The organism is Allostella sp. (genome assembly GCF_041913585.1).
In the GTDB taxonomy this organism is placed as follows: domain Bacteria; phylum Pseudomonadota; class Alphaproteobacteria; order ATCC43930; family Allostellaceae; genus Allostella.
On the sequence record NZ_JAYSFE010000014.1, the window covers coordinates 1 to 52,568 of the forward strand.

Annotated in this window: 48 protein-coding genes, 2 tRNA genes, 2 pseudogenes and 1 riboswitch; of the genes and pseudogenes, 18 read left to right on the forward strand and 34 right to left on the reverse strand. The window is 74.1% G+C overall.

Going from position 1 to position 52,568, the window contains the following annotated elements; translation table 11 throughout:
- The 19 genes and pseudogenes from ACE3Q3_RS04400 to ACE3Q3_RS04490 all read right to left on the reverse strand — a co-directional run.
- Nucleotides 1-2,751: pseudogene (locus ACE3Q3_RS04400) on the reverse strand (hypothetical protein); the annotation flags it as partial.
- A 10-nt stretch (nt 2,752-2,761) separates the two neighbouring features.
- On the reverse strand, nt 2,762-3,196 hold the full coding sequence (locus tag ACE3Q3_RS04405) for a hypothetical protein (RefSeq protein ID WP_374442447.1): 435 nt from the start codon (nt 3,194-3,196) through the stop codon (nt 2,762-2,764).
- 35 nt (nt 3,197-3,231) lie between these two features.
- The gene (locus ACE3Q3_RS04410; protein ID WP_374442451.1) at nt 3,232-6,069 is read right to left on the reverse strand and encodes a hypothetical protein; all 2,838 of its coding nucleotides are present in this window, start codon (nt 6,067-6,069) and stop codon (nt 3,232-3,234) included.
- Complete coding sequence (locus ACE3Q3_RS04415; protein WP_374442454.1) at nt 6,066-6,332, reverse strand: hypothetical protein; 267 nt, start codon at nt 6,330-6,332, stop codon at nt 6,066-6,068. Before ACE3Q3_RS04415 ends, ACE3Q3_RS04410 begins: the two co-directional genes overlap by 4 nt.
- A gap of 77 nt (nt 6,333-6,409) precedes the next feature.
- Nucleotides 6,410-6,814 carry a hypothetical protein gene (locus ACE3Q3_RS04420; RefSeq protein WP_374442457.1) on the reverse strand — a complete coding sequence of 135 codons (405 nt, stop codon included), beginning with the start codon at nt 6,812-6,814 and terminating at the stop codon, nt 6,410-6,412.
- Nucleotides 6,815-6,825: 11 nt separating this feature from the next.
- On the reverse strand, nt 6,826-8,238 hold the full coding sequence (locus ACE3Q3_RS04425) for a phage tail tube protein (RefSeq protein ID WP_374442460.1): 1,413 nt from the start codon (nt 8,236-8,238) through the stop codon (nt 6,826-6,828).
- Between the two features lie 28 nt (nt 8,239-8,266).
- Nucleotides 8,267-8,677, reverse strand: a complete 411-nt coding sequence (locus tag ACE3Q3_RS04430; RefSeq protein ID WP_374442463.1) for a phage tail terminator-like protein — start codon at nt 8,675-8,677, stop codon at nt 8,267-8,269.
- Nucleotides 8,674-8,973 carry an HK97 gp10 family phage protein gene (locus ACE3Q3_RS04435; protein WP_374442465.1) on the reverse strand — a complete coding sequence of 100 codons (300 nt, stop codon included), beginning with the start codon at nt 8,971-8,973 and terminating at the stop codon, nt 8,674-8,676. Before ACE3Q3_RS04435 ends, ACE3Q3_RS04430 begins: the two co-directional genes overlap by 4 nt.
- On the reverse strand, nt 8,970-9,320 hold the full coding sequence (locus ACE3Q3_RS04440; RefSeq protein WP_374442468.1) for a hypothetical protein: 351 nt from the start codon (nt 9,318-9,320) through the stop codon (nt 8,970-8,972). Before ACE3Q3_RS04440 ends, ACE3Q3_RS04435 begins: the two co-directional genes overlap by 4 nt.
- Nucleotides 9,317-9,880 carry a DnaT-like ssDNA-binding protein gene (locus ACE3Q3_RS04445; protein ID WP_374442471.1) on the reverse strand — a complete coding sequence of 188 codons (564 nt, stop codon included), beginning with the start codon at nt 9,878-9,880 and terminating at the stop codon, nt 9,317-9,319. The genes ACE3Q3_RS04440 and ACE3Q3_RS04445 overlap by 4 nt, the downstream gene beginning before the upstream one ends.
- Before the next feature lie 3 nt (nt 9,881-9,883).
- Complete coding sequence (locus tag ACE3Q3_RS04450) at nt 9,884-10,909, reverse strand: major capsid protein (protein WP_374442474.1); 1,026 nt, start codon at nt 10,907-10,909, stop codon at nt 9,884-9,886.
- A gap of 28 nt (nt 10,910-10,937) precedes the next feature.
- Entirely contained in the window at nt 10,938-11,609 is a 672-nt protein-coding gene (locus tag ACE3Q3_RS04455) for a head decoration protein (protein ID WP_374442477.1), read from the reverse strand.
- A 37-nt stretch (nt 11,610-11,646) separates the two neighbouring features.
- Complete coding sequence (locus tag ACE3Q3_RS04460) at nt 11,647-12,135, reverse strand: hypothetical protein (protein WP_374442481.1); 489 nt, start codon at nt 12,133-12,135, stop codon at nt 11,647-11,649.
- Nucleotides 12,136-12,147: 12 nt separating this feature from the next.
- Complete coding sequence (locus ACE3Q3_RS04465; RefSeq protein ID WP_374442485.1) at nt 12,148-12,561, reverse strand: XkdF-like putative serine protease domain-containing protein; 414 nt, start codon at nt 12,559-12,561, stop codon at nt 12,148-12,150.
- On the reverse strand, nt 12,558-13,814 hold the full coding sequence (locus tag ACE3Q3_RS04470; protein WP_374442488.1) for a hypothetical protein: 1,257 nt from the start codon (nt 13,812-13,814) through the stop codon (nt 12,558-12,560). The genes ACE3Q3_RS04465 and ACE3Q3_RS04470 overlap by 4 nt, the downstream gene beginning before the upstream one ends.
- Nucleotides 13,801-15,150, reverse strand: coding sequence for a DNA-packaging protein (locus ACE3Q3_RS04475; protein WP_374442492.1), 1,350 nt, complete (start codon nt 15,148-15,150; stop codon nt 13,801-13,803). Before ACE3Q3_RS04475 ends, ACE3Q3_RS04470 begins: the two co-directional genes overlap by 14 nt.
- Nucleotides 15,147-15,653, reverse strand: a complete 507-nt coding sequence (locus ACE3Q3_RS04480; RefSeq protein WP_374442495.1) for a hypothetical protein — start codon at nt 15,651-15,653, stop codon at nt 15,147-15,149. The genes ACE3Q3_RS04475 and ACE3Q3_RS04480 overlap by 4 nt, the downstream gene beginning before the upstream one ends.
- 123 nt (nt 15,654-15,776) lie before the next feature.
- The gene (locus ACE3Q3_RS04485; protein ID WP_374442498.1) at nt 15,777-16,319 is read right to left on the reverse strand and encodes a hypothetical protein; all 543 of its coding nucleotides are present in this window, start codon (nt 16,317-16,319) and stop codon (nt 15,777-15,779) included.
- A gap of 5 nt (nt 16,320-16,324) precedes the next feature.
- Entirely contained in the window at nt 16,325-16,870 is a 546-nt protein-coding gene (locus tag ACE3Q3_RS04490; RefSeq protein WP_374442501.1) for a hypothetical protein, read from the reverse strand.
- 109 nt (nt 16,871-16,979) lie between these two features.
- Between ACE3Q3_RS04490 and ACE3Q3_RS04495 the strand changes: the two genes are divergently transcribed.
- Both ACE3Q3_RS04495 and ACE3Q3_RS04500 read left to right on the forward strand, forming a co-directional pair.
- Complete coding sequence (locus tag ACE3Q3_RS04495) at nt 16,980-17,684, forward strand: S24 family peptidase (RefSeq protein ID WP_374442504.1); 705 nt, start codon at nt 16,980-16,982, stop codon at nt 17,682-17,684.
- A 50-nt stretch (nt 17,685-17,734) separates the two neighbouring features.
- Nucleotides 17,735-19,444 (forward strand): glycosyltransferase family 4 protein, encoded by a 1,710-nt coding sequence (locus ACE3Q3_RS04500; protein ID WP_374442508.1) that lies wholly within the window; start codon nt 17,735-17,737, stop codon nt 19,442-19,444.
- On the opposite strand, the gene ACE3Q3_RS04505 is transcribed toward ACE3Q3_RS04500, so the two are convergent.
- The gene (locus tag ACE3Q3_RS04505; protein WP_374442511.1) at nt 19,420-20,562 is read right to left on the reverse strand and encodes a 2OG-Fe(II) oxygenase; all 1,143 of its coding nucleotides are present in this window, start codon (nt 20,560-20,562) and stop codon (nt 19,420-19,422) included. The genes ACE3Q3_RS04500 and ACE3Q3_RS04505 overlap by 25 nt on opposite strands.
- Nucleotides 20,563-20,818: 256 nt before the next feature.
- Between ACE3Q3_RS04505 and ACE3Q3_RS04510 the strand changes: the two genes are divergently transcribed.
- The 5 genes from ACE3Q3_RS04510 to parA are packed head-to-tail and all read left to right on the forward strand — an operon-like array spanning nt 20,819 to nt 26,459.
- Nucleotides 20,819-23,152, forward strand: coding sequence for a xanthine dehydrogenase family protein molybdopterin-binding subunit (locus ACE3Q3_RS04510; RefSeq protein WP_374442514.1), 2,334 nt, complete (start codon nt 20,819-20,821; stop codon nt 23,150-23,152).
- A complete protein-coding gene (gene cysQ / locus ACE3Q3_RS04515) occupies nt 23,149-23,946 on the forward strand; it encodes a 3'(2'),5'-bisphosphate nucleotidase CysQ (protein ID WP_374442517.1) in 798 nt (265 codons plus the stop codon). The genes ACE3Q3_RS04510 and cysQ overlap by 4 nt, the downstream gene beginning before the upstream one ends.
- 34 nt (nt 23,947-23,980) lie before the next feature.
- Nucleotides 23,981-24,868, forward strand: a complete 888-nt coding sequence (locus ACE3Q3_RS04520) for a hypothetical protein (protein ID WP_374442520.1) — start codon at nt 23,981-23,983, stop codon at nt 24,866-24,868.
- Nucleotides 24,865-25,818 carry a hypothetical protein gene (locus ACE3Q3_RS04525; protein WP_374442523.1) on the forward strand — a complete coding sequence of 318 codons (954 nt, stop codon included), beginning with the start codon at nt 24,865-24,867 and terminating at the stop codon, nt 25,816-25,818. The genes ACE3Q3_RS04520 and ACE3Q3_RS04525 overlap by 4 nt, the downstream gene beginning before the upstream one ends.
- Nucleotides 25,815-26,459, forward strand: coding sequence for a ParA family partition ATPase (gene parA, locus ACE3Q3_RS04530; RefSeq protein WP_374442526.1), 645 nt, complete (start codon nt 25,815-25,817; stop codon nt 26,457-26,459). Before ACE3Q3_RS04525 ends, parA begins: the two co-directional genes overlap by 4 nt.
- An 8-nt stretch (nt 26,460-26,467) precedes the next feature.
- Here parA and ACE3Q3_RS04535 read toward each other — a convergent pair whose 3' ends face one another.
- The 4 genes from ACE3Q3_RS04535 to ACE3Q3_RS04550 are packed head-to-tail and all read right to left on the reverse strand — an operon-like array spanning nt 26,468 to nt 30,916.
- Nucleotides 26,468-27,238, reverse strand: a complete 771-nt coding sequence (locus ACE3Q3_RS04535) for an ABC transporter ATP-binding protein (protein WP_374442528.1) — start codon at nt 27,236-27,238, stop codon at nt 26,468-26,470.
- Nucleotides 27,235-28,215, reverse strand: a complete 981-nt coding sequence (locus ACE3Q3_RS04540) for a FecCD family ABC transporter permease (protein ID WP_374442531.1) — start codon at nt 28,213-28,215, stop codon at nt 27,235-27,237. The genes ACE3Q3_RS04535 and ACE3Q3_RS04540 overlap by 4 nt, the downstream gene beginning before the upstream one ends.
- A gap of 3 nt (nt 28,216-28,218) precedes the next feature.
- Nucleotides 28,219-29,037, reverse strand: a complete 819-nt coding sequence (locus ACE3Q3_RS04545) for an ABC transporter substrate-binding protein (protein ID WP_374442534.1) — start codon at nt 29,035-29,037, stop codon at nt 28,219-28,221.
- Nucleotides 29,012-30,916, reverse strand: a complete 1,905-nt coding sequence (locus tag ACE3Q3_RS04550) for a TonB-dependent receptor plug domain-containing protein (protein WP_374442536.1) — start codon at nt 30,914-30,916, stop codon at nt 29,012-29,014. Before ACE3Q3_RS04550 ends, ACE3Q3_RS04545 begins: the two co-directional genes overlap by 26 nt.
- 129 nt (nt 30,917-31,045) lie before the next feature.
- Nucleotides 31,046-31,255: riboswitch (cobalamin riboswitch) on the reverse strand.
- A 93-nt stretch (nt 31,256-31,348) separates the two neighbouring features.
- Between ACE3Q3_RS04550 and ACE3Q3_RS04555 the strand changes: the two genes are divergently transcribed.
- From ACE3Q3_RS04555 to ACE3Q3_RS04565, 3 genes are read left to right on the forward strand one after another with little or no spacing between them, the layout of a single operon-like run.
- A complete protein-coding gene (locus ACE3Q3_RS04555) occupies nt 31,349-32,497 on the forward strand; it encodes an OpgC domain-containing protein (protein ID WP_374442539.1) in 1,149 nt (382 codons plus the stop codon).
- Nucleotides 32,494-33,240, forward strand: a complete 747-nt coding sequence (locus ACE3Q3_RS04560) for a GDSL-type esterase/lipase family protein (RefSeq protein WP_374442542.1) — start codon at nt 32,494-32,496, stop codon at nt 33,238-33,240. Before ACE3Q3_RS04555 ends, ACE3Q3_RS04560 begins: the two co-directional genes overlap by 4 nt.
- Nucleotides 33,200-33,988 (forward strand): SGNH/GDSL hydrolase family protein, encoded by a 789-nt coding sequence (locus ACE3Q3_RS04565; protein ID WP_374442544.1) that lies wholly within the window; start codon nt 33,200-33,202, stop codon nt 33,986-33,988. Before ACE3Q3_RS04560 ends, ACE3Q3_RS04565 begins: the two co-directional genes overlap by 41 nt.
- Here ACE3Q3_RS04565 and ACE3Q3_RS04570 read toward each other — a convergent pair.
- Nucleotides 33,978-34,850, reverse strand: coding sequence for a glycosyltransferase family 92 protein (locus ACE3Q3_RS04570; protein ID WP_374442547.1), 873 nt, complete (start codon nt 34,848-34,850; stop codon nt 33,978-33,980). The genes ACE3Q3_RS04565 and ACE3Q3_RS04570 overlap by 11 nt on opposite strands.
- A gap of 163 nt (nt 34,851-35,013) precedes the next feature.
- On the opposite strand from ACE3Q3_RS04570, the gene ACE3Q3_RS04575 reads away from it, so the two are divergent.
- A complete protein-coding gene (locus ACE3Q3_RS04575; RefSeq protein ID WP_374442551.1) occupies nt 35,014-35,616 on the forward strand; it encodes a PRC-barrel domain-containing protein in 603 nt (200 codons plus the stop codon).
- Nucleotides 35,617-35,738: 122 nt separating this feature from the next.
- Nucleotides 35,739-36,734 (forward strand): sulfotransferase family protein, encoded by a 996-nt coding sequence (locus tag ACE3Q3_RS04580; RefSeq protein ID WP_374442555.1) that lies wholly within the window; start codon nt 35,739-35,741, stop codon nt 36,732-36,734.
- A gap of 44 nt (nt 36,735-36,778) precedes the next feature.
- Here ACE3Q3_RS04580 and ACE3Q3_RS04585 read toward each other — a convergent pair whose 3' ends face one another.
- Nucleotides 36,779-37,636, reverse strand: coding sequence for a LysR family transcriptional regulator (locus ACE3Q3_RS04585; RefSeq protein ID WP_374442558.1), 858 nt, complete (start codon nt 37,634-37,636; stop codon nt 36,779-36,781).
- 93 nt (nt 37,637-37,729) lie between these two features.
- On the opposite strand from ACE3Q3_RS04585, the gene ACE3Q3_RS04590 reads away from it, so the two are divergent.
- Complete coding sequence (locus ACE3Q3_RS04590; protein WP_374442560.1) at nt 37,730-38,107, forward strand: tautomerase family protein; 378 nt, start codon at nt 37,730-37,732, stop codon at nt 38,105-38,107.
- A 112-nt stretch (nt 38,108-38,219) separates the two neighbouring features.
- Nucleotides 38,220-39,890, forward strand: a complete 1,671-nt coding sequence (locus ACE3Q3_RS04595; protein WP_374442563.1) for a solute carrier family 23 protein — start codon at nt 38,220-38,222, stop codon at nt 39,888-39,890.
- Here ACE3Q3_RS04595 and ACE3Q3_RS04600 read toward each other — a convergent pair.
- The 5 genes from ACE3Q3_RS04600 to ACE3Q3_RS04620 form a co-directional block, all read right to left on the reverse strand.
- Nucleotides 39,872-40,603, reverse strand: a complete 732-nt coding sequence (locus tag ACE3Q3_RS04600) for a class I SAM-dependent methyltransferase (protein ID WP_374442567.1) — start codon at nt 40,601-40,603, stop codon at nt 39,872-39,874. The two genes, ACE3Q3_RS04595 and ACE3Q3_RS04600, sit on opposite strands and share 19 nt — an antisense overlap.
- A gap of 122 nt (nt 40,604-40,725) precedes the next feature.
- Nucleotides 40,726-40,802: transfer RNA gene (locus ACE3Q3_RS04605), tRNA-Arg, on the reverse strand.
- Nucleotides 40,803-40,821: 19 nt separating this feature from the next.
- Nucleotides 40,822-41,121, reverse strand: a complete 300-nt coding sequence (locus tag ACE3Q3_RS04610) for an ETC complex I subunit (protein WP_374442570.1) — start codon at nt 41,119-41,121, stop codon at nt 40,822-40,824.
- A 33-nt stretch (nt 41,122-41,154) separates the two neighbouring features.
- Nucleotides 41,155-41,231, reverse strand: a tRNA-Pro gene (locus ACE3Q3_RS04615).
- A gap of 83 nt (nt 41,232-41,314) precedes the next feature.
- Nucleotides 41,315-41,728, reverse strand: coding sequence for a hypothetical protein (locus ACE3Q3_RS04620; protein WP_374442573.1), 414 nt, complete (start codon nt 41,726-41,728; stop codon nt 41,315-41,317).
- 114 nt (nt 41,729-41,842) lie between these two features.
- Here ACE3Q3_RS04620 and ACE3Q3_RS04625 point away from each other — a divergent pair, with 114 nt between their 5' ends.
- From ACE3Q3_RS04625 to sseA, 4 genes are all read left to right on the forward strand, one after another.
- The gene (locus tag ACE3Q3_RS04625; RefSeq protein ID WP_374442576.1) at nt 41,843-42,529 is read left to right on the forward strand and encodes an SDR family NAD(P)-dependent oxidoreductase; all 687 of its coding nucleotides are present in this window, start codon (nt 41,843-41,845) and stop codon (nt 42,527-42,529) included.
- 109 nt (nt 42,530-42,638) lie between these two features.
- Nucleotides 42,639-43,640: a cysteine synthase A gene (locus ACE3Q3_RS04630; protein WP_374442579.1), complete on the forward strand. Its 1,002-nt coding sequence runs from the start codon at nt 42,639-42,641 to the stop codon at nt 43,638-43,640.
- A 7-nt stretch (nt 43,641-43,647) separates the two neighbouring features.
- Nucleotides 43,648-44,355: an alanyl-tRNA editing protein gene (locus tag ACE3Q3_RS04635; RefSeq protein WP_374442582.1), complete on the forward strand. Its 708-nt coding sequence runs from the start codon at nt 43,648-43,650 to the stop codon at nt 44,353-44,355.
- A 23-nt stretch (nt 44,356-44,378) separates the two neighbouring features.
- Nucleotides 44,379-45,245 carry a 3-mercaptopyruvate sulfurtransferase gene (gene sseA, locus ACE3Q3_RS04640; protein WP_374442584.1) on the forward strand — a complete coding sequence of 289 codons (867 nt, stop codon included), beginning with the start codon at nt 44,379-44,381 and terminating at the stop codon, nt 45,243-45,245.
- A 39-nt stretch (nt 45,246-45,284) separates the two neighbouring features.
- Here the strand turns inward: sseA and ACE3Q3_RS04645 are convergent, their stop codons facing one another.
- The 3 genes and pseudogenes from ACE3Q3_RS04645 to ACE3Q3_RS04655 form a co-directional block, all read right to left on the reverse strand.
- Nucleotides 45,285-49,541 (reverse strand): choice-of-anchor I family protein, encoded by a 4,257-nt coding sequence (locus tag ACE3Q3_RS04645; RefSeq protein WP_374442588.1) that lies wholly within the window; start codon nt 49,539-49,541, stop codon nt 45,285-45,287.
- A gap of 140 nt (nt 49,542-49,681) precedes the next feature.
- The gene (locus ACE3Q3_RS04650; protein WP_374442591.1) at nt 49,682-52,219 is read right to left on the reverse strand and encodes a 5'-nucleotidase C-terminal domain-containing protein; all 2,538 of its coding nucleotides are present in this window, start codon (nt 52,217-52,219) and stop codon (nt 49,682-49,684) included.
- Between the two features lie 124 nt (nt 52,220-52,343).
- Nucleotides 52,344-52,568 (reverse strand): annotated as a pseudogene (locus ACE3Q3_RS04655) (amino acid ABC transporter ATP-binding protein); the annotation flags it as partial.

Sequence of the window (52,568 nt, forward strand, 5' to 3'; positions counted from 1 at the left end):
CGGCACCGCCACCGCCAGGAGTTCGCCGGCCGTGACGGCGAGAAGCGCATCGACGAAGCCCCCGCCGCCGCCGGGGCTGCCCTCCGCTCCGGCGCCGCCGTGGCCGCCACCGGCGCCCCACAACTTCGCCCGCAGGGCGGCGACCCCCGCCGGCACCCGGAACAGGTGATGGCCCGGTCGGGCGAAGACGCGTCCGGCGGCGGTGGTGCCCAGACCAGCCTCGAAGGTCGCGGTCAGTGGGTATTGCGGCCGCGAGGCCAGCCACAGCAGCCCCTCGGCCGCATCGGCGAAGGCCTCCCCGGGACCCGGCGGAAACCCCTCGGCCGGCGCCAGCACCAGGCCGCCGTCGAAGACGCCGTGACCCGCCGACGCCGCCATGCGGATCGCCGTATCGGCGGCACGATAGAACCAGAGCCCCTGCACGGAGCCGAGCGCCGCCGGAGCGGCGTGGCGCACCGTGCCGAAGGCGGCCGGCAGGTTCTTGCCGGCCATCTCCGCCCCGCCCGCGCCGGGGCGCAGCCAGAGCGACCAGTCGGAATGGCTGCCCTCGCCCACCGCCTCCGCGACCTCGACCACGAGCGTGCCCGACGATTCGGTCCAGGACGCGACCTGCCCGGCCAGCCAGGTGCCGGCGAGATCGGTGGTGCGGGCGATCCGCACGGCATCGCCGGGCGCCGCCGCCGGCTCGGGGCGCACCGAGACGGCGTCGACCGTCCCTGCGAACGCGGCATCGGCCAGGAAGGCGATCCGCGTCGCGATCGCGGTGGCGACGAAGTCCGGCCGATAGGTCCCGGAGGCGGCAATCGGGTCCCCGACCGTCTGGCCGTCGACGAGGCAGCGGAGGGTGCCGGCGGTGGAGGTGACGTCGAAGCGGATGCGGTAGGCGGCGTCGGGGACGGTCGCGATCGCTTGCTCGAGGGCGGCCGCCACGCCCGGTGTCTTGGCCGCGTGGGCCGCCCCATGGGACCAGCCGAGGCCGGCGCTCCAGCCCGTGAGCGAAGTGGTGAACTGGCCGTTCGTCACGAGGTCGGGCAGGACGAAGGTGCGCGGGCCGACCCCGACCGTCACCGGCGATGCCGAGGCGAGCAGCACCCGGTCGCCGCCGAAGACCGCGCCCTGCAGGGGCTGGTCGAGCCGCCGCAGCCGATCGCGCAGCGCCAAGGTCAGGTGGCCGTCGGCGAAACTCTCCTGCTCGATCTCGCCGGTGAAGACCGGACGATAGTCGTCCCAGGTCCAGGCGGGATGCCCCACCAGGATGCGCGCGGCACGCCGCCGGAAATGCCACCGCCGGCCGCCGCCGGTCGTCGTCTCGGTGCCGAGCCCGTCGAGCGCGCCGTCCGCGTTCTCGATGACCACGGTGCCCGTCGCCGGCTGCGAGCGGCCGAAGGGCGCATTGTCGGCCCAGAGCGCAGCGCGCAGCTCGACGTCGACGAGACGGCCCGGGATGCGCGTGTGCGGCAAGGATCCGCCGGCGCCGGTGGTGAAGTCCCGCGTCGACCAGCGCAGCGGCCGGGTCGCCCCGGCCCCGGCGTCCCATGGTTCCACGACCGCCACCCAGTCGAGGTCGCCGGTCGGGTCGGCGAGCAGCGCCGCGAGGTCGCCCGGCGCCGGCCGCGGCCGGCGCACCGGCGCCCCGGCGACCACCGTCGCGCCGCCACCCCTGGTCGCGATGCCCCCGGTTCCGGCGGGACCGGCGTGGCCGGTCGCCGGGCCGAGACGCACGGCCCGGCCCGCGATCAGGACGGCACCGGCAGCCGCTGCCGGCCCTGCCCCCGAGCGCAGCCTCGCCGGCCGGCCGATGCCGGCGATCGCCCCGTCTGGCGCCGTCGCCCCAACCCCGAGGCGCGCCCGGACGGCGGCGCCGGTCGCCGCGCAGGATCCGCCCGTGGCTGCCAGGACGCGGCCGACGCCGGCCCGGACTCCGGCCGCGGGACCGGCGGCGCGGACGGGTGCGGCCGCCGCAGCCAGCATCTGGCCGGCCACGAGCCCCGCCGCCGCCCCGGCGCCGAGCAGGCGCCCGACCCCGGCCGCTTCCGTCACGCCGCCCGCGAGCCCCGCCGCCGGCCGCCCCGACCAAAGGAGGATACCGGCATCGGCCGCCAGGATCCGGCCCGTTCCGACATGGAGGGCGGCGGCGCGGCCGGTGGCGGCGACGCCCGCAGTGCCCGCCGCCGCGACCACGCCCACAGCGCCGCCGCCCCAGCCGTCGGCGAAGCCCGAGGGCGGCGTGCCCGTATAGTCCGCGAGGAGGCGCAGCGTGCCGCCGCGGGTCGAGCCGCCGCCGTCCATGCCGCCCGCCAGGTAGAGGGTCGTGCCGGCCGTGAAGCTGTGCATGGCACCGGTGCCGGCCGCCGGGTTGCCGGCGAAGGGGCCGCCGGCATCGCCGTACCAGATCCGACCGGCGTCGATGTCGACGAAGAGCTGGACGACGGCGCCGTTGGCGAAATTGGCGTAATCGCTGCCGGTGGCGCCGTCGTGCTCGAGCGCGCCCTGGCCGTTGATCGCCCAGCTCGCGGCCGTGTTGCCGGGGGCCGCGGCGAGCGCATGGCCGGCCGTGGCGAAGCCGTGCCGGCAGGCGCTGCCGTTGGCGGCGATCTGCGTCAGCTGGACCCGCCACTTGCCCGACGAGAGGCCGACGGTGGAGCGCACGCACCCCACCGTCCCCGACGCCTGCTGCCAGGTGCGGTTGCCGTTCGACAGGCTGACGTCGCCATCCTTGTCGGACGGGTTCCAGACGGGCTGGTCGGCCATCGGCGCCGGCTCAGGCGGGGGCCATGGTGAACCAGCCGTCCGTCGCGTGCGGCGACACCTCGAACGGCCCGTCGGTCGACGCGGCGGACCCGCCGCCGGTATCGAGGTCGACATAGCCGAGCAGCGCGTCGGCGGCGTGGGTGTCGTCGTAGATGACGAGGTACTTGGCGGTGAGCGTGACGGCGGCGCCGAAATCGACCGGGTCGGAGGTGAACCGGACGGTGGTGCCGGTACGCGCCAACGCAACCCCGGTCAGCGTGACCCGGGCATAGTCGCCGCCGGCGAGCTCGTTGGTGAGGTCGGCCAGCGCCGCGTGCGCCGCGACGTCGGGCGTATAGCCGGAGCCGGCCAGCGCCGCCTTGAAACTGTGCCCGTCGAGGTCGACGAGGCCGCGGGCGATGCCCTCGATGGCCGCGCCGTAGAGCGTGAAGCTGCCTGCCGCCATGGTTCGTGCTCCGTGGTTGGAATGGGAAAAGGGGGTCAGCGCCGCCGGCCCGCAGCCGCGGCCGCGCCGGCGCCCGGACGATCGGCGAGCGCCATGCGCAGGTCGCCCCGCAGGCCGGCCAGCTCCGATCCGAGCATCCGCAGGCCGCGCTCCAGCGCCGCGAAGCGGGCATCGAGCCGGCGGGATTCGTCGCGGTCCGCGGACCGGGCGTCGACGGTCGCGACGCGCAGCGCGTCGACCGCATCCGTCAGGCCGCCGCCGTTCCGGTTGGCCGCCAGCCGCTCGAAGAGCCGGGCCTGCTCGACCGAAAGGACGCGCTCGCCCGGCATCGCCAGGATCGGCACGCTGTCCCGCCCGGGGACGCCGCCGACGACGAGCCCGCCATCGGCATAGGGGACGCCGAAATGGCCGAACGGCACGTCCGTCACGAGCCGCAGCCGGTCGATGAAGGCGATCCAGCGGTTCAGGTCGGGAAGCCCGCCGGGCGACAGGAAGGCCGCGTGGCCGCCGGCGCCGAAGGCGCCGGAATAGCCGGCCGCCGTCGCCGCCGCGAAATACTGCCGCCGCGTCAGCCCGAGGCCGCCCGGATGCGGCGCGTCGAGCCAGTCGGTCGCCGCGGCATCGGTCGCCGCGCCGTCGTAGCTGGGAAAGCGACGGGCCAGGAAGTCGGGGGTCGCCTCGTCCGCGCCGCGACCGAGATGGGCGACGCCGAAGGTGGGGGGCGACGCCGTGCCGCCGCCGGCGCGGAGGTCGGCGCGCAGCCCCGCCAGTTCCTCGGCGATGCGTGCCAGTTCGGCATTGGCGGCGCGCTGCAGATCGGCCTGCCCGGCCGCGGCCGAGGCGGCGGCCGTCTCGCCGGCCCCGAGGCGCGCGAGGCTGGCATCGAAGACCGCGACCGACTGCGCCGACGCGCCGAAGACGATGCGCGCCAGTTCCTGGACCCGGGCGGCCGCCTGCTCCAGCGCCTGCGCCGCCTCGGGCGCATCCTCCCCACCCGCGAGCACGCGCGCCAGCGCGGCCGCCTCCTGGCGGCGCGCCTCGGCGAGCTGTTCGCCCGGCGACAGCGGCGAGGCCGCGCCGACGACGAGCCCGTCGCGGAACCGTCCGAGGCCGCCCGCCGCCGCGGCGAGGGCATCGGCGAGGCGGCCGGCAGCGCGCGCCGCCGCCTGCTGCTCGCGCTCCAGGCGGCCGAGGCTCTCGATCGCCGCCAGCGCGGCATCGTCCGTCGCCGGCCCGCCGGTGCGCGCCGCGGCGGCCATGGGATCGGCGGCCACCTGGTCGATGGCGGCGGCGATCGCCGCCAGCGCGGTCTCGGGAATCCGCCGCAGGTCGTACTGGTAGGCGAAGCGCGGGGCGAGCGCCGCCGCGTCCTCGCGCGCCAGGGTGCCGGTCGCGCCGGCCGCCAGCGCCGAGCGGATGGCGGCGAAGAAGTCGGGCGTCGCCTGCGGGTCGAGGCCGAGCGACCGGAAGAGCGCGTCGGCGGTCGGCACGTAGTCACGACCGGCCAGGGTCGCCCCCGTGCGGGCGAGGAAACCGTCGCGGTCGGCGGCGAGATCGTCCGCGAGACCGGCCACCGCGCGGGCGAGCCCGGCCGCGATCAGCCGGCCCGCCTCGGCGGCATCGTAGCCGAGGCGCTCCAGGACCGGCGCCATCGCCTCCCACTCGGCGGCGAGCCGACGGGTGCCCTCCTCCAGCCGCCCGAGCGGCTCCTCGGCAGCGGCCGCGCGCAGCCCGGCCATGGTCTCGACCATCGCGCGCAGGCCGTCGGTCGCGGCATCGAGCGGCAGGCCGAGCTCGGCCGTCTTGTCGAGGAAGGCGGCGACCTGCTGGCCGAGCGCCTGCGCGTCGGCACGGCCGGCGGCCTCGGCCGCCGCCGCCATCGACTGCGCGAAGTCGCCGATGCCGGCCTGCAGCCGCCGCACCTGGTCCTCGAACCCGGCGATGAAGCCGACGTCGGCCATCAGCTCGTCGACCGTGGCCGCGGCCGAGCCCGAGAGATGCATCGCGATGCGCTGGCCGAGCTCGGCGCCCCAGGCCGACCAGTCGGAATCCTTGAGCAGCGCCACGGCGAAGCCCTGGCGCGCCGCTTCCACCGCCGCCTGGTTGCCGGGATCGGCGTGGAACCAGGAGCGGCCCGCCGCGTCCGGACCGTCACCCGCACCGGCATCGTAGAAGAGGCGCAAGCCCTCCTTCTCGTTGAGGGTGGCGCCGATGGCGGCACCCGGATCGGCGGACCGGCGGACGCCGAACTGGCGCTCGAGCGCGACGACGAGGCGCGTCAGGTCGGTGGTGACGCCGGCGGCCGCGTCGGTGACCGACGGGAAGCGGGTCGAGGCGTACTGCGCCGTCGCCGGGTCGGAGAGCCAGACCGAATATTCCCCCTGCGGCACCTTGGGTTCCTGGCGGAAGAGCGAGCCGAGCCAGCCGCCGAGCGCCCCGCCCGCCAGCGCCGCCACCGGCCCGAGGAAGCCGAGGCCGGCCGGCAGCAGCGACTGGAACCCGCTCGCCGCCGCCCGGCCGAGATTGGCGAAGGCCGAACCGAGATCGAGGGCGCCACCGGTGCCGAACATCCGGCCGACGTCCCCCGCCAGCCGGCCGAGGATGCCGACGAGGCCGTCGGCGGCCCGCGCGCCGCCGGCGACGAGCCCGTCGAGGAAGCCCTCGCCCGGCAGGGCGGCCGTCGCCCGCTCCATCGCGGACAGGCTGCGGGCGGCCGCATCCAGCGATCCGCCGAGGCTGCGGCCGAAGTCCGAGAGGCCGCCCTCGGCCTCGGCGGCACGGGCGCGGATGTCGTCGAGCGCCCGGACGGCGCGGGCGGCCCCCGCCTCGGCGCCGGTCGGATCGATGAGGATTTCCAGGACGGCGTCGGTCATCGCGGAGCGTCCTCCGGCGGTTGGGCGGCCTTGCGGGCGTGGGCGAGCCAGGCGTCGTCGAGATGGGCGACGATCTCGCGGAACTCGCCGCGCGCGAGCGGGTAGGCGATGCCCTCCTCGTCGAGCCAGTGGCGGAGCGCGGCGAGGGAGATGGCGGCGGGCGGCGGTCCTGGCGGGCGCTCGCGGGCGAGCTCGAGGAAGCAGCGCCAGTAGGGCTCGGCCCAGGGCGCCACCTCGGGCCGGCCGGCGAGTGCCGGTGGCACCCTGCCGGCATGCGCCCCCGCCGCCTCCAGGAGGTCGGCCCGGGCGCCCCACTCGAGCGCCCAGCCGAGCGCCGCCGTCAGTTTTTTGCGACGTCCGCGACGAAGCGGCGGCGGAAGGTCTCCGCCGTGTTCGCCGCCTCGAAGACGAGATCGCGGAAGCGGCGATGCGCAGGATCGAGGAAGATCTCGGCCGCCGCCTCGCGCGAGAACGGGATCGGGCGGCCGGCCTCGTCGGCCAGTCCCTGCCAGCCGGCGACGATCTCCTCGGCCAGCAGGCGGGCGGCGATCTCGTCCTGCTTCTCGGCCGGGATCGGCATGCCCGCACCGACCAGCCGGGCGAGCGGCCGCAGCAGGCGCGCCTGCGCGTTGCGGTAGGCGGGCGTCGCCGTCGAGCGGACGGTGACGACGAGGCCCGGCAGGATCTCGACCGGCACGCCCTCGGCCTCGGCCGCGGGATCGGTCGCAAGGTCGCTCAGCTTCATGGGGCGGCTCCTCAGACGGCGAACTCGGCGAGGCGGTCGATCTGGATGCTGCAGCCGGTCGCCGGGTCGCGCAGCCCCATGAGCTCGAAGCGCAGCACGCAGTCGGCATTGCGGCTGCCGGCCTCGATGCGGCCGCCGGAGAGCTTCACCCGCGGCAGGGTGACGACGTAGGCCTGCCCGCCCGCCGCGGCGACGAAGGCGAGCGAGGTCTCGGTGCCGGCGAGGTACTTGTCGTAGAGCGCGCCGTCCTGGAAGTAGGCCTCCAGTGTGCCGCCGACCGCGGCGTCGCCGACGCCGATCGCGACGTTGCCGAGCGCGCCCACCGCCTTGACCTCGCGCAGGTTGTTGTTCAACTCGACCGTCACCTGGCGGACGATGCCGGCGCCGCCGCCGCCCTCGCGCACCAGCAGCACGTCGCCGACCGCGTTCATGACCGGCGCGGTGCCGGCGGGGAGCGGGTCGCCGGTGCCGAAGCCGGCATCGCCGCGCAGGGCGTCGCGGCCGATGAGCTCGAAGCTCGCCTCCAGGATGCGGCCGGTCGCCAGCGTCAGGCGCATCAGCCGCACCATCTGGCCGCGGAACAGCAGCACCTGGGCGATGTCGGCATGGACGCGCTCGATCGAATGGCTGATCTCCTCGACGCCGTTGCGCGCCACCTCGCCGAAGAAGGCGCGGACGGTGCGGCCGGTGCCGGGATCGGCCGCCCAGCCCTCGGGCCGGTGGTCGAGGGCGAGCGCATTGGCCGAGACGGCGGCGATGCGCGCCCAGCCGTTGCACGCCGCAGTCGCGAAGGATTGGCCGGCGCCGGCGCCGCCGATCGCCAGCCACTGGCCGGGGCGGAGGCCGAGGGTGGTGAAATCGAGCGCCGTCGACGCGAGCCCGCTCGGGGTCGCCGCGAGGTCGCCGGACGCGCCCTCGAAGCCGACCGCCCGGATCGCCTTGTCGGCCCCCGAGCCCTCGACCGCGAGCGGAGTGCCGGCGACCGTCACGATGGTCGCCGTCGCCGCCGTCACACGATGCAGGCCGTTGTTGCCGGCCGCGGCGAAGCCCTCGCCGCGCAGCAGGTGCCCGGCCGCGAAGGCGCCGCCGCCGGCGCTGAGGCCATAGGTCGCGGTCGACGCGACGGCGGCGCCCGACAGACGGGCCGCGGGCTGGAAACGGCCGAACAGCGCCGCCTCGAACAGCGGGTCGGGGGCGCCGAAGCTGAGCTCCATGCCGATCGTTCCGGCCGCGCCGGCATCGATGCGGGCGACGTCGGCGACCTGGCGGTCGTCGCGGAACTCCTCGGACGCGACATGGCGCAGGTTGAAGTCGAGGCTCTGCTGCTTGGCCCGGAGCGTCCGCATGGGCAGGGCCGGCGTCACCCCCCAGCTCGTCTCCTCGACGAGCCGGAGCGCGACCCGGCTGGTGTCGCCGATCGTCATGATGGGTCTCCCGGAAAGGACGGCAGGATCAGAAGAGCGTGTCGCGGGCGAAGGGGACGGAGAGGCTGGCCCGCGCCCACCCCTCGGCCGCCGCATCGACGGCGAGCGACGGCGCGCCACAGCGCAGGCCAGGCCCGGCCCAGCCGCGCAGGATGGCGGCGGCCCGGTCGGCCAGCTCCAGCAGCCGCGCCCGGCCCGCGCCGGGCGGCGCGAAGAGGTCGACCGTGACCAGGCCGTCATGGCGGTGGAGCCGCCGGCCGTCCTGGTCGAAGCCGACGGCGCGGGCGGCGACCGGCACGACGGCGAAGCGCAGCCACGGCGCCGAGGCGGGCGGCGGGGTCGGATCGCCCGGCCAGCGCACCGGCACCGCCGGCTCCACCAGCGGCCATTCGCCGGCGAATCGCGCCGTCAGGTCGAGCAGCTCGCGGCGCCAGCTCATCGCGGCACCACGGCCGACGCCGCCGCCAGGACGGCCGGGCGCGCCATGGGCTGTCCGGGCCGGTGGCGATCGCCATACTCGACGGCGGCGGCATAGGGCACGGCGTTGACGACGCGGACGGTGCCATCGGCGGCGGGTTCGAGCCGCCAGCCGTCGCGCAGCCGGCCCGTGCGAACCGGCGAGCGGGCCGCCGCCGCGTCGCGGGCGGCGACCGCCGCCCGCTCGCCAGCCTCGGACGCGAGCCCCTCCACCACCGCCGCCATGCGGTCGAGCGCCGCCCGGAAGCCGGCGCTCATCGCACGACCCGCAGCCGGTGAAAGGCGGTGGCGTCGCCGGCACCGAAGCTCTCGACCACGGTCACCGGCCAGTCCTCCCCGTCGATGGTCAGGATGTCGTCCGGCCGCGGCGCCCCCGGGAAGCCGGCCGCCGCCAGGCTGGCGTCGGCGAGATGGACCTGGATCTCGGCAGCGCGGCCGCGGCGGCGCAGCACCCGCGCCGGCACGGTGCAGGCGACCGCGCCGGACGCGGCCGCCTGCGCGGCCGCGTCGAAGGCGCCGGTGCGCCGGGCCAGCGTGACCGGACGGCCGTGCCGGGCGAGAATGGCCAGCACCTGGCCCCGGACCAGCGTCCCCAGGCCCGTCACGGCCGGCCCCCGTCGTGCATTCCGACCCGGAACGCCGCGGCGCCCGCCGGCGATGCCGACGCCAGCCGCGGCGCCGGCGCCGTCGGGCGCAGCAGCGGCGCCAGCGGCAGCGCCACCGCCGGCGGCACCCCCGCGGCATCGCCGCCGTCGGCCATCTCGACCGCGAGCGGGCCGAGGGCGAAGCGGCGCAACCGCCGCCCCGCCTCGGCGAGCGCGCCCGGCTGCTCCAGCTCGAGCCGGGCGGCCTCGGCGACCGCGACCTTCAGCCCATGGGGGATGGCATCGGCGGCGACGATCGGACCCGCGTCGTCGGCGACGCCGCGGCGCGGCCAGGCGAGGACGTTGACCGTCCAGGGCACCGCCTTGTCGCCCCGCCAGCGTCCCGCGAAGAGGCCGTCGATCGCCGCCGTCGCCCGACGCAGCGCCGCCTCGCGCGCCTGGATCGAGGCGGCGGCCCAGCCGGCCCAGCCGAACGCCGCATGGTGGGCGTCCGCGTCGGCCGGCGCGAGATAGCTCTCGGCGCCGGCGACGCCGGCACCGCTCTCGACCAGGAGCGCCATGGCTCAGTTCGAGGTGTGGACGCGGACCGCGAGCGCGGGCCGGCGGACGACCGGGAGGGGGTTGCTCTCGGTCATCAGGTCGACGCCGCGGCCGTCCGGGCGGCCGATCTGGCGGGCGTAGAGCGGCAGGCCGATGGTGTTGGCGGCCTCGATCAGGTTGGCCGGGGCGAAGTAGGTGACGAAGGCGTCGGCGGTGCCGAGCGGCACGGCGATGCCGTCGCCCGCCGGGACCAGCGGCTCGGCCGCGCCGCCGGCGAGCGTGACGGTGCCGCCATATTCCTCGAAGACGATCCCGGCGAAGGGGAAGCCGCGCCGCAGGTCGTCGCGCAGCGGCTGGCCGCCCTGGGTCGCGGCGAAGTAGCGGTAGGCGTCCTTGACCGAGCCGTGCTTGACGAGCTTGTCCCAGAAGGCAGGGCTGACCAGGACATGGACGCCCGTCATCGTCTCGCCGCGCAGGTTCGTCTCCATGTGCCGCAGCACCTCGCGGCACTTCTCGGCGACCTCGGTGCCGGTGGTGCCGAGCGCGAAGTCGACCGTCTTCTGGGTGATGCCGAACTCGGCGTGCCAGTCGTAGAGGACGGCGCCGGCGCCGTCGCGAAGCTGGCCGCGGAGCGCGTTGACGCGCATGAACTCGAGCGTCTGGGCATGCTTCATGCGCATCCGGGCGAGCCGCCGCTCCATGAGCTGGGCCAGCGGGTCGGCGGCGTCGGTGGCGCCGAAGGCGCGGATGCCCTGGATGTCCTGGGGCAGGATGACGTCGTCGTGCGGGATGTGCGGGACGACGAAGCCGCGCTGCCGGCGCTGGGTCCGGTTCGCCAGCGTCGGCGGGCCGCCGGGCGGCACCGAGGGCAGCAGGTTGAGGGTGCCGTCCGCTTCCTCCAGCACGATCTGGCGCTGGGTCACGCCCTCGTCGCGGAAGATGCCGAGCTGGCCCACCCGGCCGTAGCGGTTGGGCAGCAGGTTGATCGCCTCGGTCAGCTCGGCCAGCGAGAAGCCGCCGGTGTCGAACGGGTTGGTGACGACGGTCATGTCGGGATCTCCGGTCGGAAAGGGGAGCTCAGGCGCCGGTGCGGGCGACGATGCCGAGGTGGGCGAGCCGGGCGAGGCCGGCGGCGATGTCGTCGGCCTCGTAGCTCTCCGGCCAGGCGAGGCCGTCGGCGCGGACGAGCGCCGGCCCGCGCGCCAGCACCAGCGCCAGGGCGTCGCCCGCGGCCGGCACGGCGACCGGGTCGACCAGCACGGCAGCCGGGACGGCCGTACCCAGCGCGCCCGCGGGATCGAGCTCGACCAGCTTGCCGGAACCGGCGGCCACGGTGATCGCGAAGGCGTCGCCGGCGGCGAAGTCGCTGGCGCCGTCGGCGAGGGTGAAGGCGAGGCCGCCGCCGGCGAAGGCGACGCCGACGCGGCCGATGCCGACGAGCCGGCCGTCGGGGCCGGTCACCGCGAACGCACCGCCGTTGGCGGCCGCCTGGAACAGCTCCAGCCGGTACACGCCGGGCTCGGCGCCCGGGCCGACGGCGACGGTGCCGAGGGCGCCGTTGCCGATGTTGCCGCCGGCGGCCGTGCCCGCGGCCGGCGTCGTCAGCGCGATCCGGCCCAGCACCGTGCCCGACGGCACGATGCGGGCGCTGCCGGTGGAGGCGATCGTCGCCGGGTCGCGCACGTAGCGCGGATCGGACTCGTGCTTGAGCCAGTCGCCGGCCGCGGCCGGCAACGCGAGGACGGGCATGGGAAGGTCCTTCGGGCTGGAGGGAGATCGGATCGGATCAGGCGGCAGGGCCGCGGGCGGCGCGCGCCCGGCGAACGATCGCAGCCTCGGGCGGCGGCACGGCGGCGCGGCCGCGCTCGCCCCAGAGGTCGGCCTCGGTCACCGCGGCGGCCGCCCGGTCGAGCACCTGGTCGAGCCAGGCGAGCGCCGGGGCCGCGATCGTCGCCGCATGGTCGGCATAGGCGTCCGGGGCGACGCCGAGCGCCCCCCAGGCGGCCGCCTTGGCGAGGCGCTGCCCGCGCAGGCGCTCGGCCTTGAGCAGGGCGATCTCGGCCTCTCGCGCCGCGACCGCCTTGGCGATGGCCTCGGCCACCGGATCGGCCACCGGATCGGGCGCCGGGTCGGGCGCCGGGTCGGGCGCCGGATCGGATACGGGGTCGGGTACGGGGTCGGCGCTCTTGACGAGGAGGATGCGGGCGGCCGGATTGACGCCGTGGCGGCACAGGCTGATCTCGGTCACCACGAGGTCGACGAGGCGATGGGTCATGGCAGCCTCCCCTCAGGCCGGCAGGCGGCGGGCGACGCCGCCGATCGACAGCGCGGACAGCTCGCCCGCCAGCACGGCCGCCCAGACGGCGTCGTCGGCGATGCGGATGCCGACGAACCAGCCCTCGCGGCCGTCGCCGATCGCCAGCGCCTCGCGGATCGCCGGCGTCACCACCAGGCTCTCGACGACGGTGCCGACGGCGGGAGCGTCGCCCCCGCCGTCGGCATGTCCGGCCGCCCCGCGGCGGGAATGCGCCATGAATGCGTGGGCGGCGCGGACGAGCTCGTCGGTTGCGATCGTGTCCCCCTCGGCGTCGACCAGGGGGCTGCCGTCCTCGACGGAGACGCTGGCCCAGCCCCAGACGGTGCGCAGCGCGCCGTCCGCCTTGGCGATCGGCAGGGTGAGACGGAAGGGATGGTCGATCATCGCGCGGTCTCCGGTGCGGAATCGGGGGGTGGCGGCAGGCCGGCGGCGGCCCGGAGGAAGCGGGCGAGCCCGTCGTCCGGGAAGAGCGGCACGCCGGCGGCGGCCAACCGCTCGACGAGGCCGGCCAGCGTCGCGGCGTCCACCCGGCCGACGCGGCCCGGCACGAAGCGCGGCATGGCGGCGGGATCGAGGGCGTTGATGCGCCACAGCCGCGGCACGAGATGGCGGTTGAGGGTGCCGGCGATGGCGCCGAGCCAAGCCGCGACCGCCGTCTCGAAGCGGTCGCTCTTGTCGCGGGCCAGCGCATAGGACCCGGCGCCGTCGCGCCCGAGCAGGATGAAGTCGGCCAGCACGGTCATCGCGATCTCGCGCGCGCGGTCGACGATCGCCTCGCGCAGCGGCACCGACTGGCCGCCGGCCGCGCCCAGCAGGCCGAACTCGAAATAGGGATGGCCGTGCTCGTCGCGGTCGGACGGCAGGACCAGCCCGGCGCGCTCGTCGACCTGGGTGTCGCGGACGATGCGCTGGAAGTCGTGGAAGAGCGCGCGCTCCTCGGCCGAGGCGCCGGCCGCCATGAAGCGGGCTGGGATGCGGGCGACCGGCAGGCCGCCCAGGGCCCGCCAGTAGCCGATCGCCTCGCCCTCCTCGAGCCGCTTCTTGAAGTACCAGGGACGATAGGCGTTGCGCAGGATCGAGCGCCCCTCGGGGTTGCCCTTGGCGGCGGTGGTGCGGAAGAGCAGCGACTTGGCGATCGGGATGAAGACCGGCTGCGGCGCGTCCGGCGACGGCGCCTGCCACAGGCCGCGGATGCCGCCGGCAGGGTCGAACTCCCAGCGCAGCGCCGTGTCCTGGCCGCGCAGGGCCAGCTTGCGGACGCCGATGCGGCCGTCCGGCGCCGGGCGCCGCTTCCACACGATCTCGAACCAGGCCCAGCCATGGACCAGCATTCCCAGCACTTCGACCAGGAAGTCCTCGAAGCCGTGGCTCATGTCGTCGCGCACGGACTCCAGGAACCGCGCGCCCTCGGCCGCGGCCTGACCGGGGCCGGCCGGCGCCACGGTCCAAGGCACGCCGCGCAGGGTCATCTCGACGGCGAAGAGGACGGCGCCGACCACCGGGTCGTTGGCCGCCATCTCGCGGTAGACGGCGACGCCGCGCCGGCCCTGCAGTTCCGGCAGGAACTCCTCCCGCACCAGGCCCGACCAGGCGCGCAGGCCGGAGCGGCCGATCTCGGCGAGGTCAGCGCCGGCCATCGCCGCCCCCGACCAGGATGGGGGCGACCAGCGGCGCGTTCGGCCGGTCGGCGAGTGCCGACAGCGCCCAGACCAGCGCGTCGACGCGGTCGGGCGACGGTCCGTCGCCGCCCGGAACGTAAGCGCACATCTGATCCTCCAATGCGTCGAAGCGGCCGGCATGGTGGACGCGGCCCTGCTCGTAGAGGGCGGCCACCGGCTCGGCCCGGGCCTGCTTGCCGCGGCTGGCGGTGACGCGGCGGTAGGCGAGCTCGGCAGTCCGCCGCAGGCCGGCCGCCGCCATCGCCTCGGCGGCGCGGCGCAGCACCGCCTCGACCATGTCGCCGCCGTTGTTGGCCTCGCCGATCAGGCGGTCGGCGCCGAGCCGGTCGTAGGCCGCGACCGCGCGGCGCGCCCAGCCGTCGGGCGACAGCCGGGCGCTGGCGTCGGCGAGGACGAAGAAGCGGCCGGCGCGGTCGCGGGCCGCAGCGACGATGCCGGTCTCCGCGCTGTCCTCGCCGGCGGTGACGGCGGGATCGACCGCGACCACGACCTGCGCCGGCGCATCCGGCGGTACCGCGCGGAAGCCCTCGCGCTCGAACATGGCGCGCTGCCAGAGGGCGCCCGGCACTTCCTCCAGGAACTCGCCCGCCAGCTCCTGGCGGCCAAGGCGGGTGCCGCCATAGCGGCGCTCGAGGTCGGTCAGCGCCTGCGGCGCCAGGTTGGCGGCATTGTCGGCGGTGGCGCCGCGGGTGACGACCGTCCCCGAATCGGCGAGCAGCCGGCGGAGCCAGGCGCGCGGCCGCGGCGTCGAGGTCGCGATGCAGCGCGCCTCGCCGAGGCGCAGGCCCATCATCAGGTTGTGCCAGGCCTCCTCGTCCGGCCACTTGGCGACTTCGTCGGCCCAGGCGAGGTCGTGCTCGGGGCCGCGCAGCTGCTCGGGGTCGACGGCGGCGAAGGTGGTGGCGACGGCGCCGTTGGACCAGGTCAGCCGGCGCAGCGACGGCTGCCAGCGCGGCCGCGCGCCGGGCGGCGACACGGCGAGGATGCCGGACGGGCCCTCGACCATGACGTCGCGGACGTCGGCCGCGGTCTCGCCGACGATGGCGATGCGGCGCGCCCGGCCGGATTCGGCCTCGGCGCGGACGAACTCGGCGGCCGCCCGCGTCTTGCCGGCGCCACGGCCGGCCTGGATGAACCAGACCCGCCAGGGCGGCGGCGGCGGCAGTTGCATCGGCCGCGCCCAGAAGCGCCACTCGTGCAGCAGATGGGCGCGCGCCGCCGGCGACAGGCCATCGAGGAACGACCGGCGGAGGTCCGGGCGGATCGCCAGCTCGGCGGCAAGCGAACGGGTCATGCCGACGCCTCCACCGGCAAGGTCGCGGCGCAGCGGCCGCAGGGTTCCGTCGCCGGCCGCGCGTCGGCCGCCGGTCCCGCCAGGAGCGCCGCCAGTCGCTGCAGCCGGCGCGCGACCTCGGCCGCGGCCTCGCGCACCGCGGCGCCGTCGTCCGCCGGCGGCGCCTCGGGCAGGTCGAGCGCCAGCAGGCGCGACCGGCGGGCCTCGATGGCAAGGATGCGGTCGATCGCCGGCCCGTCGCCGGCCTGGGCCTTGCTCCAGGCGCCGGCCAGCGCGCGATCGAGGCGCAACGCCTGCAGCCGACGCTCGGTCGCGGGATCGTCGGCCGCTTCGCGGAGCGCGCGGGCGACGGCGCGACGGGCGGCGCCGACGCTCGGGAACAGCGACCCCGCACCGTCCGGATCGGGCGCCGCCGCGATGCGGCCGTAGTCGACGCCGTCGGTCCGCAGCGCCAGCGCCAGCGCCCGGCGATGCGCCGCGGCGGCACGATCGATCGCCGGCATCGCCCCTCCCCTCGACTGGCCCCGAAATGCATTCGGTGCGGAACCCGTCTTCCAGGGCACCGCGCCGATCGTGCTTTTTGGTACACCGCTGGGCGGTTATGCGGTAGCCGGGTTACCGCATTTTTAGTTCGGCCCGAGACGGAAATGGCGGGCCAGTTCCCGCAGCCCCGCGCGCAGGGCGGCGAGGCGGGCGGCGTCGGCCGGCATCTCGAGCGCGACCGCCGCCGCGTCGACCGCGCGGGCGGCGGCCGGGCCGGCCGCCGCGAGGGCCAGCCGTGCCGCGCGGTAGAGCGCGCGGCGGCGGACGGCAGCGGCCTCCCGCTCCGCCTCCGTATGCGCGGAGGGTTCCGCCTCGCGCGGCAGCCGCTCGGCCCAGAAGCGCGGCGGCAGGGGCACCGGGGCGCGGCCGAGCGTCCAGGCGAGGCGGGCGAAGCGCCAGCCGGCCTCGACCAGCGGCGGTGCCAGGCCGCTCGCCGCGTCGCGCCGCAGCCGGGCCGCCAGCACATCGAGCGGGAAGTCGATCGCGACCGCCGGGTCGCCGGCCACCCGCCGGCGGTGCGCCAGCAGTTCGGGCGTCGGGCCGGCGCCGTCCGCAGCGCGTGCGGCGCGGGTGGTGCGCCGTCGGCGCTTGGCGTCCGGATCGCGCGGCCGGCCGCGACGGGCCACTGCCGTCAGCCCGCGACGGCAGCCAGGGAACTGGCGCCTTCGACGATGGTGGGCGGCCGGACGACGCGACCGGTGCGGTCGGCGTCGGTGGCCCGCGCGTCGTCCGCGAACCGGGCCCAGGCCGGCCAGCGCGCGGCCGGGTCGTGGCCGTAGGACGGCCCGTCGCCGCCCGGGACCTCGGCCGGCTCGCAGCCGGCGGTGCGGTCGCGCAGGCGGCGGCGCCACGCCCGGTAGGTGGAGGGATGGACGCTGAACAGGGCAGCCGCCCGCCCGTCGCCGACGCCGGCCGCCGCCAGTTCACCGATGACGGCATCCGACGGCGGCCACGCCCGGTCGGGCGCGGCGGCCGGTCGTGGCCGGGCGAGGCGGCCGGCGGCGCGAGCCGTCGCCAGGCCGTAGCGCGCGGCGAGCAGCGACACCGAGGCCGGGGAACGTCCGTGGCGACGACCGACCATGGCCAGCGTCTGGCCGCCGGCAAAGGCCGCCGCCAGGGCCTCCCGGCTCGGCGGCCACGGCTCCACCCCCTCGTCCCGTCCCCTGCGCGCCGCCATGTCGTCCTCCCTCGTCTCGCGGAAGCTGCGGCGGCCACGTTACGTATTATGCGTTTAATCGGACAAGAGGGGGTGTCGTTGAATCGAATTATGCGGTATTGGTCCGGCCATGGTCGAGCCATCGGACGCGGCCCGGGGCCTGAAGGCCCTGCGCGAGGAGGCGGGGCTGTCGATGCGACAGGCCGCAGATGCCCTCGGCATGTCGCTGACCGGCTACCAGCACTACGAGGACCGCTTCAAGAAGCCATACCTGCCGGTCGACCTGATGCGCCGGGTGGCGGGCATGCTGGCCGGGCGCGGCATCGCGCCGGCGCGCGTTCTGGCGCTGGCCGGCACCACCCCGGAACTGGTCGGCGTCGAGCCCGTCGCGGCGCCGCCGCCGGCGCCGGTGGCACGCCCACGCCAGGCCGCGCCCGTGGTGCAGTTCGACCGCACGCGCCGCCTGCCGGTCTATGGCAGCGCCCAGGCCGGGCCCGACGGCCAGCGCATCGATTTCGACCCGATCGAGTGGATCGACCGGCCCGACGCGCTGCGCGAGGTCAACGGCGCCTTCGCGATGTACGTCGTCAACGACAGCATGGAGCCCAAGTACGAGCAGGGGGACATGCTCTACGTCCACCCGACCCGGCCGCCGAAACGCCTCAGCCACGTCGTCATCGTCAAGACCGACGACACCGCCCTGGTGAAGCGCCTCGTCCGCGCGGAGGTCGACGCCTATGTCGTGCGCCAGTACAACCCGCCGTGCGAGTACGCGATCCCGCGCCGCGAGGTGAAGGCCCTCTACCTCGTCATGGGGTCGATGGACGGCCGCTAGGCCGGCCCGGCTCGCCCCGCCCGCCACCGCCTCTCCCGCCCGGAGCCTCGATGCCGACCGCCGCCGACACCGCCCCCCTGCCCGCGATCCGCTACAGTTCGCGCGACCTGATGGCCGGGCGGCCGCTGATCGTCGGCCTGACGGTCGCGACGCAGACCTTCTTCGAAGCCTACGTGCGCAACCACCCGGGCCGGACGATCACCGGCTACGTGCGCGACCAGGCGACCTACGAGGACATGAAGGCACTGATCGGCGAGATCACCGGCCGGCCCGAACTGGCGCGCGGGATCGGGCCGCGGTCGCGCGACATGCTGGCCCAGTGCGGCGCCGTCCTGATGCAGGACCCGGCGATCGAGCGCGAGGCGCGCCACCGTCGCGATCCCCGGGCCTACAGCCTGATCGGCCTGACCCACAGCCTGTCCAGCCGCGAGTCGTGGGGCGAGATCCAGCGCTACGCCCTGGCGCCCCTGCAGCCGTGGGACGCGCTCGTCTGCACCTCGCGGGCGGCGCGCGCGGTCGTCGACCGCCTGCTCGACGCGGCCGACGAGGCCCTGGCGCGGGCCGGCCTGCCGTCGCCGGTTCCGCGCCCCGCCCGCCCGATCATTCCGCTCGGCATCGACGCGCCGCGGCTGGCCGGCGACCCGGAGCGGCGGGCGGCGTGGCGGGCCCGCCACGGCATCGCCGCGGACGCGGTGGTGGTCCTCTTCTTCGGCCGCCTCAGCATGCATGCCAAGGCGCACCCGTTCGCGATGTTCACCGCCGTCGGCGAGGCGGCCCGGGCGCTCGGCCGGCCGCTCGAGTTCGTGCTCGCGGGACAGTTCGCCACCGGCTCGATCCGCCAGGCGTTCCAGGGGCTGGCGGACGACGTCTCCGACGCCGTGCGCACCACCTTCGTCGAGAACCCCGACAACGACGAGCGGCGCTCCGCGCTCTCCGGCGCCGACATCTTCCTGTCGCTCGCCGACAGCATCCAGGAGACCTTCGGCCTGGCACCGGTCGAGGCGATGGCGGCGGGCCTGCCGGTCGTCGTCACCGACTGGGACGGCTACCGCGACACGGTGCGGGACGGTATCGAGGGCTTCCGCATCCCGACCATGATGGCGCCGCCGCCGGCGGCCCGCGGGGCCCAGCGCAGCTATCTCGGCGAGGCCGTCGACTACGACCGGTTCTGCGCGGTCATGGGGCAGATGGTTTCGGTCGACATCCGCGCCGCGGCCGCGGCGATCCGCGGCCTCGCCGCCGATCCCGAGCGCCGCCGCGAGATGGGCGCGGCCGGCGTCGAACGGGCGCGGGCCCTGTTCGACTGGCCGGCCGTGATGCAGCACTGGCGCCAGCTCTGGACCGGCCTCGCCGAAATCCGCGCTGCCGCTCCGGCGACCCGGCCACCCACCGCCGAGCCCTTCGCCATCGCCCCGCCCGATCCGCTCGACCTCTTCCGCTCCTTCCCGACCCGCATGGTCGGCGAGGACGACCGGGTCCGCCTGACGAACGCCGACGCCGCCGCGGTCGTCGCGGCCTGCCGGGAGGCCGGTTCCTTCCGCTACGCCTTCGCGCACCTGCCGGCCGCGGACCGCTTCGAGGCGCTGCTGGCGGCGATCGCCCGACGGCCGGACCAGCCCGTGCGCGACCTGCTCGCCGCCTTCCCCGGCCAGCGCCGCGCCGAGGTCCTGCGGATGCTCCTGTTCCTCGGCAAGCGCGACCTCGTCCGGATCGCCGCCCCGGCCGCGGCGGGCCGCTATTCCTCGGCCGCGATCGGCTGATCCTCGCCCTCGTTCGGCACCGGCACCACGAGGTGCCGGGTCGCGGCGCGGATCTCGGCGGCGGCCTCGTCGTAGAGGAATGGCAGGGTGGCGTAGCGGACGCCCCGGGTCACCGGCAGCGCCTCGTGCGTCAGCGAACAGGAGAACACCACCGCCCCGCCGGTCGGCGCGCGATAGGTGCGGCGGCCGAACTCCGGGAAACGCAGGTCGCCGCCCTCGTACTCCTCGGCGTTGAGGTTGATGGTGACCGCGAAGCGGCGGTGCTTGGTCGCCGGCGAGGTGTTGTCGCGGTGCGGGAAGAAGAACCCGCGGTCGGCGCCGTCGTAGCGCGCCACGATGTAGCGCTCGATGCGGGTGGCGTTGAATTGGAAGGCGCGCTGGATCATCGGGATGAGCCGGTGATAGAGGCGCCCCTGGATGCCGTCCTTCAGCGGCTCGTCGGTGATCATGCAGTCGGTGCGGCGCTTGCGCGAGCGGTCGAGGACGCCGACCGACTTGCCGTCCCGCGAGGTCATGTGCCCCGACGCGAAGCCGCCGTTCGCCTCGTAATAGTCGATGAGGCGGCGGCAGAAGGCGGGCTCGAAGACACGGGGCAGGATCAGGACCGGGGCAACCCCCGGCGACCAGCGGTCCTCCGCGATGCGTGGCAGCCGGTCGAGCACGGCGAGCAGCGCCCGGGCGTGCTGGTCGGGCTCGGCGAGCGAGGCCCAGACGAGGGTCCGCAGGGCCGGGTCGAGGACGATCGTCTGCGGGTAGACGTCCGTCGGGTCGTCGCCCCGCGCCGCCTTGAACTGGCGCGCGATGTCGCCGTCGGCGTCGGCGAACCAGCGGACGCCCGGGACCTGTTCGACCAGCCGCTTCTCAGTCAGGTCGGTCGGATCTCCGGTCACGCCGAAGATCGCGACGTTGGCGTCGTCGAACCGGTCGCGGTGCCGGGCGAGGAAGTCGCGCAGCGCCCGGCCGGCCGGACTCTCGGCACGGCCGACGAAACTGACGACGACGAACCGTCCCGCCATGGTGTCGAAACTGAAGCGCGGATTGGAATGCGTCGGCGCCATGAACCAGGGCGCCGGGTCGCCCGGACGCAGCCGCCGCTCGGGAATGGCACTCGTACTCATGGCGTCTTCCCCCACAAAGACGGTCGACGCCCCCCACCAACTCGACTCCGGCGTGGGCCGCCCGCCCCTGCCGACACGCGGGTTCCGTCATATCAACTCGATCCGGCCGGCGCAACGCGACCGCGCACTGCGCGCAAAGCGCGTCCGGACGCCGCGAAGCGGTTGGCGGGCGGGCGGGCGCACCCTATCATCCCGGGCTTCGGGCGCGTGCTCCGGCGCAGTCCAATCCTGCATGACGGTCGAGGGAGAACGGCACATGGGTCAGTTCGGCATGGGTCAGGCGGTCAGGCGCGTCGAGGATCTGCGGCTCCTGACCGGCAACGGCCGCTACACCGACGACCTCAGCCTGCCCCGCCAGACGGTGGCCCACATCCTGCGCAGCCCGCACGCCCATGCCGCGATCCGCAGCATCGACACCGCCGCCGCGAAGGCGGCGCCCGGCGTCCTCGGCGTCTTCACCGCCGCCGACCTGCGGGCCGACGGCATCGGCGACCTGCCCTGCCTGACGCCGCTCACCAACGTCGACGGCAGCCCCTCGGTCTCGCCGCCGCGGCCGGCCCTGGCCGAGGGCAAGGTGCGGCACGTCGGCGACGCCGTCGTGCTCGTCATCGCCGAGACCATGGCCCAGGCGCGCGACGCGGCGGAGCTGGTCGAGATCGACTACGACCCCCTGCCGGCGGCGACCGACACCGCCACCGCCGGCGACCCGGGGCAGCCGCAGGTCTGGGACGAGGCCGCCGGCAATCTCTGCTTCGACTGGGCGCAGGGCGACGAGGCCGGCGTCGCCGAGGCCTTCGCCAAGGCCCACCGGACGGTCTCGATCGAGCTCGTCAACAACCGGCTCGTCGTCAACTCGATGGAGCCGCGCGGGGCGATCGGCGACTTCCAGAAGGGCGACGGACGGTTCGTCCTCTACACCTCCTCGCAGGGGCCGCACCTCATCCGCTCGCAGCTCGCCGGGACCATCTTCAAGGTGCCCGAGCATCGGGTCCGCGTCGTCACCCAGGACGTCGGCGGCGGCTTCGGGATGAAGATCTTCCTCTATCCCGAGCACGTCCTCGTCGCCTGGGCGGCGAAGAAGGTCGGCCGGCCGGTCAAGTGGATCGCCGAGCGCCAGGAGGCGTTCCTGTCCGACACGCAGGGCCGCGACAACGTCACCCGCGCCGACCTCGCGCTCGACGCCGAGGGCCGCTTCCTCGGCCTCAGGGTCGAGACCCGCGCCAATCTCGGCGCCTATCTCTCGAACTTCGCGCCCTTCATCCCGACGCTCGCCGGCACCGGCATGCTGGCCGGCGTCTACACGACCCCCGCGATCCAGGTCCGGGTGAAGGGCTTGTTCACGCACACGACGCCGATCGACGCCTATCGCGGCGCCGGCCGGCCGGAGGCGGCCTATCTCGTCGAGCGGCTGGCCGACCTCGCCGCCGACGCGCTGGGGCTGAGCCCGGCCGAGATCCGGCGCCGCAACTTCATCCCCGGCAGCCTGATGCCGTTCAAGACGGCGCTCGGCATCACCTACGATTCGGGCGAGTTCCGGCAGAATCTCGAGGATGCGCTGCGGATGGCCGACTGGGACGGCTTCGAGGCGCGGCGGGCGGCATCGGCCAAGGCCGGCAAGCTGCGCGGCATCGGGCTCTCGACCTACATCGAGCAGTGCGGCGGCGGCGAGGACGAGGCCGCGACCGTGCGCTTCGATCCTTCGGGCAGCGTCACCGTGCTGGTCGGCAACCAGTCGAACGGCCAGGGCCACGAGACGGCCTATGCCCAGATCGTCGCCGACGCCTTCTCGGTGCCGTTCGAGAACGTACGCGTCCTCCAGGGCGATTCGGACGTCGTCTATTTCGGCCGCGGCACCGGCGGCTCGCGGGCGCTGCCGGTCGGCGGCTCGGCCGTGCAGAAGGCGGTCGAGAAGGTGATCGAGAAGGCGAAGAAGGTCGCCGCCCACATGATGGAGACGGCCGCCGCCGACGTCGAGTTCAAGGACGGCGTCTTCCAGATCGCCGGCACCGACCGCAAGGTCGCCATCCAGGAGGTGGTGCAGGCGGCCTTCGATCCGGAGGCGCTCGGCGGCGAGATCGAACCCGGACTCTCGGAGGTGGCCCACTTCGCGCCGGCCGGGGCCACCTTCCCCAACGGCTGCCATGTCTGCGAGCTCGAGATCGACGGCGACACCGGCGAGGTCGAGATCGTCCGCTACACCGTGGTCGACGATTTCGGGCGCGTCGTGAACCCGATGATGCTGGCCGGCCAAGTGCATGGCGGCATCGCCCAGGGCGTCGGCCAGGCGCTCTACGAGGCGACCGTCTTCGACCGCGACTCGGGCCAGCTCGTCTCCGGCTCGCTGATGGACTATGCGCTGCCGCGGGCCGACAACCTGCCGATGGTCGAGTTCGCCTGGAACGTCGTGCCCTGCCGCAACAACCCGCTCGGCGTCAAGGGCTCGGGCGAGGCGGGTGCCATCGGCGCGCCGCCGGCGGTCATCAACGCCATCGTCAATGCCCTGCGCCACCTCGGCGTGACGCATGTCGACATGCCGGCGACGCCGCAGCGCATCTGGTCGATCCTGCAGACCGCGAAGCAGGCCGCTTGAGCGCCGGTCGCAGCCCCGAGCGGGCGGCGGTGGATGCCGCCGCCCTGCTGCCGGCGCTCCGCGCCATCGCCGAACAGGCCGGCGAGGCGATCCTCGGCGTCTACAACGGCGACCACGGCGTCCGCGCCAAGGCCGACGCGTCGCCGCTCACCATCGCCGACGAACTCGCCGACCGGCTGATCGTCGCGGCCCTGCAGGCGCTCACCCCGGACATTCCCGTCGTCTCGGAGGAGACGGTCGAGACGGCGGGACCGGCGGCGGCCGGCGCCCACCGCTTCTGGCTGGTCGATCCGCTCGACGGCACCAAGGAGTTCATCAAGCGCAACGGCGAGTTCACGGTGAACATCGCGCTGGTCGACGACGGCCGGCCGGTCGCCGGCGTGATCCACATTCCGGTCCAGGGCGAGACCTACGCGGGCGCCGTCGGCGCCGGCGCGACCCTGCGGCGCGGCGGCGGCGCGCCCATCCCGATCCGCTGCCGGCCGGCGCCCGCCGACGGGGTCGTGGTCATGACCAGCCGCAGCCATGCCGACAATGCCGCGCTCGACGCCTACCTCGCGGACGCCCGGGTCGCCGAACGCCGGGTCGCCGGCAGCGCGCTCAAGTTCTGCCGGGTCGCCGAGGGCGTGGCCGATCTCTATCCGCGCCTCGGTCCGACCTCGGAATGGGACACCGCCGCCGGCCAGGCGGTGGTCGAGGCCGCGGGCGGCCGCATGACGATGCTGGACGGCAGCCCGTTCCGCTACGGCAAGCCCGACTTCCTCAACCCGGGCTTCGTCGTCCGCGGCGCCTGAGCCCGCCAGCCCCCCCGCATACGGGCCGTCCTGGATGATCGTCACCGCCTGGAGCCCCCCGGACGGCGCCCTGCTGGCCAGCCTGCTGCGGTCGCTGGCGGCGGCCGGCGGCGCCCGCCTGCCGCGCGTGCATGTACTGGTGCCCGGTCCGGACGCCGCCCGCGCCGTCCGCGACCTCGCCGGGACGCTGCCGGTCGAGACGGTCGAAGCCGGCTTCGCCGAGGGACCGGCCCCCTGGGACGCGTGCCTGCCGGTCCTGCCCGAACTGCTGGGCCGGCCGACTGGCGTCGTCACCTGGCTGGCCCCCGTCGTCTGGGTCCAGGAACGGCGCGCCATCGCGGTCATGCGCGACGCCGCCGCCGACGGCGCGATCGTCGCCGCCTACCCGATCGACCGCGCCTACCGGGCGCTCGCCAGCGAGCATTCGCCGTGGCACGTCCACCGCACGGCGCTCGCGCGCATCTTCGGACCCGAGGCGGTGCGCCGGTCCTGGCTACGGCCGGCGCTCGACATCGGCGTCTTCTCGCTGGCCGCCGACGCGCCGCACTGGGCGGCGTGGCAGGAGGCCCGGGCGGCGGCCGTGCGCCGCGGCGGCACCCTGGGCGAGACGCCGCACACCCTGTCCTCGCTGGCCCTCAACCTCGCGATCCGCTACCGGCGCCTGCCGGTGCTGCCCTTGCCGGCGCGCTGGAACTGGCTCTGCCACCTGGAGCGGCCGCTCTGGGAGGGCGGCCGCCTCGTCGAGCCCGAGCCGCCCTACGAGGCGATCGCCATCTTCCAGCTCTCCGGCCATGCCGGCCAGCGCACCATGACGGTCTACGACCGCGCCGGCGGCCGCTTCCGCTCGAACCTGCGCTTCCCGCTCCGGGTCGAGCCGGTCGATCCCCCCCGCGAGCGACCCGGCATGAGCGGTCCGGCATGAGCAAGGGCCCGATCATCGTCACCGGCTGCGACCATGCCCAGTTCCGGCTGGCCTGGGGCCTCCTGCGCTCGCTCGCCCGCTCCGGGATCCGCACCCAGTATGCGATCGGCTTCGTCGACGGCGGCCTCCACCCGCGCGAGCGCGCGGCCCTGGCGCAGGTCGGGGTCGAGGTCGCCCGCGCCGGCTGGGACTTCGACTTCCCCGCCCGCACGGTCCTGGAGCGGACCGCGCCCGGCCTCTGCACGCTCTACGGCAAGCTCCACCTGCGGACGCTCTTTCCCGGCCACGACGTCTATGTCTGGCTCGACGCCGACACCTGGATCCAGGACGCCGCCGCCATTCCGATCATCGTCGACGCGGCGCGGGAACGCGGACTGGCCGGCGCCTACGAACTCGACCGTGCCTACTTCGCCTCGCAGATGGCGCCACACGTCTGGAGCAAGTACCGGGAATGGTACGGCCACGCCTTCGGCCCGGCGACCGCCCGAACGATGGAGCTGAAGCCGATGTTCAACGTCGGTGTCTACGGCATCGCCGCCGGGGCGCCGCACTGGTCGGTCTGGGAATGGCTCTACCGGGCCGGCCTCGCCGCGCAGACGGAGGAGCAGCTGCCGTCGGTCTTCATGACCGACCAGCTCGCGATCAACGTCGCGATCCACCACCACCGGCTGCCCGTCGCCCTGTTGCCGGCGACCTTCAACTGGCTCTGCCACCTCTGCCCGCCGATGTGGGATGCCGAGGCGCGCCGGCTGGTCGTCCCGGCGCCGCCCTGGGAGCCGGTGCGGATCGTGCATCTGTCCGGATCGTCGAAGCGGGCGCCGCTGGTGCTGCGCGGCCGCCGCGGTGGCCGCTACGGCACCGCGCTGCGCTATCCGCTGGAGATCGCGCCGGTCGCCGACGATGCCGCCCCGGCGGTCGAGGCGGCCGCGGACGAGGAGGTCGAGGCATGACGGGCATCATCGTCGCCGTCGCCCAGCAGAAGGGCGGCGCCGGCAAGACCACCTTCACCGCCCATCTGGCCGCAGCCTGGGCCGCGGCCGGAAGGCGGGTCGCCCTGGTCGACGTCGATCCGCAGGGCAGCCTGACCGCCTGGGGAGCGCTGCGCGCGGCCCAGGCCGGGCGCTGGCCGCCGATCCCGGTCGAGACGGCGAGCGGCTGGCGCGCCGACACCGTCGCCGGGCGGCTCGCCGCCGGCCACGACCTGGTCCTGGTCGACACCCCGCCGCACGGCGAGATCGACACCCGGTCCGTCATCCGGGCGGCACGCCTCGTCGTCGTCCCGGTGCAGCCGACGCCGCTCGACGTCTGGGCGACCCGGCCGACGCTGGCGCTGGCCAAGGCCGAGGGCCGGCCCGTCCTCGTCGTCTTCAACCGGGTGCCGCCACGGGCGACCCTGAACGAGACCATGCGCGACGCCATCCTGGCCGAGGGCGCCAAGCTCGCCGAGGCGGGGCTCGGCAGCCGCGTCGCCTTCGCCAGCGCGCTCGGCGAAGGCGGCACGGCGATCGAGACCGCCCCCGGCAGCCGCGCCGCGGCCGAGGCCAAGGCCGTGGCCCGGGAGGTCCTGGCGGCGGCCCAGGCCACGGCGTAGCCGCCCCGCTACACCCGGCTCCAGGGCAGCAGCCACGGCGCGCCCTCATGGGTGCCGGCGAGCGCGGTGACGCGGTAGACGGCGGCGAGCCGGTCGGCGGTGAGGACGGCGTCGGGGGTGCCGACGGCGGCCAGCCGCCCGTCGGCGATGAGGGCGACGCGATGGGCGAAGCGCGCGGCCAGCGCCAGGTCGTGGAGCACCGCGACGACGGCGCGCCCCGCCTCGGCCTCCGCCCGCAGCACCTCCATGACCTGCAGCTGGTGGAAGGGATCGAGCGCCGCCGTCGGCTCGTCGGCGAGCAGCAGCGGCGCCGACTGCGCCAGCGCGCGCGCCAGGAGGACGCGGGCGCGCTCGCCGCCGGACAGCCGGTCGACGCGCCGGGCCGCGAGGTCGGCGACGTCGGCCGCCGCCATCGCCGCCGCCACGGCGGCGCGGTCGGCCGCCCCCTCGCGTCCGCCGAAGCCGAGGTGCGGCAGGCGGCCGAGGGCGACCACCTCGCGCGCGGTCAGGCCCCAGGCGACGTCGCGGCGCTGCGGCAGGTAGGCCAGGAGCCGCGCCCGCTGCGGCGGCGACAGCCGGCGGAGGTCGCGGCCGGCGACGGCGATGCGCCCGGTGTGGGCGAGGCCGCCGGCGATGGCCCGCAGCAGCGTCGTCTTGCCGGCCCCGTTCGGGCCGACCAGCGCCAGGAGGCAGCCCGGGGGCACTTCCAGGTCGACGCGATCGACGGCCGGGCGGCCATCGAGGACGACCGAGACGTCCTCGGCCCGCAGCGCCGTCATCGCCGCCCCAGGGAGAAGAGGAGCGCCAGGAAGAAGGGCGCCCCGACGAGCGCGGTGACGACGCCGAGGTGCAGTTCGGTGCGGGTCGGCACCAGGCGCACCAGGATGTCGGCGGCCAGCACCAGTTGCGCGCCGCCGAGCGCGCTCGGCAGCAGCAGCCGTGCCGGCCGGTGGCCGCAGAGCGGCCGCAGCAGGTGCGGCACGACGAGGCCGACGAAGCCGATCGCGCCGGCGGCCGAGACGGCCGCGCCGACCGCGAGCGCCGTGCCGGCCACGATCTGGGCCCGCAGCCGGCCGAGGCGGATGCCGAGGCTGGCCGCCGTCTCCTCGCCGAGCGTCAGGGCGTCGAGGCCGCGGCCGGCGGCGAGCAGCAGCGCCGCCCCCGCCGCCATCCAGGGCAGGGCGCCGAGCAGGTCGTCCTGGCTGCGGTCGCGCACCGAGCCCAGGAGCCAGAACAGCATCTCGGAGAGCGCGTAGGGGTTGGGCGCGAGGTTGAGGGCGAGTGCCGTCAGCGCCACCGCGAGACTGGAGACGGCGACCCCGGCCAGGACCAGCGCCAGCACCCCGGCGGCGCGGCTGGCCAGCAGCAGCACCAGAAGGGCGGCCATTCCCGCCCCGGCCATGCCGAGCAGCGGCAGCGCCGGCGGCCACAGGGCCGCCAGCCCGAAATAGAGCGCGACGACGGCGCCGAGGCCGGCGCTGGCGGAGATGCCGACGATCCCCGGCTCGGCCAGCGGGTTGCGCAGCAGGCCCTGCAGCGCCGCCCCGGCGAGCCCGAGGGCGCCGCCGACCGCCAGCGCCAGGAGCGTCCGCGGCAGCCGGATTTCCTGCACGATGGGGGCGGCGGGGCCGCCGCCGAAAAGCCCGGCGGCGAGGTCGGCCGGCGGCAGCGGCACGTAGCCGACGGCGAGGCTGGCGAGCGCGAGGGCGACGAGCAGCGCCGCCAGCGCGGGAACCAGCAGATTGGCGCGGGCCATGGTTCAGGGCCGCGCCAGGGCGCGCAGACGGTCGACGGCGGCCCGCATCCACGGTCCCGGGCACAGCCATTCCGCCGTCGGCACCTGGCCGACGCGCATCGGCGGGGCGAGCCGGGCGAGCGCCGGATGCACGAGGAGCGCCTGGGCGCGGGAGGACTTGGTCGGCATGTGGTCGTCGATCACGAGGATGTCGGGCGGATCGGCCACCAGCCGTTCCAGCGGCATCGTACCCCAGGCACCGATGCCCGCCAGCGCCGCCTGGTTGGCGAGCCCGGCCGCCGCCAGCGCCGCGTCGCTGAGGGTCCCCTTGCCGGAAACGAAGCCGTTGGGACGCCAGACCAGCGCCGTCGCCCCGGCCGGACCGGGCGGCGGCCGGAAGTCCGCCCGCAGCGCCGCGGCGAGGTGCCGGCCGCGCGCCTCCTGCTCGAGCGCCGCCGCGACGTCGCCGATCATCGCCGCCACCCCCTCGACATCGTCGGGGGCACCCAGCGCCAGCACGCGGAACCCCATGCGCACCAGGAGGGCGTTCGTCTTGCGCTGCTGCGCCGCGCCGGAGACGACGATGTCGGGGCCGAGCCGCATCACCTCCTCGGCCGAGCCGCCGGTCGCCGGCACGCGGGCCGCCTCGCGATGCATCGCCGACAGCGCGGGATCGGCCGCGAGCCGGCCGACCGCCAGCACCTGCCAGGGGTCGGCCAGCGCCAGCACGAGCTGGTCGGCGCAGAGATTGATGCTGACGACGCGGGGCGCCGCCGCCGCCGCCGCCGGCAGCAGCAGCGCCAGGACGGCCGCCAGCCTAGAAGCGGACGCGAGTGCCGACATAGCCCGAGCGGCCGGGGGTGGCGAAGCCGTAGACCTCCTCGAAGTCGGCGTCGAAGAGGTTGACGACCCGGCCATAGAGGGTGACCCCGTCCGCCACCTCGAAGTCGAGGCGGAGGTCGGCGGTGACGAAGCCGCCGGCCTTGGTGCCGGTGCCGAAGCCGCTGTCGCTCTCGCCGCGCATCCGCACCGTGGCCCCGGCCTTGGCGCGGTCGAGGAAGCGCCAGTCGAGAGCGATGGCGCCCTGGTGGATCGGCACGTCCTTGAGGCGCTTGCCGGTCCGCGCGTCCTCGGCGTTCTGATAGGTGTACTGGCCGCGCAGGTCGAGGCGCTCGTCGAGCCGGGCACGAAGCTCGCCCTCCAGCCCCCTGGAACGGACCTTGTCGACGTTGAGGTAGCCGCCGAAGGCATAGGGGCAGCCGGCGGGCGCCGGGCGGCCGTAGTCGAAGCGGATCTGGTCGTCGATCCGGGAGTCGAACCAGGTCGCGCTGACGACGACGCGGCGGCCGAGCAGGTGCTGGTCGATCCCGACGTCCCAGCCGCGGCTGCGCTCGGCCTCCAGCGACCGGTTGCCGATGCAGGGATCGAAGAGCTCGAAGAGCGACGGGGTCACGAAGCCGGTGCCGTAGCTAGCACGCAGCTTGGTGTCGGTGGCGGCGACGCGGTAGGCGCCGGTCAGGCGCCAGGTGGTGGCGCCGCCGAAGCGGTCGTGCTCGTCGCGGCGCATGCCGGCCGTCAGGTTGAGGCCCTCGATCGGGCTCAGCCGGTACTCGGCGAAGGCGCCCAGCGTACGGGCGCGGGCGTCGATGCGGGCGAAGTCGGGGCTGCCCAGGACCGCCGGCGTGTCCTGGTCGAGCCGGTCCCACTCACCCTCCGCCCCGAAGGTGAGGGCATGGCCGGGGGCGATCCGGACGTTGCCGAGATAGTCGAGCTTGGTGCGGGTGCCGTCGTAATGGTCGCCGAGGCTGACGTTCTGGCGCCCCTTGTAGTCGCGCTGGTGGCTCGAATGGGCGAGCCCGAACTGGCTCGTCCAGCGCCCGTCGAACGCCTCCAGGGTCGTCGTGCTGCGGACGTAGCGCTCGCGCTTGGTGAAGTACTGGTCGAAGAGGTCGGCATTGCTCTGGTCGTAGTCGACGCGGGCCTCGCTCTGCGACAGCCACAGTTCGGTGCGCAGCCGGTCGGTGAGATCGACGCCGAACTGCGCCCGGCCCGCCCAGGTCTCGTGACCGTCGCGCTCGCGGCCGCCGCGCGCCTTGGGGAAGGACGAGAAGCCGTCGGTGCGGAAACCGAAGGCCGAGGCGCCGTAGGTGAAACGGCCGAGGCTGCCGCGGATGCCGAGGCTGGCCTGGGCGGTGCCCCAGGTTCCGACCTCGGTCCCGGCATGGCCCTCGAACGGCTTCGTCGGCCGCCGCGTCACGATGTTGATGACGCCGCCCGCGGCGTCGGCGCCGTAGAGGGTCGATTGCGGCCCGCGCAGCACCTCGATGCGGTCGATGTCGTCGACCGGGATGGTTCCGAACTCGTAGGTCACCTGGGCCCGGCTGGGGTCGCCGATCTCGACCCCGTCGAGGAGCACCAGCGTGTTGCGCACGGCAAGGCCGCGCAGCGAGACGGCGGCCGGGGTGCCGATGCTGCCGGTGCGGCGCACCGTCGCCCCCGGCACGAGATCGAGGATGTCCTCGAGCCGCTGCACGCCGCGGCGGCGGAGTTCGTCGCCGCCGATCTCGGTGACGGTGCTGCCGACCTCGTCGGCGGGCAGTTCGACCCGACTTGCCGAGACGACGATGGCGTCCAGGCGCGCCGGCTCCTGGGCGGCGGCGGCGGGCAGCAGGGTGGGAAGCAGGGCGATCAGGGCCGTGCGCGGCCCGGGCGAGCGGTTCATGACGATCTCCGACCGGCCCCGCCGACCATCCCGGGCAGGGCCGTCCTCCGAACGATCGCTGCGAACCCGAGGAACGGCGGGCAACCCCCGCCGGACCACGACGCCCCGGACACCCCGCCGCGGCGCACGCAAACGACCTCCTGCGCCGGCAGGTCTCCTGGCTTGCGGGTCGTCGCGACGGGGCCCGCCTTCCCAGCGTCCGCACCCGGACGCCAGTGGCATCGATGGGCCCCGCACTCGCCGCTCACAGTTGCGGGGGCAGCCGCGGTCTTGCTCCACGGAGGAGCGCACCGCGTTCCCTTTGAAACCCCGAAGGGTACCGGCCGCCCGAGGCTACATCATCGCGCGACCGGGCAAAAGGGAAGGCGCGCGATTGCCGCCCGGCGTCGCCGCGGTCATATTGCCGTCCGACGCCGACGCCGGACCCCCCACATGGCGCACGCCGCCCCGACACGCACCCGAGACCTCCGGCTCGATTTCTTCCGCGGGCTCGCGCTGTGGTTCATTTTCCTCAACCACATGCACTACAATGTGCTGACCTGGGCCACCAACCGGAACTACGGCTTCAGCGATGCGACGGAGATCTTCGTCTTCATCTCCGGCTATTCTGCGGCCATCGCCTATGGCGGCGCGATGGAGCGCCAGGGATTCGTCCTTGCCTCGGCCCGCATCCTGCGGCGCGTCTGGCAGATCTACGTCGCCCACCTGATGCTCTTCCTCGCCTTTACCGCCGAGATCGCCTTCCTGGCGCTTCGCTTCGACAACCAGATGTTCGTCGAGGAAATGAACGTCCTCACCTTCCTGGACGAGCCGCACGTCACCCTGATCCAGGCGCTGCTGCTGAAGTTCCGGCCGGTCAACATGGACGTTCTGCCGCTCTACATCGTGCTGCTGGCCGCCTTTCCGCTGGCGCTGTGGGGCATCCTGCGGCGGCCGCTGCCGGTCGTCGTCGCCTCGGTCCTGCTCTATGTCGCGGCCCGGCGCTACGGCTGGAACCTGCCGAACTATCCCGGCAATGCCGGCTGGTTCTTCAATCCCTTCACCTGGCAGTTGCTGTTCGTCCTCGGCGCCGCCGCGACCCGGATGCCGGCCGCGCTCGACTGGCTCGGCCGGCAGCGCCGCTGGCTGGCGCCGCTGGCCGTCGCCTACCTCGCCTTCGCGCTCTGGATCGCGCTCTCCTGGCACCTGCCGCCGCTCGACGGCAGCGTTCCGGCATGGCTGGCGCGCCACCTCTACCCGGTCGACAAGACCTCGCTCGATCCGCTGCGCACGGTGCATTTCCTGGCGCTCGCCTATCTGACCGCCTGCTGGGTCGGACCGCAGGCGCGGATCCTGTCGTCGCGGCTGGCGCATCCGCTGGTGATCTGCGGCCAGCACAGCCTCGCCGTCTTCTGCGTCGGGATCTTCCTCTCCTTCACCGGCGAGTTCGTGCTGCTGGAGTTCGACGGCTCGATCCCGACCCAGCTGGCGGTCGGGGCCGGCGGCATCCTGCTGATGACCCTGCTGGCGGGCATCCTCGGCTGGTACAAGGCGGCGGAGAAGGCGAGCCAGCCGCGCCCGCAGGTCGTGCCGGCGGCATGAACCGGCCCTTCCTTCCGCTGCTCCTTCTCGCCGCCGTCCTGGCGACGGCGCCGGCCGCCGCCGGCAAGTTCGACTGCCGGGCGCCGGAGGCGGCGCTGGAAACGGCGGGCGAACTGCCGGCCGTGGCCGCCGCCAAGCGCGCCGGAACGCCGCTGCGGGTGACCATCGTCGGCTCGGCCTCGACCGGCGGCGCCGGCACGAGCGCGCCCGGCAAGAGCTACGCGGCCAAGCTCGCCGCTGCGCTCGCGCGGCGGCTCGGAATCCCGGTCACGGTCGAGGCGCACGGACGGCGCGGCTGGGGCAGCGAGGCGATGGTCGAAGAGATGCCGGACATCGTCGCCGCCGACGAGCCGCAACTCGTGATCTGGCAGACCGGCACCGTCGACGCGGTCCGGGAGGTCGCGCCGGAGCAGTTCGGGGCGGCGCTGCTGAAGGGGGCCGAGGCGCTGAAGCGGGCACGGGTGGACCTGCTGCTGATGGACATGCAGTTCAGCCCGATCGGCGCCCGGCTGATCGATTTCGGCCCCTATCTCGACTACATGAACTGGGTCGCGGCCGGGACCGCCAGCCCGATCTTCCATCGCCATGCGGTCATGCGCGCCTGGACCGAGGAGGACCGCTTCGGCGCCCCCGGCCGCGCCAAGGCCGACCAGCAAGCCTATGCCGACCATGTCCATGCCTGCATCGCGGAGCTGCTCGCCCGTGTCATCGACGACGTCCAGGCGGCGACCCCGGCCCGCTGAACGGCTGCGGCGCCTCGTCGCCGCGGCCTTCCTGCTGGTGGCGCCCGCGGCGCCGGCGGCGGCATGGAGCACCGACGAGTGCGAGGTGCCGGACGACCTCCTGCGCCTCGACGCGCCGCTGACGCGGACCGCCCAGCGCCTGGTGCCGGGCGGCACGCTGACGATCGTCGCGATCGGCTCGTCCTCGACCTTCGGCGCCGGCGCCAGCGATCCCAAGATGGCCTATCCGAGCCGGCTCAAGCGGATGCTGGCGGCCGAGATGCCCGAGACGCGGATCCGGGTGATGAACCGCGGGGTCAACGGCGAGGTCGTCGCCGACATGCTGGCACGCTGGGACCGGGACGTGACGGCGCTCCAGCCCGATCTGGTGATCTGGCAGGTGGGCGCCAACGCGGCGCTGCGCGCCACCGCCCTCGGCGACTACGAGGACCGGCTGCGCGAGGGCATCCGGCGGACCCGCGCCATCGGCGCCGACATGATCCTGATGGACCCGCAGTACGCGCCCAAGGTCCTGGCCCGGCCGATCTATCGTCTCGTGCTGGCCGCCACCGACCGGGTGGCGCGCGAGAACGGCGTCGGGCTGTTCCGCCGGTTCCAGATGATGCATCACTGGGTCGAGGGCGGCGTCCTCACCTTCCCGGTCCTGCTCGACCCGGACCAGATCCACCTCAACGACCGCGGCTATGCCTGCGTCGCGGCGGCCCTGACCGACGCCATCGTCCAGGCGGCGCGTCCGCTCACCGACTGACGCCCGCGCCCCCGTCCCACCGCCGGAGCCGCTGCGCCAGCGGCAGGATCGTCGTGTCCTCCTTCTGGTTGAGGAAGCGCTCGATCGCCTCGGCCAGCTCGAGGCCGGGGCCGGTTCCGGCGCAGGCGTAGCCGCGGCGGACCTTCTCCACCAGGTCCTGGCGGGACTTGCTCCAGTAGTGGTTGATGCGCAGGCGCTCGACGCTGACGCGGGGCGACCAGGGGCCGTCGAACGGCTCGCCGTTTTCCGTCACCGCCAGCCGCCCGTCGCGATAGCGGAAATGGTGCGGCGTCATCGGCCGCAGCGCCAGCGCGGGCTGCAGCACGACCTTCACATGGGCCGACATCGGGTGATAGCTCTCGAGCCGGTCGGGGTCGAGGCCGGGAGACTTGAGGAAGGTCGGCTGCGGAATGGCGAACGCCGCATCGGCGCGCCGGCGATACGCCTTCGTCACCAGCCCGGGCGGCCGCAACTCGTGCCCGGACGAGCCGAACACCATCCAGTTCACCGCCACCGCCGGGTGATCGCGGTAGGCCTCGATCCGCGCCGGCAGGTCGCCGTCCGGCGCGAAGAGGAACTCGTCGAGGTCGATGAAGGCGATCCAGCGCGCCGCGTCGCCGAACCGGGCGAGGCAGTCGGCATAGGCCGGCAGCTGGCGGGTCGGTCCCGGACAGTCGAGGACGGTGACCCGCGCGCCGACCCCGCTGTCCGCGATCGCCGCCCGCCAGTCGTCGGTCGACCCGTTGTCGTAGAGAAAGAACCGGCGGACCCCGACGAGATGGTGGAACTCCAGCCACTCCGAGAGATAGCGGGCTTCGTTCTTGAAGATCGCGCAGACGGCGAGATCGACTCGTGTGGGCATGGGGAAAGGCGCTGGCCGGTCCGCAGGGATCGTGGCGGACAGACTAGCACCGCCGGCGCGCGCCGTGGGAACGGGCGCGCGCCGCCCGCGTTGAGTTCGGTACTTGCGGACGGCAGGTCCGCGCCGCTCCGCACGGAGCGCGTCCCGAATTCGAAGGTGAACGATGAAGATCCAGTTCGCTGCGGCGACGGCCGCGATCGCCTTGCTCGCCGGCGTGCCCGCGATGGCCGCCGACCCCGCCTTCGACCCGGTCCTTTCGGTGTCCGGCTCGAACCAGAACACCACCGCCAATCCCGCCCTGCCCTTGCAGAGCCGGCCAGGGGCCGTGCCCTCGGGCGAGCGCTCGAACGACCCGGGCGAGGGCATGCCGCCGCACTCGCCGGGTCTGGCGCCGACCAGCTACGCACCGCCGCCGTCGAGCGGCCCGGTCTACTACCCGCAGCCGGCCTACTATGTCCCGGCCCAGCCGGTCTACTACGCCCCGGCGGTGGCGACCCCCGTCGTGGCCGCGCCGGTGGCCGGCGCCAGCGTCGGCGGCCTCGTCGGCGCCGAGGTGACGGACATGTACGGGGTCCGGGTCGGGCAGGTGACCGACGTCCAGATCATGCCCGACCGCCGCGCGTTCGCGATCGTCGGCCTCGGGCCCTGGCCGGGTCAGGTCGAGCGCCGGGTGGCCCTGCCGCTCGAGGCCATGCACCATTCGACGGCGGGTCGTCTCGCCTACAACTCGACCGCCGATCAGATCCGCGCGCTGCCGACCTTCTAGAGCCGACGGCGGTTATCCCCGAGCGACGGGGCCGGCGACCGCCGGCCCCGTTCCGCGCGCCCGCTGCGCAGGCGCCTCCGGCCGCGCTATCCTCGCCCGATGATGGACGAGACGCCGCCGGCATGACGGACGCCGCACCGGAGCGGCGGCTCGCCGTGCTGGTGCTGGGCATGCACCGCAGCGGGACCTCCGCGGTGGCACGGCTGGTTTCGCTCCTCGGTGCCGACCCGCCGACGGACATCCTTGCCGGCGGCGATGGCAACCAGGCGGGCTACTGGGAGCCCGGGGGTCTGGTCGCCGTCCACGACCGGCTCCTCCGCGAGATCGACAGCAGCTGGTTCGACCCGCGCCCGCCGCGCCTCGCCCGGCTGGCCGATGCGGCGCGGGCGGGCTACCTGGCGGAGCTGCGGCAGCAACTCCGCACCAGCTTCGGCCGCTCCGCCTGTTTCGTGCTCAAGGATCCGCGCATCTGTCGCATGGTTCCGCTCTATCGCCGCCTGCTCGCCGGGCTTGGCGCGGAGGTCCGCGTGGTGCTGGTGGTGCGCGACCCGACCGCGGTCGCCCGGTCGCTGCGGCGGCGCAACCTGCTGTCGCTGAACTTCGCCGGCCTCCTATGGGCCAGCCACACGCTCGCCGCCGAGCGGGACACCCGCGACCTGCCGCGCGTCGTCGTGTCCTACGACGCGCTGATGGAGGACTGGCGCGAGCCGGCGGGGCGGCTCGCGCGCCTGCTGGCGCCGGCGGTGCCGCCGTTCGATCCGGCCGCCATGCCCTCGCCGATCCAGCCCGAACTGCGGCACCACGCGCCGGCCACGCGGAGGCCCTTCGGCAGCCGTCTCGGCGTCTTGCTCGGCGCCATCCATGACGCGCTGGCCGGCGGCATGCCGCCCGAGCGGCTCGACCGCCTGGGTGAGCGGCACCGGCGCATCCTGGCCGCGACCCGGGATCTCTGGACGATCGAATTCCGTGCCCAGCAGTTGATGCCGCCCTGGCCGCACGGCGAACCGCCCGACCCGGTCGCGCTGCGCTACGCCCTCGCGCGGGCCCTCGACCGGCTGCACCACAGCGCGCTCGCCGCCGGACGGGCCGACCTTCCGGCGCGAGGCGCGCCGACCTGACATCCGGCGCGCCCGGCGGCACGTCCCGCCCCGGGGCGCCCCGACTACCCCCGGACTGCGGCCCGGAAGGCCGCCGACAGGGCGGTAAGCGCGGCGAGCGGCGGTCCCTCCTTGACCCGCGTGTGCAGGAGGACCGGCAGGCGCGGCAGTTGCGGGAGCTTCAGTCGGGCGCCGACGTCGACGGCGCCGAACGGCAGCATGCGCGGCGCCAGCGCCGCGACGCCGAGCCCCGCCATGACGGCCGCCGCCACCGCCGAGACGCCGCCGCCGACGAAGATCTCCGTCCACGGCACGCCTGCCGCGTCGAGCAGCCGGCCGGCCAGGGCCCGCACGCCGCAGGGCTCGGCCATCGTCGCCAGCGGCAGAGGCTCGCCGGCGCGATGCTGCCAGCCGGGTGCCGCGAACCAGCCGAACGCTTCCTCGGCCAGAAGTTCGCCGTCGCTCCGCCCGGCGTGGAGACGCACGATCACCGTGTCGAACTCCCGCCGATCGAAGCCCTGCAGCAGATCGCCCGACGATCCGATCCGGATATCGATCAGGAGCTGCGGGTCTTGCGCGTTCATCCGCGCGATCAGCGCCGGCAGTTCCGGCCCGGCGACATGGTCGCTGATGCCGATAGTCAGGCGCTGGCGCGATCCCGCCACGACGGAGAGCGCACGGTCATGGGCCGCCAGGAGTTCGCGGGCGCTTTCGAGGAATGCGGCACCCAGGGCCGAAAGCTCGACATATCGCGGCGTCCGCTCGACCAGCCGGCAGCCGAGCCGCTCCTCCAGCCGCTTCAGGCGCAGGCTGACCGCGGCCTGACTGGTCCGCATCGCCTCGGCCGCACGGGTGAAACTGCCGAGTTCGGCGATCCGGACGAACGCCTGGACGGCTTCCAGGTCGAGGGGACGCTCATTCATTTCGGGATCTTATCACTGATATCCGTATCGATATCTCGTCAAAATCACGCGACTGCGCCTAAGGTCGGGCCGGAAGAAGACGGAGAGGAACCCATGCCCCTCGCTCACATCTCGATGCGCGCCGGAAAGCCGGACTCCTATCGCCAGGCCATCCTCGACGGCCTCTACCGCGCGATGCGGGAGACGCTGAACGTGCCGGAAGACGACCAATTCATGACCATCAGCGAGCATTCCGCCGCGAACTTCCGCCACGGCGACGCCTACGGCGTCGCCCGCAGCCCCGACGTCGTCTACATCCGGCTCATCGTGTTCGACACGCGCACCGTGGAGCAGAAGCAGGCGCTGTTCCGGCGGCTCGCCGACCTGCTCCGCGAGCGCCCCGGCATCCGTCCGGAAGACGTTTTCGTCGTCGTCCAGGACGCCGCGAAGGAGAACTGGTCCGTCGGTCACGGCCTCGCACAGTTCGCATAGGCCGCGACTGCGGCGCCGCGAACGTCACAACCAGACCGCGCATTCGACCATCGACCGGAACGTCGATCCCGCAGTAGCGTAGGCGTCCGTTGCCGCAGCCAGGAACGGACGCATGCCTTCCATCAGCTACGCCGTGGACGACGTCCCGCCGGCCCGCATCACCTGGCTGAACGCCCTCCAGCACATCTCGCTCAGCGCCGTCACCCTGGTCTTCCCGCGCATCGTGGCGGAGGCGGCCGGCGCCGATCCCGAGACCATCACCCTCTACGTCAGCCTGGCCATGGTCGCGATGGGCATCGGGACCCTGATCCAGGCCTTCGGGCGGTTCGGCATCGGGTCGGGCTACCTCCTGCTCGGGCACTGCACGATCCTCTACGTGCCGTTTGCCGTCGCGGCGGCGGAGGCCGGCGGGCTGGGGGCGGTCGCCGGGCTGACGATCGTCGCCGGCTGCACCGAGATGCTGCTGTCGCGCTGCCTCCGCCTGCTGCGCGCCTACATTCCGCCGGAGATCGTCGGCGTCGTCATCCTGCTGCTCGGGCTGGCGCTCGGCATGTTCGGGCTGAAGCTGATCGTCGGCGCCGGACCCGGCAGCAATGCCGACGCCCTGCAGGTGGCCGCATCGGCGATCACGCTGGCGACCATCGTCGCCGTCGCGGTGTGGGCGGGCCCGGCCCTGCGCTCGCTGGCGGTCCTGGTCGGCGTCGCGACCGGGTGCGTCGTCTATGCCGTCGCCGTGATCGTCGCGGGCGACGTCGCGGCAGCGACGCGCGACATCGCCGTCGTCGCGCCGGCCTGGCCGCTGGCCGCGCCGTCCTTGCCGCTGGAGTTCCTGCCCGGCTTCCTGATCGGTGCGCTGGCGTGCTTCGTGCGCGCCATCGCCGACCTCACCGCCTGCCAGCAACTGGCCGACCCGAACTGGAAGTCGGTCGACCTGCGGTCGATCCGCGCCGGAACCCTGGCGGACGGGCTCGGCTGCGTCGTCGCCGGCATCGCCGGCGTGCTCGGCACCAACACCTATTCGGGCAGCGTCGGCCTCGCCGCCGCCAACGGCGTGCTGGCGAGGCGGGTCGGCGTCGCCGCCGGCATCGGCTGGATCGCGCTCGGGCTCATCCCCGGCGCCGCCAGCGTGCTCTACGCGATCCCCGCCGGCATCTTCGGCGCCGCCTGCTTCTATTCCGCGACCTTCACGATCCGGGCCGGCATCCAGATGCTGGCGCAGCGTTTCATCGATGCCCGGCGCACGGTCATCATCGGAACGGCGGTCGTCGTCGCCGTCATCGTCACCGATTCGCACGGGAACGGGCATCTGCCGTCGCTCGTCCAGCAGGTGCTGAGCTCGCCGCTCGCCGCCGCGATGCTCCTCGCGCTCGCCCTCAACGCGGTGCTGCGCCTGGGGGCGCCCAAGGTGGCCGGCACGCGCTGGCGGCCCGCCGCCGGCTTCGGCCAGCTCAAGGACTTCGCCGAGACGCAGGGGCGGGCATGGGGTGCCCGCGTCGATCTGATCGCCCGCGCGGAACATTTCCTCGAGGAGTTCAGCGTGCTCGCGCCCGAGCTCGTGGCGGCCGACCGCGAGGTCGAGCTGCGGATGCGCTACGACGAGGTCGGCATCCAGATCGAGCTCGGGTGGCGCGGGACCCCGCTCGCCGTCGGCGGCCCGGTGAGCGTGGACGTCGACGACGGCAGCCTGCAGGTGGCGCTGATGCGCCATTGGGCCGACGAGCTGCGGAGCTCCGGCACGGACGACGGACGCCAGACGCTGGTCGCCTACGTCGACGAAGGGTGACGTCCGCCGGGACGGGCCGCCGACAGCGCGACGAAGGCCGCGCCGACCGTGGTCCGGCGGCCGAGCCAGGGGTCGCAGCGCTCCATCAGCGCGGCCGCGACGTCGAGGGGCGGATAGAAGGTCGATCCGCGCGTCTCGCCGACCGTCAGTCCATGCCGCTCCACGAGCCGTCGCAGGTCCGCCGCCGACCGGAAATGCGCCGCCCTCCAGGTCGGGGCGCCGAGCCACCCGCGCACCGTCCGGATCGCCGCCCAGATGCTCCATCGGCCGAGTTCGCCGAGGACGAGGCGGCCGCCGGGCCGGAGGACCCGCACCATCTCGGCGACGGCGCGGTCGGCTTCGGGAACGAAGCAGAGGGCGGTCACGGCGACGACCCGATCGAACGTCGCCGCCGGAAACGGCAGGGCCTCGGCCCGGCCCGGAACCAGGGTCAGCCCGAGCGATCCCGCCTCGGCCCGCCCCCGGGCCGCCGCGAGCATGCGCGGGTCGGGGTCGAGCCCGACCATTCGGGCACCGCGCCGCGACAGGGTGGCGGCCAGGGCCCCGTCCCCACATCCGACGTCGAGAACGTCGCAGTCCGCGACGGGGCCGAGCAGCTCGAGGACGAGCGTTTCCTGGAGCCGGTCGGTCACCTGGCCGAGGCGGCGGCTCCGCCAGCGCGCGTAGGACCCGGCGAGCGCCGGGCCGCCCGGTGCGGGGCTAGGCTCCGCCATCGCCACCGGACCCATCGGCGGCAGGCCCGTCGGCGGCAGGCCCGTCGGTCCAGGGCCCATCGGTCCGGGGCGGTTCGCCCGGTCGCACTTCGCCGTGCAGATCCCGCATCGACCACCAAGGTTGGCGCGCCCTGCTGGACTCGAACCAGCGACCCCGCGCTTAGAAGGCGCGTGCTCTATCCGGCTGAGCTAAGGGCGCATGCGCCGGGCGCGCGGGGTCAGCCGCGCACCCGATCGTACCGGAAATTGTCGGCATAGGACTTGGGCCGGATCGTGCGCTCGTGCGGCGCCTGCACCGTGAAGGCGAGCCCGAGGCGGCCGGCGTGCGCCTCCGCCTCCTCGCGCGACGCGAAGCGGAGGCGGACCTGCTGGCGGGTGTCGCCGGAACTGATCCAGCCCATCAGCGGGTCGTGCCGCTTGCGCTCGGCCGGCACGAACTCCAGCACCCATTCGCGCGTCCCGGCCCGCCCGGACTGCATCGCCGACTTCGCCGGAACGTAGATACGTGCCTCAGCCATCACCCACGGGTCCCGCCTCGTTGCCATGCCCGCTGGTCGGGGCGAGAGGATTCGAACCTCCGGCATCCTGCTCCCAAAGCAGGCACTCTACCAGGCTGAGCTACGCCCCGGGGTCCAGCGGAAGCCCGGTTTTTCGGGGTTATCCAGAGGGAAGTCAAGCGCCGGCCCCGGCCGCAGGCCTTGCCGCCTCCGGTCAGTTGGCGCCGGGGGGAATGGCGTTGAGATCGCGCTTGGCGCCGGTGATGGTGATGGTGAAGCCGGCCACCACGTCGATCAGCGCCATCACCGTCAGCAGGAAGAAGGTCGCGGTGCCGGCGAAGGGCACCACGATCAGTTCCACGAGACAGACCAGCAGCAGGCCGAGCGACAGCGTGTGGTCCATGATCGAGACGTTGGTCGTCCGCGTCGCCTTGCTGAGCTCGCCATAGAGCAGGATCAGCGCGGCGAAGATCAGCGCGTCCTTGACCTGAAAGACGAACGCCTTGCCGGAGAGGAGGCCGAGGCTGAAGAGGGTGCGGTCGAGCAGGTCGACCGAGATCGCCGCCACGACGTTGTAGGCGACCACGACGAAGGCGAGCAGCGGGACGTAGCGGATCACCTGGCCCATGGCGGAACCCTCGGAATCGCGAGCGGGGTCGGACGCCGTCTGGTTAGCACGGAACCGCCGGCGGGTCATGCGGATGCGCTAGACTCCCGGGTACACCCACCAGGGAGATCGGCGATGGAGTTCCAGAACACGACGGTGATGGTGACCGGCGCTGCCGGCGCCCTCGGCCGCACGGTGGTCGAGACCTTCGCGGCGGCGGGCGCGACGATGATCGTCGTCGACGTCGCAGCGGACCGGCTGGCAGGGGCGTTCGGCCCGGCCCACCGGCAGGTCGCGGTCGACGTCACCGACCCGGCCGCGGTCGGCGCGGCGATCGGCCCGCTCGCCGCCGAGGTCGACATCCTCTGCAACATCGCCGGCGGCTTCGCCATGGGTCCCGCGGTTCACGAGACGCCGCCCGCCCTGTGGGAGGACATGCTGGGCCGCAATGCCGTCAGCGTCCTCAACATGGCGCGCGCGGTTGTGCCGGCGATGACGGCGCGGGGGCGCGGGCGCATCGTCAACGTCGCCGCGATGGGAGCGCTCCGCGCGGCGCCGGCGATGGGCGCCTATGCCGTCGCCAAGTCGGCGGTGCTGCGCCTGACCGAGGCGATGGCGGGCGAACTCCGCGAGAGCGGCATCAACGTCAACTGCGTCATGCCCAGCATCATCGACACGCCGGCCAACCGCGCCGACATGCCCGGGGCCGATCCCGCCCGCTGGGTCGCCCGCGAGGCGCTGGCCGACGTCATCCTGTTCCTGGCGTCGGAGCGCGCCCGCGCCATTCACGGCGCGGCCATCCCGGTGGTCGGGCTGAGCTGACCGGTCGCCCCCGGCCGGGGGCAGCCATGCGGCAACCGCTCTGGTCAGGGCGGGCGAATTTCGCTACTCCGGCTGGCCAGGATTCCCCGCCAGCAATCCAGGAGCCTCCATGGACATCCGCGACGGATTCACCGGCACGATCGGCCGCACGCCCCTCGTCAGGCTGCGCCGCGCCTCCGAGATGACGGGCTGCACGATCCTCGGCAAGGCGGAGTTCCTCAATCCCGGCGGCTCGGTGAAGGACCGCGCCGCCCTCTCGATCATCCGCGACGCCGAGCGGCGGGGCCTGCTGCGCCCGGGCGGCGTCGTCGTCGAGGGCACCGCCGGCAATACCGGCATCGGCCTGGCGCTGGTCGGCAACGCGCTCGGATACCGCACCGTCATCGTCATGCCGGAGACCCAGAGCCAGGAGAAGAAGGACATGCTGCGCCTGTGCGGCGCCGACCTTCGCCTCGTCCCGGCGGTCCCCTACGCCAATCCCGACAACTACATCAAGCAGTCGGGCCGGCTCGCCGAGGAACTGGCGAAGACCGAGCCGAACGGTGCCATCTGGGCCAACCAGTTCGACAATGTCGCCAACCGCCAGGCGCATATCGACACGACCGGCCCCGAGATCTGGGAACAGACCGGGGGCCGGGTCGACGCCTTCACCTGCGCCGTCGGCAGCGGCGGCACCCTCGCCGGCACCGGCATGGCGCTGAAGGCGCGCAACAAGGACATCCGGATCGTGCTGGCCGACCCGATGGGGGCCGCCCTCTACAACTGGTATGCCCATGGCGAGCTGAAGTCCGAAGGCAGTTCCATCACCGAGGGGATCGGCCAGGGCCGCATCACCCGGAACCTCGAAGGCGCGCCGATCGACGACCAGGTGCGCGTGACGGACGAGGAGGCGCTGCCCATCATCTTCGACCTGGTGAAGGAGGAAGGACTGATCCTCGGCGGGTCGAGCGGCATCAACATCGGCGGCGCCATCAAGGTGGCGCAGCAGCTGGGTCCCGGGCATACGATCGTGACGGTGCTCTGCGACTACGGCACCCGCTACCAGTCCAAGCTCTTCAACCCGGCCTTCCTCAGGGAGAAGAACCTGCCCGTCCCCTCCTGGCTGGCGTGAGGCGACCATGACCGAAGCCGTCTTCCGCGACGACGCCTATCTCCGCGAATGCGCCGCCAACGTGCTGTCGGCCGATGCCCGCGGCATCGTCCTCGACCGCACCGTCTTCTACCCGACGGGCGGCGGCCAGCCGGGCGATACCGGCGAGATCCGCCTCGCCGACGGCGGCCGCGTCGCCATCGTCGACACGGTGAAGGGCGAAGGGCCGGACCAGATCCTCCATATCCCGGCCCCCGGCAGCGCCCTGCCCGAGGCGGGCGCGGCCGTCGTCGCCGCGATCGACTGGGAACGCCGCCACCGCCACATGCGCATGCACACCTGCATGCACCTCCTCTGCGCGGTCGTCCCCGGGGCGGTCACCGGCGGCCAGGTCGGGGCCGAGCGCTCGCGGCTCGATTTCGACGTCCCGGGCGAGGCGCTCGACAAGGGCGTCCTGACCGAGAAGCTGAACGCGCTGATCGCGGCCGACCACCCGGTCGAGCCGCGCTGGATCACCGACGCGGAGATGGCCGAACGGCCGGAACTCGTGCGCACCATGTCGGTCAAGCCGCCCGCCGGCCACGGCCGGGTGCGGCTCCTCGACATCGCCGGCGTCGACCTCCAGCCCTGTGGCGGGACCCATGTCCGCCGCACCGGCGAGATCGGGCGGGTCGAGGTCGCCAAGATCGAGAACAAGGGGCGGCAGAACCGCCGCGTCGTCATCGCCTTCGCCTGATCCGGAAGCCAGGAAACGTCCCCATGCAATATGCCAATCCCGATGCGCTGGTCTCGACCGAGTGGCTGGCCCGGAACCTGGACGCGCCCGGCGTCCGGGTCCTCGACGGCAGCTACTTCCTGCCCAACCTGAAGCGCGATGCCGCCGCCGAGTACGCGGCCAGGCACATCCCCGGCGCCGTCTTCTTCGACGTCGACGCCGTCGCCGACCACAATTCGCCGCTGCCGCACATGCTGCCGTCGGCGGACGCCTTCGCCCGCGCCATGGGCGAGCGCGGCATCGCCAACGCCGACCATGTCGTCGTCTACGACGCGTTGGGCCTCGTCAGCGCCGCGCGCGTCTGGTGGACCCTGCGCATCTTCGGCCACGCCAAGGTCTCGGTCCTCGACGGCGGCCTGCCGAAGTGGCAGGCCGAGGGGCGGCCGGTCGAGGCGGGCGTGGTGCGGCCGGCGGCCACCACCTACGTCGCGAGCTTCGATCCGGCGCGGGTGCGCCACAAGGAGCAGATCCGCGCCAACATCGCCGCCGGCTTCGAGCAGGTGGTGGACGCGCGCGCCGCCGAGCGCTGGCGCGGCGAGGCGGCGGAAGTCTGGCCCGGCCGCCGCCAGGGGCGCATTCCAGAGAGCCTGAACGTGCCCTATCCCGACCTGCTCGACCCCAAGGACAAGACCTACCTGCCGGCCGACCGGCTGAAGGCGGTGTTCGAGGGCGCCGGCGTCGACCTCGACCGGCCCGTCGTCACGAGCTGCGGATCGGGGATCACGGCGGCGATCCTCTATCTCGGCCTGCATCTCCTGGGGAAGAAGGACCTCGCCCTCTATGACGGGTCCTGGGCCGAGTGGGGCCTGCCCGGCGACACCCCGGTCGCGACCGGCCCGGCCGGCAAGTAGCGCGGCACGGGCGGGGGCCCTGCCCCCGCCCGCCCGCCCTCAGGCGAACAGCACCAGGTCGGCGATCGACGGCTGCACCTGGGCGACCGCGAGGCCGTCCAGTTCCAGCCGCTGGCCGTCGCTCAGGGTCAGCAGCGCGTCGCCGTCCGCCGCCGCGCCGAGCTGATAGGTCATCCCCGTCGCCAGCACGATCCGGTCCTGGGCGAGATCGAAGTCGGCGATCCGGTCGTAGCCGGGGTCGGCGACCTCCGAAATCCCGCCGAGGCCGGAGATGTCGTAGATCGTCGTGGTGCCGCTGATCTCGTTGGCGACCAGCAGCATCGCGCTGCCGGTCGGGCTGGCCGCCGCCGGGACGAACTGCACGACCTCCGGGCCGCTGTCGCCGGCGGCCGCGGTCTCGATGTCCTGGGTGAAGTCGCGGTTGTTGACGTACTGGACGAAGCGGGCGCCAGCCGGATCGGTGATGTCGTAGACCATGATGCCGCCGACCCGCTCCAGGCCGACGAAGGCGTAGGTCCGGTCGCCGACGACGCCGACGGCGACCGCCTCCGGCTCCGGTCCCTTGTTGTCGCTGCGATTGTCGAAATCGTTGCCGCCGTTGTCGGCGTTGAAGTTGTTGGGATAGGCGGCCGCGACGATGCGCTCGAACTGGTCGCCGCTGTCGAAGACGAGTTCGCCGTCGGCGTCGAAGATCGAGAAGCTGCGGCCGCCGAAGGTGACGATCTCGTCGAGATCGCCGTCGCCGTCCGTGTCGCCGTCGATCAGCGAGACGTTGAGGCGGCCGAGATTCTCGCTTTCGAGCAGGTCCGCCGCGTTCGGGAAGCGCGTCGGGTCGAGTTCGAGGTCGCCGAGCCGCTCCTCGTCGCTGCCGTCGCTGCGGGCATCGCCCTCGTTGGCAGTGACGATGTACGTCTGGCCGCCGACCTGGAAGCTGGCGATCGCGTCCGGCTCGTAGATGCCCTTGACCGGCCAGTTGCGGATGGCGACGGCACCGTCCCGGTCGGAGGCGTCGAAGCCCATGCCGGGCAGGCCGAAGTCCTTGTAGCCGAGCGGCAGGATCTCGGTGATGGTCCTGGTGGCGAGATCGACGACCGCGAAGGCGTTGGCCTCCTGGAGCGAGACATAGGCCGTGGTGCCGTCGGGCGTGACGGTGATGTATTCCGGCTCGAGATCGGTCGCCAGCGACTTGCCCGGGGTGACCCGGAGCCCGGCCGCCTCCAGCGCGTCGCGCTGGCCCTCGAAACCGCCGAAGCCGAGCGTGGTCACGGTCGCCGCGCCGACGCCGCCCGCGAGGTCGACGATGCTGATCGAGCCGGGCGGATCGATCTGGTCCGGTCCCGGATCGCCGACGCGCTCGCCCTCGTTGGCGACCAGCAGCCTGCTGCCGTCCGCCGTGAAGGTCAGCATGTCCGGCAGCACGCCCACCGTCGTCTGGCCCAGCACCCGGCCGTCGGTGTCGAAGAACGCCACGACGCCGGCCTGGCCGTCCTGGTTGCTGGCCACCGCCGCGGCGACGACGCCGTTCTTGACCGCGACGCTGTTGACGCTGCCGCCGAACGCGTCCAGCGGAATCGCGGTCACCAGCTTCGGGTGCGACGGATCGCCGAGGTCGAGGACATCGAGCGTGTTCGCCTCGGCGTTCGAGACGAAGAGACGCTTGGTGGCCGGATCGTAGGACAGGGTTTCGGCCGCGCCCTCGTCGAAGCCGCCGTGATCGTAGGTGCCGATCGCGGTGAGCTGGATCTGGTTGGTCGGGGCCGGCGGCAGCGCCTGGTAGACGAAGCGGTCCGCCCCGTCGCCGCCGGCGAGCCGGTCGTCGCCGCGGTCGCCCGCGAGCGTGTCCGCGCCGGCGCCGCCCTCCAGCGTGTCGTTGCCCTTGCCGCCCCACAGCCGGTCGTCGCCGTCGCCGCCGCGGACGAGGTCGTCGCCGAGATTGCCGTTGAGGAAGGGATCCGAACCGCTGCCGCCGTCCACCGCGTCGTCGCCCTGGCCCGCCAGGACATAGTCCGAACCCTCGCCGCCGAGCAGCAGGTCGCCGCCCTGGCCGCCGAACAGCAGGTCCATGCCGCCCAGGCCGACGACGGTGTCGGCGCCGAGGCCGCCGCTGACGGTGTCGGCGCCGTCGGTGCCGGTCAGCAGGTCGGAGCCGTCGGTGCCGGCGAGGTCGTAGGGACCGTCGAGCACGCTGTCGGCGCGGGCATTGAGGTTCTGGATGCGCAGGTCGCCTTCGGGACCCGTATCGACGATGTCGTAGGGCGTCTCGGAGTAGCGCTCGGCGACGTAGTCCGCCATCGCGTCCTGCTCGCTGCTGGAAGCGGCGAAGGTCGCGGCGCCGGCGTCGAGGTCGGCGGCGAGGTCGAGCACGCCGTTCCTGTTGAGGTCCTCGCCCGGGTCGAGCACGCCGTCGCGGTCGGCATCCTCGGACGCGAGGTCGACGCGGTCGGCGAACGCCGGATCGGCCTCGAGGAAGGTCTTGAACGGATAGCCGTCGCCGCCGTCGGCCATGAAGTTGAGGGTGACGAGGCGGACCGGCGCATCGGCGTTGCCGACCAGCTCGCCGCCCTGCACCAGCACGTCCGTCACCCGGCCGTCGGCGTCGGTCAGCGCCGCCGAGACGATGCGCTGGCCGGCCGGCAGGTCGGGGTCGTAGCTGTAGGCGATGCCGCTGACCTGCGCGAACTGGCCGGGCGTGGCGCCGGGCGCGACCGCGCGGACCGCATGCTCCAGCACCTCGACGAGCTGGGCGCGGGAGACCGTCAGCAGGGTCAGACCGTTGTTGAAGCGCAGCGCGTTCTCGATGTCGAGGCGGGAGATGTCGCCCTCCTCCTTGCCGGCCAGCGGGTTCGCCGCAGGCGGCAGTTCGTTGGTCTCGCCGAGGCCGATCTGCTCGACGACGCCGATCGGCTCGCGGATGCCGCCGCCGTTCTTGATGCTCACGGTCACGGTCGGGTCGACCTCCCGACCGCGGGCGAGGTTGGCGTCCGCCGTGAGGTTGCCGAGATTGGTCTCCTCGACCCGCACCTCGGTCCGGCGGCCGTCGAGGAAGACGTCGGTCCGGCCGAAGACGAGGCCGTCCTTGGCGACGATCACGCCTTCCGCACCCGACACCAGATCGGCGACGATGGCGCCCTTCGTGCCCTCGGCGAAGGCGGCCGCCTCGGAGCCCCAGAGCTCGGCGACGTTCTCGTCCGTCGTCGCGAAGGCACCGCTCTCCGCGGCATCGACGCTGCCGGGAAGCAGCCGGCCCTGCTCGTCGAAATCGACGACGAGGCGGCCGACATACTCGTAGTTGCTGTCGGTGTTGACGATGAGGAGCGGGTCGCCGTCGGCGTTCTGGGTCACGATCGGATAGGTGCCGGCCGGCGTGTCGCCCGGCTGCAGGCCGTTGGCGACGTCCTCGGCATCGGCGAGCAGCGTGTGCGAGCCGCCGGCGATGATGATGTCGACGCCCTTGAGCAGCGGGGCCAGCTGCTGCTCCAGGCCGAGCTGCTGCAGGTGCGACAGCAGGATGATCTTGTCGATGCCCTGGGCGATCAGCGCGTCGATGGTCGGCTGGATGACCTGCGCCAGCGCCTGCATGTCCTGGGTGCCGGCGCCCGGACCCTTGACGTCGGTGTCGCCGGTCGAGGAGATGCGCTCCAGTTCCGGGGTGGTGGCGCCGACGATGCCGATCTGCTCGCCGTTGACGGTGATGATGGTCGCGGGCGCGATCTTGCGGCCGTCGGTGGCGCCGTTGAGGTCGGTCAGCGCCGCCGCGAAGTCGGACGCCTCGCGGGTCAGGCTGGTGTAGATCGGCGCCAGGCTGGCGTCCTTGGAGAAATCGAGATTGGCGCTGAGATAGGGGAAGTCGACGCCGAGCCAGCGCACGTTCTGGGGCAGCGCCCCGCGGATGTCCTGGCCGATCGCCTCGCGCAGCGGGCTGGTGCCGAGGTCGAACTCGTGGTTGCCCAGCGCCGAGGCCTGAATGCCGATCGCGTTCAGGATCGCGATGTCGAGGCGGGCGCCGCCCTCGCGCAGGTCGGCGAAGGATTCGGCGACGCCGTCGCCGTTGAGGTCGGCGGGCAGGCCGTAGAGTTCGTTGTAGGCCGCCTGCAACTCGTCGCGGACCGACGGATCGCTGCCCGACGACAGGAACGGGCCCGGGATGAAGTTGTCGCCCGAGGACAGGATGAGGGTGTTGTCGTAGGTCTCCTCCAGCGCGTCGACGATCGCGGCGAAGTTGGGTGCCTTCTCGATCGCGGCGACGCCGGCCTCGAAATCCGAGGCATGGAGAATCTGCAGGGTGTAGTTGGCCATGACCGCCCCCGGTTGAATGGAAGGCCAACCGGTCCGCCCGGTCCGGTTGGCGAAGGACGGCCAGGGGTAGCCGCGGGGCGTAACGGCCCCGCTACGATCCGGCGAAGGATCGGAAACGGTTCGGTGTCGGTTCGGTTACGTCAGCTGGAGAAGAGCACGAGGTCGGCCACCGCCGGCCCCGGACTCCAGCCTTCCAGCAGCACGGCGCCGCCGCCGGACAGATCGAGCCGGAGGCCGTCGCCGACGGCGACGGCCCGCCATTCCATTCCGGGCGTCAGCACGATGCGGTCCTCGTCGGGATCGAAGTCGAGGATGCGGTCCTGCCCGTGCCCGGCCGCGAAGGCGAAGCGGTCGGCCCCGTCGCCACCGAAGAGGAGATCGTCGCCGCGGTCGCCGGACAGGGTGTCGGCGCCGGCACCGCCCTCCAGCGTGTCGCCGTCCTGGCCGCCGTGCAGCCGGTCGTCGCCCGTCCCGCCGAAGATGCGGTCGGTGCCGGCATTGCCGGCGAGCAGCCGGTCGTCGCCGGCCGCGCCGTCGATCACGTCGGCGAAATCGCCGCCCAGCACGAAATCGGCGCCGGCGCCGGCCTCCAGAATGTCGAAGCCGGCGCCGCCCAGCAGCAGGTCGTCGCCGGCGGCGCCGTCGATCGTGTCGTCGCCGCCGGCCCCCGCCAGGGTGTCCGCCGCCGGCCCGCCGGTCAGCGCGTCGCCGCCGGCCGAGCCCGCGAGATCGTGCGGCGCGTCGAACACGCCGTCCTGGCGTTCGTCGAGGTTCTGGACGCGCCCGTCCGCGGCCGCCTCCGTCTCGGCGGCGGCGAAGGGGGTCGCGGCGAAATTCACCGAGAGATGGGACGCGAGCGCCTGCTGCTCGCTCGCCATGCCGCCGGCGGCGGCGAGTTCCACCCGGTCGGCGAAGGCCGGGTCGGCCGCGACGAAGTCCGCCAGCGGGTAGCCGTCGCCACCATCGGCGAGGAAGGCGATGGTGACGACGCGCACCGGCAGGAGGGGATCGCCGACCAGCGCCCCGTCGCGCACCAGCACGTCGACGACCGTCCCCCCGTCGTCGAGGATGGCGGCGGACCGGATGCGCGCCCCCGCCGCGGCGTCGGGATCGAAGGCGAAGGCCATCCCGGCGACCTGCGGGAACGATCCGACGATGCCGCCCGGGTCGAGCGCGCCCAGCGCATGCTCCAGCGTCGCGACCAGCTGGGCGCGCGTCAGCGTCACCATCTGCAGCGGGTTGTCGAACGGCAGCACGCTCTCGACGTCGAGACGGGAAATCTCGCCGGCCGCCTTGCCGGAATCGGGGTTGGCCGCCGGCGGCAGGGTGATGAATCCGCCCCGGCCGTCCGGAACGACGCGGCCGATCGAGGCGCCGATCGCGCCGCCGTTCTTGAAGGCGACCATGACGGTGGGATCGACCGCACGCGCCGCCGCGAGATCGGCGTCGGTGACGAGGTCGCCCAGGTTCGTCTCCTCCGTCTCGGCCCGTCCGGGGCGGCCGTCGAGGAAGACGTCGGTCCGGCCGACGATCTCGCCGTCCTTGGTCGCGATTACCGCCCGGGCCGCATCGACGAGCGCGGCCACCTCGCCACCGGCCGTGCCCGCGCCGTAGGGATCGGCGTCACCCCACAGGGCCTGGACGACGGCATCGTCCGGCTGGAACTGTCGGGCGTCCTCGACCGACGTCACGCGGCCGGCCTCGTCGAAGGTGAGGGTGATGCGGCCGACCGTTTCCTGCGCGCCATCGGTGGCGACGACGAGGACCGGGTCGCCGTCGAGGCCGGCGAGCCGGATCGGATAGGCGTCCGGCGCGGGCGCAGTGGTGCCGCCGGCGACGATGACGTCGACGCCGGCGAGGAGCGGCGCCAGCGCCTCGGCCGCCGCCAGGTCGTCGAGATGGGCGAGGAGGACGATCTTGTCGATGTCCTGGGCGCACAGCCCGTCGATGACGGGCTGCAGCAGCGCCGCCAGCGCCGCGGCATCGGGCGTGTCGGCGACGGTGGTCGGCTCCGGCGAGGAGACGAGTTCCAGCAGCGGCGTGGTCACGCCGACGATGCCGACCCGCTCGCCGCCGACCGTGACGATCGTCGCCGCCGCGATGCGGGCCGCGTCGGCCGCGCCGTCCGGATCGTCGGCCGTGCCGGCGAAGGCGTCCGCCGGCAGGACCGCATTGGTGGTCAGGGGCGCCAGGTCCGGGTCGCGGCCGGTGTCGAGGTTGGCGGCGAGATAGGGGAAGGCCGTCCCCAGCCAGCGCACCCCGGCGAGGTCGCCATCGCCGACGTGCGGCGCGATGGCAGCGGCCAGCGCGCCGGTGCCGAGGTCGAACTCCTGGTTGCCGAGGGCGGACGCCTGGAGCCCGATGGCGTTGAGGATGGCGACGTCGATCCGCGCGGGGCCGGGGTCGAGGCCGGCCTGCCCCGCGCCCGCCCGCTCGCGGTGTTTGCGGGCGGGCCGCCCGCGCCGCGCGTTCCCCGCCGCCGCCCGGCCGGCGGCGCCCGGGGGGCCGCCGCCGGCCCGCAGCAGCGGCCCGGGAAGGAAGTTGCCGCCGGCGGAGACGACCAGCGCGTTGTCGTGCTGGCGGGCCAGCCCCTCGACCACGGCGGCCAGTCGCGGGATGCGGTCGAGCGTCCCGGCGTCGAGTTCGATGTCGCCGACATGGACGATCTGCAGCGTCAACCCGGCCATCCCCGCCCCCCCGGATATCCGTTTCGGGGACGGAATGTGGCACGGGCGCAGCCAGGCGTGCGACGAGAAAGGGCGGCCGGAGCCGCCCTTTCCGCGGGCGCCGCAAGCTGTCTCGTCAGTGACGCAGGATCTGGCTGAGGAAGAGCCGGGTGCGGTCGCTCTTGGGATCGTTGAAGAACTGCGACGGCGGCGCGGTCTCGACGATCTCGCCGAGGTCCATGAAGATCATGGTGTCGGCGACGGTGCGCGCGAACCCCATCTCGTGGGTGACGCAGACCATCGTCATGCCGTCCTCGGCGAGCTGGACCATGACGTCCAGCACCTCCTTGATCATCTCGGG

Bases quoted from the DNA above. Each gene is read 5' to 3' on its own strand.
- ACE3Q3_RS04430 (WP_374442463.1), bottom strand. From the start codon at position 8,677: ATGAGCTGGCGCCGCGAGCTGCTCGACCTGACGGCGCGATTCGCCGGC.
- ACE3Q3_RS04545 (WP_374442534.1), bottom strand. From the start codon at position 29,037: ATGTCGGCACTCGCGTCCGCTTCTAGGCTGGCGGCCGTCCTGGCGCTG.
- ACE3Q3_RS04500 (WP_374442508.1), top strand. From the start codon at position 17,735: ATGCCGACCGCCGCCGACACCGCCCCCCTGCCCGCGATCCGCTACAGT.
- ACE3Q3_RS04490 (WP_374442501.1), bottom strand. From the start codon at position 16,870: ATGGCGGCGCGCAGGGGACGGGACGAGGGGGTGGAGCCGTGGCCGCCG.
- ACE3Q3_RS04420 (WP_374442457.1), bottom strand. From the start codon at position 6,814: ATGAAGCTGAGCGACCTTGCGACCGATCCCGCGGCCGAGGCCGAGGGC.
- ACE3Q3_RS04595 (WP_374442563.1), top strand. From the start codon at position 38,220: ATGCCTTCCATCAGCTACGCCGTGGACGACGTCCCGCCGGCCCGCATC.
- ACE3Q3_RS04455 (WP_374442477.1), bottom strand. From the start codon at position 11,609: ATGCCCGTCCTCGCGTTGCCGGCCGCGGCCGGCGACTGGCTCAAGCAC.
- ACE3Q3_RS04505 (WP_374442511.1), bottom strand. From the start codon at position 20,562: ATGAGTACGAGTGCCATTCCCGAGCGGCGGCTGCGTCCGGGCGACCCG.
- ACE3Q3_RS04560 (WP_374442542.1), top strand. From the start codon at position 32,494: ATGAACCGGCCCTTCCTTCCGCTGCTCCTTCTCGCCGCCGTCCTGGCG.
- sseA (WP_374442584.1), top strand. From the start codon at position 44,379: ATGCAATATGCCAATCCCGATGCGCTGGTCTCGACCGAGTGGCTGGCC.
- ACE3Q3_RS04645 (WP_374442588.1), bottom strand. From the start codon at position 49,541: ATGGCCAACTACACCCTGCAGATTCTCCATGCCTCGGATTTCGAGGCC.
- ACE3Q3_RS04435 (WP_374442465.1), bottom strand. From the start codon at position 8,973: ATGAGCGCCGGCTTCCGGGCGGCGCTCGACCGCATGGCGGCGGTGGTG.
- ACE3Q3_RS04410 (WP_374442451.1), bottom strand. From the start codon at position 6,069: ATGACCGACGCCGTCCTGGAAATCCTCATCGATCCGACCGGCGCCGAG.
- ACE3Q3_RS04555 (WP_374442539.1), top strand. From the start codon at position 31,349: ATGGCGCACGCCGCCCCGACACGCACCCGAGACCTCCGGCTCGATTTC.
- ACE3Q3_RS04520 (WP_374442520.1), top strand. From the start codon at position 23,981: ATGATCGTCACCGCCTGGAGCCCCCCGGACGGCGCCCTGCTGGCCAGC.
- ACE3Q3_RS04635 (WP_374442582.1), top strand. From the start codon at position 43,648: ATGACCGAAGCCGTCTTCCGCGACGACGCCTATCTCCGCGAATGCGCC.
- ACE3Q3_RS04585 (WP_374442558.1), bottom strand. From the start codon at position 37,636: ATGAATGAGCGTCCCCTCGACCTGGAAGCCGTCCAGGCGTTCGTCCGG.
- ACE3Q3_RS04470 (WP_374442488.1), bottom strand. From the start codon at position 13,814: ATGGCCGGCGCTGACCTCGCCGAGATCGGCCGCTCCGGCCTGCGCGCC.
- ACE3Q3_RS04570 (WP_374442547.1), bottom strand. From the start codon at position 34,850: ATGCCCACACGAGTCGATCTCGCCGTCTGCGCGATCTTCAAGAACGAA.
- ACE3Q3_RS04450 (WP_374442474.1), bottom strand. From the start codon at position 10,909: ATGACCGTCGTCACCAACCCGTTCGACACCGGCGGCTTCTCGCTGGCC.
- ACE3Q3_RS04405 (WP_374442447.1), bottom strand. From the start codon at position 3,196: ATGGCGGCAGGCAGCTTCACGCTCTACGGCGCGGCCATCGAGGGCATC.
- ACE3Q3_RS04610 (WP_374442570.1), bottom strand. From the start codon at position 41,121: ATGGCTGAGGCACGTATCTACGTTCCGGCGAAGTCGGCGATGCAGTCC.
- parA (WP_374442526.1), top strand. From the start codon at position 25,815: ATGACGGGCATCATCGTCGCCGTCGCCCAGCAGAAGGGCGGCGCCGGC.
- ACE3Q3_RS04620 (WP_374442573.1), bottom strand. From the start codon at position 41,728: ATGGGCCAGGTGATCCGCTACGTCCCGCTGCTCGCCTTCGTCGTGGTC.
- ACE3Q3_RS04575 (WP_374442551.1), top strand. From the start codon at position 35,014: ATGAAGATCCAGTTCGCTGCGGCGACGGCCGCGATCGCCTTGCTCGCC.
- ACE3Q3_RS04600 (WP_374442567.1), bottom strand. From the start codon at position 40,603: ATGGCGGAGCCTAGCCCCGCACCGGGCGGCCCGGCGCTCGCCGGGTCC.
- ACE3Q3_RS04580 (WP_374442555.1), top strand. From the start codon at position 35,739: ATGACGGACGCCGCACCGGAGCGGCGGCTCGCCGTGCTGGTGCTGGGC.
- ACE3Q3_RS04475 (WP_374442492.1), bottom strand. From the start codon at position 15,150: ATGACCCGTTCGCTTGCCGCCGAGCTGGCGATCCGCCCGGACCTCCGC.
- ACE3Q3_RS04445 (WP_374442471.1), bottom strand. From the start codon at position 9,880: ATGGCGCTCCTGGTCGAGAGCGGTGCCGGCGTCGCCGGCGCCGAGAGC.
- ACE3Q3_RS04550 (WP_374442536.1), bottom strand. From the start codon at position 30,916: ATGAACCGCTCGCCCGGGCCGCGCACGGCCCTGATCGCCCTGCTTCCC.
- ACE3Q3_RS04495 (WP_374442504.1), top strand. From the start codon at position 16,980: ATGGTCGAGCCATCGGACGCGGCCCGGGGCCTGAAGGCCCTGCGCGAG.
- ACE3Q3_RS04465 (WP_374442485.1), bottom strand. From the start codon at position 12,561: ATGATCGACCATCCCTTCCGTCTCACCCTGCCGATCGCCAAGGCGGAC.
- ACE3Q3_RS04460 (WP_374442481.1), bottom strand. From the start codon at position 12,135: ATGACCCATCGCCTCGTCGACCTCGTGGTGACCGAGATCAGCCTGTGC.
- ACE3Q3_RS04630 (WP_374442579.1), top strand. From the start codon at position 42,639: ATGGACATCCGCGACGGATTCACCGGCACGATCGGCCGCACGCCCCTC.
- ACE3Q3_RS04510 (WP_374442514.1), top strand. From the start codon at position 20,819: ATGGGTCAGTTCGGCATGGGTCAGGCGGTCAGGCGCGTCGAGGATCTG.
- ACE3Q3_RS04525 (WP_374442523.1), top strand. From the start codon at position 24,865: ATGAGCAAGGGCCCGATCATCGTCACCGGCTGCGACCATGCCCAGTTC.
- ACE3Q3_RS04480 (WP_374442495.1), bottom strand. From the start codon at position 15,653: ATGCCGGCGATCGATCGTGCCGCCGCGGCGCATCGCCGGGCGCTGGCG.
- ACE3Q3_RS04540 (WP_374442531.1), bottom strand. From the start codon at position 28,215: ATGGCCCGCGCCAATCTGCTGGTTCCCGCGCTGGCGGCGCTGCTCGTC.
- ACE3Q3_RS04625 (WP_374442576.1), top strand. From the start codon at position 41,843: ATGGAGTTCCAGAACACGACGGTGATGGTGACCGGCGCTGCCGGCGCC.
- ACE3Q3_RS04590 (WP_374442560.1), top strand. From the start codon at position 37,730: ATGCCCCTCGCTCACATCTCGATGCGCGCCGGAAAGCCGGACTCCTAT.
- ACE3Q3_RS04425 (WP_374442460.1), bottom strand. From the start codon at position 8,238: ATGACGATCGGCGACACCAGCCGGGTCGCGCTCCGGCTCGTCGAGGAG.
- ACE3Q3_RS04535 (WP_374442528.1), bottom strand. From the start codon at position 27,238: ATGACGGCGCTGCGGGCCGAGGACGTCTCGGTCGTCCTCGATGGCCGC.